A 57,671-nucleotide genomic window follows, 5' to 3' on the forward strand; every position below is an offset into this window, starting at 1 on the left:
TAGATTCAGCGTAAGAAGCACCAACGCTTAATTTTGGAGTTAAATAAAGGTCAGTTTTTAATTCGTAAGCAGTGTCATCACCGTAAACAAGACCAGCTTCGAAGCCTACAGCCATGTTTGTACCGTCAATTTGACCTACGTATTTAGTACGTGCAGTTACTGCATCCTGATCTTCACCGATAGTTTTTGCTTCAACTACAGATTTTGCAATACCGCGTGCAAGAACACTGTTTGCATCTAAAGCAAATTGATCAGCAATGTTAGTATAACCAACAGCAACTAAGAAGTTAGGAGTAAGCATAGTACCGACTTCTAATGCGAAACGGTCACCGTTGTCTTTTTTGCCATCAGTTTTAGTTTGAGAATGGCTATAAGAAGCGCTTGTGTATACTGGTAGGTAAGGTGTTGGAAGGTAAGCTTCACCTTTAGCACCAATAGATTCATTCTTTTTAGTGATGGTTTCGTCACCACTTTCTTTAGCGAAGCTATAAGCAACAGATACATTAGATGCTTGGTTTAAGAATGCAGCTTCAGCTAAAGGACCTTTAGAAGAATCTACATTTTTAAAGTAGTAAGTACCTTGAGCAGCACCAGTAAAATCTTTGTCATTCTGTTTAGTATCTAAAAATTCAGATTGACCTTGAACTTCTACTTGGTATGCGTGAGCACCGGTCATGGCTAAAACTAAAGCAGTGGCTAAACCGAGTTTTTTCATAATGATTTCCAGCTTTAAAACAATAAAGAGTAAAGTTGGAGCCATTGTATTGTAACAAAGTATGAAGTCAATGTAATAAATTTGGGCTTCCGATAAACGAACAAATGCTGAACAGACTGTGTGTGAAAAGTGAGCGATTGGAAAAAATATTGTCAACCTTTTATAAAATATATATCTAACAAATAGATATGTTTATTTTTTAACGAGATAAGGGGGCTTATAGCGATCACATCAATAAATATTTTAATTGGTTTGTTCGATCGTTTTGATCGTTTTTTTCGTTTATTGAGTTCTTATTTCTGTCATAAATCCGCGTTCAAAAGTGTGAGTTAAAATAATATTCCGTAATTTTTCTGCGATAGACTTTGCAAAATTATGATATTCATTCTCAGTTAATATAAACTAAAAATCATGTAAAAATCGCATCTTTAATGAGCAATTAGCAAAATCGATTGTAACGATAAACCCGATCTATTTAATCAACTTTACTTTTTGAGAGCTAATTCACATAATACAAAGCAAGGGATATCTAATTTGCATTTAAATATCTCATAACATTTTCTTTGACGTATTTTGATGTTTTTACATCACTGTTTTACTAGCTCGGCTTTCCCCAAGGTCGAGCTTTTTTTTATCTTTTTTCTCAGTTTTAGATGAAATAACACTACAGAAGACATGTAATAAAAGCCTTATAGTGGCTGTTTATTCTACTTTTCCACCTTTTATGCTCATGTCGAAAAAACTAAAAATGCTCACTTTATCTATTTCAATGATGTTGGGCTTACCCTTGATGGCTTGTCAAAATTTAAGTCAACAAAAGCAGCAAACCATGACACAAAAAAGTGAACAGCAGCAGATTGCGAGCCTATTCCAAAATGCTCAAACCAGTGGTGTTTTGGTGATATATGATGGAAAGAAAATTCAAAAATATGGCAATGATGTACATCGTGCAGATCAGCGTTATATCCCAGCCTCGACCTTTAAAATACTCAATGCATTAATTGGCATACAACATCATAAAACTATGCCAAATGAAGTCTTTAAATGGGATGGACAGAAACGCACATTCAGTAGTTGGGAAAAAGACCTCACATTAGCTGAGGCGATGCAGGCATCGGCTGTACCTGTTTATCAAGAACTGGCACGACGTATTGGTCTCGAGCTGATGACTCGTGAAGTGAAGCGAGTGGGCTATGGTAATAAAAATATAGGAACTCAAGTCGATAACTTCTGGTTAGTAGGTCCACTAAAAATTACTCCTGTAGAAGAAGTACGCTTTGCCTATGCATTGGCAAAGCAAAAGCTACCATTTGATCAGTCAACTCAGCAACAAGTGAAAGACATGTTATTGGTGGATGAAGTTCATGGAACCAAGCTCTATGCTAAAAGTGGTTGGGGAATGGATGTTAGTCCGCAAGTGGGGTGGTGGACAGGTTGGGTTGAACAGCCGAATGGCAAGATCACCGCATTTTCACTGAATATGCAAATGAGCCAACCTCAACATGCCGATGCACGTAAAGCGATTGTGTATCAAGCTTTACAACAATTGGGAATACTAAGTTAATAACTGAGTATAAAAAAGGCCCAGCTTTAGGGAAAGCTGGGCTGAGAAAGGATGTTTAACTTGGGGGAGAAAACATCCTAGAGGGTTACTGGTTTAAATTCTGCAATCTATCTATGCTTCAATTATGTTCTCTGGAGCGTAATTTGTGAAATTGATAATTTTTATTCTTAGGATAGGGTTATTCGATTAATAGCTAGATGGAATATTCAAAAAAAACTTTATCTGAAAAGTAGATGATATTGATTTTAATGGAAAAGGTATGTTTTAACGACTTCCTCATGCTAATTCATATTTTCATATGAATCATTAGCTCGACTTGTATCTATGTCTGAGGAATCAGGATAATGAATGTCTCAGATGAATGTTTCTTAGTTTATTTATCAATGATGAGTCGAGATGATTAAACTAAATGATAAGGTTGAAAAATATAAAGAAAAATAAACTAACGAAGAGTGCTTAGCTTGTTAAAAATTATGAATCAAAATGTAGGGAATGAATCGAATTATATATGGAGGCAACCGATTTGAAAGATATTTGTTATTCATAAATCGTATAAGGATAATATTATTATGAATATTAGTTCTAAGGTGATTGAAACTAAATCTATTCAAAAAATATCTTAATTTCAGTCTTTTATAGGGGTTGTGGTTTTTTGAAAAGCTATATTATTCAATGTATTACCTAGAAATATGAGTGTTTTTAAATAAAAATCATTCTCGATAAATGTATTAAATGATGAATTCTCCGTCCCATAATGACAATAAAGATTAATGTAACCAAAAAACTTAGTTAATGCATGGTCGTGCTATTTGGAATTCGGGTAAAATTAAGTTCTGTTTAAAAATCAATTGAGATCATTTTTGAAAAGTACAAGGTGCCTGAATGGAGCGTGAATTAAAAAGCTCGAAATTACGTTCTGAGCAGATTAGCCGTCGCCTCTTTTTCTGTATGATAGTCATTATCTTTTCGATTTTTTATCTCTCCATCCCTTTAATTATTAATAGTTATCAAGAATATATAAAATCAGAGCAAACACTTACTGAAATTACCTGTCTTCGTACATTAGTCAAAACAGCCAATAAAATCTCCAGAGAACGGGCACCTTCCAATAAAGTAATGTCGAGTCAACCAGATGTGTTATTGGAAAATCAAAAAGAATTATTCGAGTATCGAAAGATTGTTGATGCAGAAATTGATAACACCATTGAAGTTTTAAAACAAAACGGTTTTAGGCTGATTGCTTATGAATTGGAAACAGATTTAAAAGTTAAACTGGCTGCAGCACGGGCCATCGTTGATGCATATGCCAGCACACCACATGCTGAGCGAACGTCGAAGCAATATGATCATGCGATTTTATCAATGTTTAGTGTTTGGGATGAAAGCCGAGAGTTCTTAACTTGGTTATTGGTTCGTTCTAATAGTAAGAACAGCAAGATGTCGAACTACTTTACCTCGATTCTGGTGCTCACAGATATGCGTGATCAGGCGGGTAGAGTCGCATCTAATGTTATGGCACCTGTGACATTTGGTGAAAAAATATCAGATGAAAATCGGGCACGATCATTACAGACACAGCATCAAGCGATCTATCTTTGGGAGTTAATTGATACGATTCAACCTGAACAGTCGAAGACGCTCGAATATGTAGATTTATATCGTCGTGTTAAAACAGAATTTTTAGATAAAGGATTACCTATCATTGCGCGCTTATTAGATGAAAGTAAAAATAATAAAGCGTATTTCCTGTCTGGGACACAATTGACAGAACGAATGGTGGGGAAATTTACTCCAGTAATGGATTTGCAAAACTATATTCTGGATTACAGCATTCGGGTTGCAGTGAATGAAAATAAATTCGCAAAGCGACAGTTTATTTTTACTTTACTTATTTCCAGCCTATCTTTACTGATTGCAATTTTCACCATGATTTATGCCAAGCGTAAGGTGTTCAGTCCCCTGATTCATGCCCGAGATATGATTTTACGTTTATCTGGAACTTCGGATGAATTTCCTTCTGGTAAAAATAATAAAGAAGAGTTTATCTCGCTGTTTGAAGCAATTGATAAATTAAAGGGAATGTTAAAGCAGCGCGACACCATGGAGTTGCAACTCAAGCAGATTGCAAATTCTGATGCGTTAACAGGAGTAGCAAACCGTTTAGCTCTAGATGAATATGTTCAGGTTCTTGAGTCAAAGCCCGAGGGACTGGCTCAGACTTGTGTGATTGCGATTGATATTGATAATTTTAAGTTTGTAAATGATAAGTATGGACATATTGTCGGTGATCAGGTGATTACCATGATTGCTGATCAGCTCAAGAATAATGTTCGTGCATCTGATTTGATTGTGCGTTATGGCGGTGATGAGTTCTTGGTGGTGATTGAGAATATTCAGATGACCGCTGCAAAAGTGGTGGCTGAGAGTATTCGTTCGGCAATTTTAAAAGAAAAAATCGTTATTCCGAATGCCATTGAACCGATTCAGGTTTCAGTCAGCATTGGTGTTGCGATTGGGGCGAATAGCTGGTTAGAGTTGTTAGAAAAAGCGGATCAGTCATTGTTAAAAGCGAAGGTGAAAGGGAAGAATATTGTAGAGACTTAAAGCTTGTGCGGAAGGTGTGATGCTTATTTTTCTTCAGGTATCTTTGATCATTGAATCAAAACAGGATTAAGTTTTTGTACTTAATCCTGCTAGAAAACTTTAATCTTTTATGCGGAGTATCATTTCAACAAAGGTTTTAAGAACTTCGCTGTATGTGAAATTTTAGATTTCACCACTTGCTCAGGTGTTCCTTCGGCAATGATTTGACCACCACCCGAACCACCTTCAGGACCTAGATCAATCACCCAATCGGCAGTCTTGATCACATCCAGATTATGCTCAATCACCACGATGGTATTACCCTTATTGCGTAGTTCGTACAAAATGTCGAGTAACTTGGCAATATCATGGAAATGCAGACCTGTAGTCGGTTCATCCAAGATATATAAGGTTCGACCTGTATCGCGTTTTGCCAACTCACGCGCCAGTTTTACTCGTTGCGCTTCACCACCTGAAAGGGTGGTTGCTGCTTGTCCTAAACGGATATAGCCAAGCCCGACTTGGGTCAAAGTATCTAAACGACGATGAATCACAGGAATAGCACTAAAGAACTCAGCGGCATCTTCAACCGTCATTTCCAATACATCAGAAATGTTTTTGCCTTTATAACCGACTTCTAAGGTTTCGCGGTTATAACGCTTGCCATGACAGGCATCGCATGGCACATACATATCAGGTAGGAAGTGCATCGCGACCTTGATCATGCCATCGCCTTCACAGGCTTCACAACGTCCACCTTTCACGTTAAACGAGAAACGGCCAGCACTATAACCACGCGCTTTGGCTTCAGGTGTTTGCGCAAACAATTCACGAATCGGTGTGAATAAACCTGTATAAGTTGCAGGGTTTGAACGTGGTGTACGGCCAATAGGACTTTGGTCAATATCAACCACTTTATCCAAATGCTGTAAGCCATCGATTGAATCAAACTTTTCCGCAGTCAGCGTGGTTGCACCATTTAGTTGAGTCGCAGCTAAAGGCAATAAGGTACGGTTAATCAGTGTTGATTTACCTGAACCTGAAACCCCTGTCACACAGGTCATAATGCCCAATGGAATAGTCAAATCCACATTCTGTAAGTTATGTCCGCTTGCACCAGACAATTTGATGACTTCATCTGGACGTGGCGATTGAGTACGCTGTTTCGGTACTTCAATCTTCAATTTACCTGACAGATATTGACCTGTGAGTGAGTCAGGATGATTGGCTAACTCATCATAAGTACCTTCAGCAATCACGGCACCGCCATGAATCCCAGCGCCTGGTCCGATATCAATAATATGGTCAGCAGCACGAATTGCATCTTCATCATGCTCAACTACCAGTACAGTATTGCCCAGATCACGTAAACGAATCAGGGTTTGCAATAGGCGATCATTATCACGTTGATGTAGACCGATTGATGGCTCATCCAGTACATACATCACGCCCATCAAGCCTGCACCGATTTGTGACGCCAGACGGATACGTTGTGCTTCACCCCCTGAAAGGGTTTCTGCGGAACGTGCCAAGCTGAGATAGTTCAGGCCAACGCTGACCAAGAAATGTAAACGTTCACGAATCTCTTTAAAGATTTTATCGGCGATTTCACCTTTAGCGCCTTCAAGATTCAGGTCTTGATAATAATTTTCCGCATCACCAATCGACATTTTAGTGATTTGGGCAATGGTCTTGTCTTTAACTCGCACATGACGAGAAATCTCATTCAGACGCGAACCACCACAAGCATCACAAGCTGCGTTAGACAGGTATTGGGCTAAATCATCACGTACATAATTGGATTCAGTCTCGCGGTAGCGACGTTCTAAATGCGGCAAAATCCCTTCAAAAGCTTGCACGCGGCTGTGTTTACGACCACGTTCATCAATATAACTCAGATCGATTTTCTCTTTGCCTGAGCCTTGTAAGAATTTTTTCTGGGTGTCTTTATCCAGTGTGTTCCACGGTTGATCGAGATCAATACTGAAATGATCAGCCACTTTTTGCAGCATGGTGTAGTAATACGGGCGCTGTCTGTCCCAACCACGAATTGCACCTTGGCTGATTGAAACTTCAGGATTTGGAATCAGTTTATCAGCACTGAAATGGCTGCGTGTCCCCAAGCCATCGCAGACAGGGCAGGCACCGAAGGGATTATTGAATGAGAATAGACGTGGTTCAAGTTCAGCTACGGCACGGTCACATTCAGGGCATGAGTGTTTTGCTGAAAAGACACGTTCAGGATGCTCACCGTTCATCCAAGATAATACTGCGATATCACCGCCTAAACGTAATGCGGTCTCAAATGATTCTGCGATACGGTTACCGAGATCGTCACGTACTTTAAAGCGATCGACCACCACTTCAATGGTGTGTTTTTTCTTTTTGTCCAGTTCAGGTGGGGTATCGATATCAATGATTTCACCATCGACACGGGCACGCACAAAACCTTGGCCTTGGAGTTGTTCAAACAACTGGGTGTATTCACCTTTACGCTCACGCACCACAGGTGCAAGCAACATCAGCGCTGTACCTTCTTCAAGCCCTTTTACCGCATCAACCATCTCTGAAATGGTTTGTGCCACCATCGGCAGATCATGTTCAGGGCAGTAAGGTGTACCCACGCGCGCGTAGAGCAAACGCAAATAGTCGTAAATTTCAGTAATGGTACCGACAGTTGAACGTGGGTTATGGCTGGTGGACTTTTGCTCAATTGCAATTGCAGGGGATAGACCTTCAATCGAATCGACTTCTGGTTTTTCCATTTGTGAAAGGAATTGACGTGCATAAGCCGAAAGCGATTCGACATAACGACGTTGACCTTCGGCATACAAGGTATCAAAAGCCAATGATGATTTACCTGAGCCAGAAAGTCCCGTAATCACCACAAACTTGTCACGTGGAATATCGAGTGACACATTTTTTAAATTATGGGTACGTGCGCCTCGAATACGGATATGACTTTGACTCATAAATACATCTCAATAAGCTGAATATGAAAACGTGTATATGATAGCGATTTAAAATCGTTCAAGTGGTATAAAAATAATTAAAACGACAAATTGTGACGGTTAATGAACTGGTTCACATTTATCTCACGCCAAGCGCCTAGTATTTTTAGCATTCAATGCCTCAGATTACCATGTAAAAATTGATCACTTATTAAAATACATAATTAACTAGACGACTGGTCTAATATTGATTTATAGTATGGCTATGAAACGATCAAATAAAAGTGAAGCCACTCGACAACATATTCTTGATACCAGCTTTGAGCTGGTATTGCGTAAAGGTTTTGTCGGTGTTGGCTTACAAGAGATTCTCAAGGCCTGTGATGTCCCGAAAGGGTCGTTCTACCATTATTTTGCTTCTAAAGAGGCATTTGGTTGTGCCTTACTGGAACAGTATATGGCGGATTATAAAATCCGTGTCGAGCAACTCTGGCAGCAGACTGAACAGAATGCTTATGCGCGGTTGATGGCGTTATGGCAGGCGTGGATCGATGATCCTGTTCATGGTAGCTGGGCCGAGAACTGTCTCATTGTGAAATTAGCAGCAGAGGTTTCAGATTTATCGGAAGACATGCGCCAAATTCTCAACCTTGGTGTGCATCGGTTGACACAACGCGTGTCTTTGTTATTGCAAGAAGGGCAACAACAAGGCTCGATTCCTGCCCATCTTGACCCATTAAAAACGGCCCAAGTGATGTATCAACTGTGGCTGGGTGCCGCCTTGATGACCAAACTGGCCCAAGACAAAGCACCGCTACATTTAGCTTTAGAAACCACTCAACAGCTGCTCCAACCGATTAAGGAATAAAACATGCAAAGTATTATCCATCACAGTTTTGGTGAACCCATCGATGTGTTGCAGTTGGGTGAGATGCCGCAGCCTGAGCCGAAAGTAGGTGAAGTTCGTATCAAGATGATTATGTCTCCAATCCATAATCATGATGTTTGGACCGTACGTGGTAGCTATGGTTATAAGCCAAGCTTGCCTGCGATTGGTGGTAGCGAAGCGGTGGGTATTGTCGATGCAGTGGGTGAAGGGGTTGATGCAAGTAAATTAGGGCAGCGCGTTGCGGTCGCCGGGGTACATGGTAGTTGGGCAGAATATTTTATCGCGCCAGCAGCAAGTATCATTCCGTTAAATGATGCGATTGATGATCAGACCGCAGCGCAACTAATCGGGATGCCAATCAGTGCCTTAATGTTACTCGATTTTGTCAATGTACAAGCAGGTCAATGGCTGATTCAAAATACGGCTAATGGCGCGGTAGGGAAAACGGTTGCCATGATTGCCCAAGCGCGCGGACTGCAAGTGATTAATCTGGTGCGCCGTACTGATGCAATTACGGAAATGCAGGCATTGGGGATTCAACATGTGGTTGCGACAGATCAGCCAGACTGGAAACAACAGGTAAAAGCCATACATGCGGATCAGCCACTAATTGCTGGGGTGGATTCAATTGGCGGCAGTGCTAGCGGGGAAATGTTGAATCTACTCAGTGAAAATAGTCTATTGGTTTCGTTTGGTAGTATGACTGGCGAGACTATGCAGATCTCATCGGGTGATCTGATTTTTAAACAAGCCACGGTTAAAGGTTTCTGGGCCAGTGTGGTCAATAAGGAAATGCCAGTAGAGCGTAAAAAGGCTTTGTTTGTGGAGTTACTGACACTTGCGACGCAGAAAAAACTGATTCTACCTGTTGAAGGGGTTTTTAATTTCGATCAGATCGAAGCGGCTGCATTGAAAGCAACTCAAGGTGCACGTCAAGGTAAAGTATTGTTAACACCATCACTGTAAAATACTGGGTCAGTTTTGTGACTGATCCAATCAATTTCAAACACAATAAAAAGGAAAAATCGCATGTTGGGACAAGTACTGATCGGGTTAATTGCAGTATTGCATGTTTATATTTTGGTGCTGGAAATGTTTTTATGGGACAAGCCCTATGGGTTAAAGGCCTTTGGCAATAGTCTGGAAAAAGCACAACTGACCAAAGTGTTGGCACAAAATCAGGGGCTGTATAATGGTTTTCTTGCCGCAGGCCTATTCTGGTCATTACTAGCACCTGCAACATATGCCATTGCGATTGCCAATTTCTTTTTGGGCTGTGTATTGATTGCAGGGATTTACGGTGGACTCACTGCGAGTAAAAAGATTATCTATATTCAGGCTGTACCTGCATTGATTGCTTTGATTGTGGTGAATGTTTTTTAAGCGAGCAATAAAAGTAGGCATTTAATCTGATTTATGCTTTAATGCGCTCAGTTTGAGATGAGCCTCATACAGTATATCGGACGATACGATATACGACTAAGCCCCTATATGGGGCTTTTTTATGTCTCAAGGAAAACCTACTGTGCTGCCTATATCCTGATAAAGAGCAAGACTGGGAATTATGGATAAAGGAGTGCCACAAGTTGCCATTTTTGGTCATCATGTGTGAATAAAATCAAAAAAACATCTTCTGAAATTTAAAATAAATAGATTAAAATTAATAAGATAAAGAAAATGAGCAATAATAATGTTAAGAAAAATCGTGTTATTCGGATGTGGATTGTTTTTTTGTCTTGGGGTGGCAGCACAAGAGACAAAAATTCTTGGATTTGATCAGGTTTTTAATTTAAATCATGATGAGCTTTATGAAGTAGAGCTGCAAAAGCTAAATCCAAGCTCTCAATTGTGGACTGCTTTTTATTTAATTGGTGTTCCAAAATCTGCAGCAATGAATACAAAAGCTGACTTTGTGATCAGTGGTGAGGGAGTCATTAATAAAGATCATCCGGCGAATCCAACAGAAGTTGTCAGTTTAGTCGCCAATAATTTACCAGCACGGCAAAACTATTCTTTTAAAGAGTTTGATGATTTGGTTGAAGAAATCGAAGATCAAACGGGAAAGCAAGTACAAGACCCAGTATTGGGTGACGCGAGTGATGTCCGTGTTTATGGTCAAGTTATTGATTGGATTCCTGAATATAATTTACAAAAGCCCGCTAAAATTAGCTTTGGTATAGCAGACCCCCAAGATTTTGAAATCAAGGCCGCTTATTTGTTGATAGGGGAAGGAGAAAAAACACCACAAATAATAGCACTGAATATTCATCAAAAAATGGATGCTGAACAAGTGCAGAATTCTTTCCAAGATAAAAGTCGTAGTCATGAATTAAGTTTTGCCCGTTTCGAGGCTAAATTTCTTATTTTTTTAGTGATTATCGCGGCAACCATTTTTCTCAATTGGGGTAAATGGCGCAGGAATTAAATATTTCAATCAGTTTTATATGTGATGTAAAAGGAGGGCCTTCCCCTCCTTTTACAAGCGAGTGGATCAGGACTATTTAATCCAAACCTAACCATTGGCGTTGCTGATAAGCACTATCCCAGAATAACCATTCCAGTTTTGCGCCCATGGTATAAGCCGCATGCATTTTGGCTAAAGTATCTTCATCACAACGTGCAGCGACTTTATCTACAGTCGCAATCACGTTACGAACTGCGGTATTGAACTCTTCACCTGCATAGGTATCGATCCATGCTTGGTAAGGATTGTTGGCAACGGACTGACTGACGATATCTTTACCCACTTCGGCATAAATCCAGAAACATGGCAATAATGCTGCCAGAATGACAGGATAGCTTTCAGACCAAGCTGTGGCTGTCAGAAAAGAGGTGTAATGATGACAGGCAAGCGTGAGCGGTGTGCTTTCAAACTCAGTTTTGCTGATCTCAAATTCCTGCATAAAGTCACTGTGTAAACTGCGTTCCACAATAATGGCGATTTTAGCCGCCTCAGAAAATTGAATCACATCATCAGCTTCATAAGCTTTTGCCGCAGCCACAGCAAGGGCGCGACCATAAGCCAATAAGTAATGTGCATCTTGAATCACATAATGACAAAAGGCTTCACGGTCTAATGAACCTGCTGCAAGTTCTTGATTAAACGGGAGTGCTAATATTTTTTGATATAAATCTTGATTACGTTGCCAAACATCTTGAGAAAACGTCATGGATTGAACCTATTAAAGCAAGCCGAAAAGAAATCTGTCAGCACTATAACAGAGTCTTACGGTGATAATTTTTTCTTCAAAATAAGTGCAACAATCTTTTGTCTATTTCAGCTAAAACTCGCCTACAATAGACGCATTTTTATAACCCTACGATTTGAATAAAAGGTTGCTCATGAAGCATTTCCGTTTCTCAATATTTTTTACGGTAGTGTGCTTAGCACTATCTGCCTACTGGGGCTATACGCATGGACCTCAAGCGGGTGTAGCAACCATGCTGAAAGCGTTGACGATTACAGCAATTTTAGCAGTGATGGAAGTCTCTTTATCATTTGATAATGCGGTTGTAAATGCGTCTGTACTGCGTGGTTGGGATCATTTCTGGAAGATGATCTTCTTAACGGTTGGTATCTTGATTGCCGTATTTGGTATGCGTTTAATCTTCCCTGTTGTGATTGTCGCAGTAACTGCTGATATGGGCATGATTGAAGTGGCTAAATTGGCACTGAATGATCCAAAAACCTATTCAGAGCGGTTAATGGCACATCATGCTGAAATTGCAGCATTTGGTGGTACCTTCTTATTATTGGTATTCCTGAACTTCTTCTTTGATGATGGTAAAGAAACCCATTGGTTTAAGTGGTTAGAAGCGAAACTGGCGCACTTGGCTAGCGTGCCTGCAATGTCGGTTTTCCTTGCATTAATTGCGATGATTATCATGGCTGCAAACGTGGAAGAATCGGCACGTTTGGCGGTGACCATGGCGGGTATCTGGGGCATCGTGGTGTATATCGGTGTACAAGTGCTGAGTCATTTATTGGGTGGTGAACCTGAGATTGATGAGAATGGCAATGCAGTGACTCATGACTCGAATGGTGCAGCTACAGGTGTGGTGAAAGCTGGTTTTGGTGGTTTCCTTTATCTTGAAGTGCTTGATGCATCGTTCAGTTTCGACGGTGTGATTGGTGCCTTTGCAATTACCAGTGATGTGGTCATTATCATGTTAGGTCTGGCAATTGGTGCAATCTTCGTTCGTTCGATGACGATTTATTTGGTTGAGAAAGGCACTTTGGATGCCTATATCTTCTTGGAACATGGTGCGCATTATGCGATAGGTGCCTTAGCATTCATCATGATTGCCAGCGGTACTGGTTTACATGTACCTGAAATCGTGACGGGTCTGATCGGTGTGGCCTTTATTGTTTGGGCGGTGATTGCCTCGATCCAATATAGCAAGCGCGAACAGCAAGCCTCTTAAGCTTGTTTTCAGCTTGGTCAGCTATTGTAAATAAAGGAGCGAACATCGCTCCTTTATTTTTTTCTCTGAAGAAAGATTGTGTTTTTCATAATCTACTTACAACCTTTGTAGGCGAATGGCTTATAATTCGCTGAGCCAGTTATAGTGTCTTATCAACAATGAATGCTTTAGAACGCCGTTCAACCTTTGCCTTAAGTAGCATTTTTGCCTTACGCATGTTGGGCTTGTTCATGATTATTCCTGTGTTTTCAGTCGCAGGGCAATCCTATCAATACGCCACGCCAGCCTTAATTGGTCTTGCGGTTGGGGTATATGGCTTAACCCAAGCAATTTTACAGATTCCATTTAGTTTATTGGCCGATCGGTTTAGTCGTAAGCCTTTGGTGGTTTTGGGTTTATTGTTATTTGCAATTGGCGGTGCAATCGCAGGTTTATCCGACACAATTTATGGCGTGATTATTGGTCGTGCGATTGCTGGTGCTGGTGCGGTTTCTGCGGTAGTAATGGCATTGCTGGCAGATGTCACGCGTGAAGAACAACGGACCAAAGCCATGGCCGTAATGGGCATGAGTATTGGCTTATCTTTTGTGGTGGCATTTAGTCTAGGGCCGTGGCTAACCAGTTTAGTCGGCATTTCAGGCTTATTTTTTGTGACAACGATTATGGGCTTGGCTGCGATTGCAATGCTATTGCTTGTACCTAAAGTCACGCGACACCATCGAAATTATAAGCAAGGTTATTTGAATCAGCTCAAGCAAGTTATTCAAATGGGCGAGTTGAATCGTCTGCATGTCTCTGTCTTTGCACTGCATTTATTACTCACTGCGATGTTTATTTATGTGCCTTCACAGCTGATCGAATATGCACAAATTCCTTTAGCAAAACATGGCTTAGTCTATTTGCCTTTGTTAGTGATTAGTCTGTTCTTTGCTTTTCCAAGCATTATCATCGCGGAAAAATATCGTAAAATGCGTGGTATTTTTCTCACTGCAATTGCAGGGATTATCAGTGGTTTATTGATCCTGATTTTTGGCTATGAATCGAAATATGTTTTATTGGCTGGATTAGGCTTGTTCTTTATTGCTTTTAACGTGATGGAAGCATTATTGCCATCTTGGTTATCAAAAGCAGCTCCGATTCAATCGAAAGCCACAGCAATGGGTGTCAATGCAAGTAGCCAGTTTTTGGGTGCGTTCTTTGGCGGAACCTTGGGTGGGCAGCTTTTGATGTTACAGAATACTGCACTCGGGTGGAGTGTGCTGACGGGGATTGCTATAATATGGCTGCTGATTAGTTTTGGTCTGGCCCAGCCGAAATATTTATCTTCGATTGTGTTACCTTTACCTCAGGCGATACAAACAGATGAATGGACTTCAAAATTGTTGGCGATTCGTGGTATTGAAGAAGTCGTGGTGATGCCAGAACAGCAAGTTGCATATATTAAAGTCGATAAACAGAGCATTGATGATGCCGGGCGACAAGATTTAACGCACTTGATTGGCAAAGAGGTAGCCATTTAATCATAACTCTTATAAAGTAAAACGTAGAAATATATAGGATGAAGACAGCTAATGCGTGGTGTGAATAAAGTTATTTTAGTAGGTACTTTAGGTAAAGATCCGGAAACAAAAACTTTTCCAAATGGTGGATCATTGACTCAATTCTCGATTGCGACAAGTGAATCGTGGATGGACAAAAGTACAGGTGAACGTAAAGAGCAAACAGAATGGCACCGTATCGTGTTACATAACCGTTTAGGTGAGATTGCACAGCAATATCTGCGTAAAGGTTCAAAAGTGTATATCGAAGGTTCATTGCGTACCCGTCAATGGACAGACCAAAATGGTCAAGAGCGTTACAGCACGGAAATTCGTGGTGACCAAATGCAAATGCTCGATAGCCGTCAACAAGGCGAGCAGAGCGGTGGTGACTTTAATCAACCTCGTTTTAACAACAATAATAACCAAGGTGGCGGTTACCAAAATACCGGTTATAACAATAACAACAATCAAAGTGGTTATGGTCAAGGCGGTGGTTTTAATGGTGGCAACCAGCAAGGTAATTATGCAGGTAGTCCACAAGCAGGCAACGGTTTTAATACACCAAAAGCAGCGCCGCAACCTGCTGCTGCACCTGCTGACTTAGATGATGATTTACCGTTCTGATTTCTGCAATCAGTATGGAAAAAGGCATAGAACTCAGTTCTATGCCTTTTTTGTTGGTGTTGATTTTATCGCGAAGAGTCCAACGTTTCGTGGTTGGTTACTACTTCTTGAGCTTTGCTATAGCTTTCAATCAATAACTGATAAGCTGGGAAAATCTGGGTGTAGACCTGAGCCCATTCCAATGCATCGTCACGATTCCAAGTGCGCTGGATTTCTGATGCTACTGCTGCAGTATCCATCGGCACCACGCCTGCTTGCACCACACGAGCTAGGGTAATTTCTTCTGCCATTTTGCTATAGGTTCCAGAAGCATCAATCACGGCAAATACCTTATAGCCTTCGGCAACCGCACTGATCGCAGGGAAGGCCATACACACACTGGTAATCGTTCCTGCAATGATTAGGGTATTACGGCCTGTCGCTTTAACGGCATCCACAAAGTCTTGGTTATGCCATGCATTGATTTCACCTTTACGTGCCACATATTGTGCATGAGGGGCATTGGCATGGATTTCAGGAATTAAAGGACCATTTGGACCTTGCGGTACAGAAGCAGTAGTGATCACTGGGATTTTGGCCAAACTAGCAATCTTAGCCAAGGCTGCTGCACGTTGACGTAATTCAGGCATTGGCATATCGCCGACGGTTTGGAATAAACCACTTTGGTGGTCAATCAATAACATCACGGCATCATTGACATCGATAACAGGTGCTTGGCCATTGAAGTTTGCTGGCATTGTCATTGTTGTATCCTCATCTTATCTTGGGGGTATAATTGATGATATAGACAGGACGATTGGTGAAAAATATCTATAATAGGATATATTGTCATATTAAAAGAACAATTGTTGTCATCATTGACGGGTCGAGCAAATAATATGAAAGATTTAAATGACTTATATTTCTTTGTGAAAGTGATCGATTGTGGAGGATTTTCTGCAGCCAGTCAGGAGTTAATGGTCACTAAGTCTTTACTGAGCCGTCGTATTGCCGAATTGGAAAATCGACTCGGGGTGAAACTGATCAATCGAACCACCCGACAGGTGTCGATTACCGAGGTGGGTAAAATTTATTATCAGCATTGCAAGGCCATGTTGATTGAAGCTGAGGCTGCCGAAGAAGCAATTGAATTTTTAACCGCTGAACCACGCGGATTGATCAAACTTTCTTGTCCGACCAATTTATTACATATTAATATTAGTCAAATGTTGAATGAGTTTTTACAGCTGTACCCCAAAATCAGTCTGCATGTCGAAGCCACCAATCGCCGTGTAGATTTAATTAATGAGCGTTTCGATTTAGCGGTGCGAATTCGCCCTTTGCCACTACCAGACAGTGACTTGATCGTACGAGAGTTGGCCTTGGCGCGGCAGTTTATTGTCGCGAGTCCAGATCTATTACATCAATTTTATTCGATTCGTGAGCCGCAACAACTGACCCAATTTCCTGTGCTCATGATGGAGTCCTTTGCCCCTGAATATTATTGGCAATTATTTTCAAAGGATCAGTTTGAACAAAAAGTACAGTGCCATCCACGCCTGACCACCACGGATTTAACCGCGCTCAGAGAAGCAACATTGCAGGGGTTGGGCGTGGCAAAATTACCAGAATTAATGGTGGCGGAAGATATTAAACAAGGGCGTTTGATCCATGTATTGCCTGAATGGCAGCCTAAACCTGAGCTGATTCACTTGGTCTATACTTCTAGACGAGGACTGTTGCCATCGATGAAATTATTGATTGATTTTCTGGTGCAAAAATTTGCTGAGCTAAAACAGCAGAACTCAGTTTTATACTAAAAACTGCACTATAAAGAATAGCCACTGTCAGTTTTTGCCAATTCTCGCAGGCCTTCCATCAGGGTTTCGATCAGCTTTTCCACCACCAAGCGTTGACCTTTACGCGAGGCATAGACCAACTGAACTGTACCCCGATTGGATTTCCATTCCGGCAGTATATGAATCAGTTTGCCTTTCTGAATATCAGCTTGAACGGTCAGATAAGGCAGATCCGCAATGCCCAAACCATCATTGACCGCATAATAGACCCCAGCCAAATCATTACTTTTCACTCGTGGCTGATAAGGCACATCCACGCTTTCATCACTATCAACGTGACATAAGTGCCAGTAGTACTGATGCTTTTGAATGCCCAACGCCACACTCGGATATTGCTGTAAGTCTGAGTAGTGAGTAATGCTTTTACCTTGCAGTAGTTCAGGTGCAGCGACCAGACAATGCTCGGTTCGAATCACATCGCGGACAATTAAACTCGAATCCTGATTGGGTTCAAAACTGGTTCGGATCGCAATATCAATATCATCGTGAAGTACATCGACACGACGGCTGGTCAATTCTAAAGAAATTTCAACTTTGGGATAGGCTTTTAAAAACTGATTCAGTAATTTTCGAATCTGGAAATGCATCATCAAAGGTGGGCAACTGATTTTGACCATACCTTGCGGTTCATTTTTTTGCTTGAGTAAGACATTCTCGGCACACTCAACTTGTGCAATCACTTTGCAGCATTCTTCATAAAATTCTTGGCCTAAATCCGTGACTTTAAAATGGCGGGTAGTACGTTGAATCAGGCTGACATTAAATTTATGCTCAAGTTCAATGATACGACGGCTGAGCTTGGATTTGCTGATGTTCTCAGCTTCGCTGGCTGCGCTAAATCCGCCGTGTTTCACCACCAAATAGAAATAATGGAAGTCATCAAATGAGTTGATCAAGGCAAAGCGAATCCGATAAATACGACAAGATTAGAATAGCATTAACTATCCTAATCTTGATATTACGGTTTATTTTTCTGAGGTATTGGTGAAATAACTGGTCATCAAGTTGCGATAATCAGGAATATGATTCGAGAATAAAGCGCCTAAGCCTTCGATGTCATTGCGCCAATCACGGTGCAGTTCACAGGCCATTCCAAACCATGTCATGAGTTGTGCGCCTGCTTGTGACATACGATCCCATGCTGCATCACGAGTTAAGGCGTTGAATGTTCCTGAAGCATCAGTAATGACGAATACATCAAAGTCTTCTGCCAATGCAGACAGGGCTGGGAATGCGACGCAGACTTCCGTGACCACACCCGCAATAATCAGTTGTTTTTTTCCTGTAGCTTTGACTGCTTTAACAAAGTCTTCATTGTCCCAAGCATTAATTTGACCTGGACGAGCGATATATGGCGCATCAGGGAACAGCGCTTTCAGTTCAGGGACCAGTGGACCATTTGGGCCATTTTCAAAGCTGGTGGTGAGAATTGTCGGTAAGTTGAAGTATTTTGCGGCATCTGCCAATGCCAAGACATTGTTTTTAAATTTATCTGGATCAATATCTCGAACCAATGAAAGTAGGCCAGCTTGGTGGTCGACCAAAAGTACGGCTGCGTTGTCTTTGTCTAGGCGAATATAGTCTTTAGCCATTGTTGTATCCTCATGTTTTTGTAAAAAGAACACGGAAAAGCAAGTGAATTTCCGTACTGCTTGAAATTATGCTAGTTAAATTTTTAAGTCAGATGAAGCGCAAAAAATGAGATAAACAATATCAAAAATGGGATGATTGATAAGGGTTAAGCGCTGATTCACTTTTTAATTTTCAATTGTCCTATATGTAGAATAATGTGTTGCCAATCTGAGGCTATAAGCCCAGCTGCTCGAGGCGTAAAATAGAAACCAAGAACAGAACTTCTACGCTATAGGAGAAACCAAATGAAAAAAATTCTTGGTGTGTATCAAAACAAACACATGCACTGGGTGGGTGATGGTTTCCCAGTCTATAACTTGTTTTCCTACGACCGTTTAGGCCAAAGCCTCAGTCCATTCCTGTTATTGGACTATGCGGCACCGTATCGTTTTGATCCAACCACAGCGCAGCATGGCGTAGGTTCACATCCTCATCGTGGCTTTGAGACGGTCACCATTGCCTATAAAGGTGAAGTGACGCATAAGGACTCAAGTGGTGGTGGTGGAACGATTAAAGCAGGCGATGTGCAATGGATGACTGCAGGTGGTGGTATCTTGCATCAAGAGTTCCATTCTCCTGAATTTGCTCATCAAGGTGGTTTGTTTGAAATGGTGCAGTTGTGGGTCAATTTGCCAGCGCATTCAAAAATGACGCCTGCAAAATACCAAGCTATTGAAGCAGATCAAATTCAGCATATTGCACTGGATGACGCAGGCAGTGAAATGCGTATTATTGCAGGTCAATACCAAGATACTGCTGGTGCTGCGACGACGTTTAGCCCAGTCAATGTTTGGGATGGTACGATTGTACAAGGTCAAGAACATACCTTTTATGCAACAGAAGGTCATACTGCATTATTGGTATTGCTTTCAGGACAGGTGATCTTAAATGAAAGCCAAAGCATAGAGGCACCGAGTTTGGTGGTGCTGAGCCGTGAAGAAATTGACTTTAGTATCAAGGCAGAACAAGACAGTAAATTCTTGATTTTGACTGGTCAGCCACTGAATGAACCGATTGAAGGTTATGGGCCTTTTGTCATGAATAGCAAAGCAGAAATCGTTGAAGCAGTTCGTGATTTCAATAGTGGTAAATTTGGTTCGATGGAAGCTTAGTTACTTAAATAAATCAGTTGTTTATATAAGAAAGCCTATCACTCCGTTAGAGTGATAGGCTTTCGCTGTAAGGGTCCTCTATTGATTTTTTTAATATTATGTCACTTATAATTATTCAGCTTGTTATGTGACTTTGTTCTCGTTGTTGTTTAATAAACATACCACCGATTTTTGAGCTTGCAAAGCGTATAAGCTGCTGAAAATGAAAAAATATAGAATGTTCTGTATGTTTTTGTGTCCTACAATGTAATAAGTTTAATTTTTTCATCATGTTAAGATTAAAATGCAATTTGTGATAAAATGTAACAAGAATCCAACAACGATATTACGACAAAAGTCTGGCAGAAGCCTTCAATCTGGTATTTTTTAATACCGTGTTTCGCTTAACTATCGGTCATAATCAAGAAAAATCATCAACTGATGGGACATAATTTTGGATATTGCAATTATTGGCAGTGGAATGGCAGGACTTGCCTCAGCCAGAATCCTACATGATGCAGGGCATAAGGTCACGATATTCGAAGCACTCGCTGGACGAGGCATGGATAGTCATAGTATTGATTTTGATGGTGGTATTATTGATGCCCCGCTACGGGTAATGAATCCAAAGCTTTGGAAAAATACTCTAAGCTTGGCAAGTTACTTGGGCATAGAAACGTTCCCTGTCCGTACCTTTATGGCTTGCAGTTGGTTGTTCGAAGATAAGACTGATACATGGTTGACGACGTCACGCAGCCGAATCGGCAATTTCCCAATTATTAATAACCGTAAAGGGATTCAGCAATATGGTTGGCGCTTGGTCAAAGGCATGTTGCAGCTGAAAACAGCGGTGCATCAATTTTTTAAATCGGATAATCAAGACATCACACTAGCTGAATTCATGAATCAATATCATATTGAGGAAGTGTTTTGGCATGGCACGGTGATGCCTGTGCTGTATACCATTTGTACTTGTCATCCTAAAACCATTGGGGAATGGCCAGCCAAACCTTTACTGGAATTTATTCGTCAGTTGACGGAAGGTGAAGCCTTATTGCGAATGAAAGGCGGAACACCTGCCTTGGTTAATCGCTTGATTGAAGGCATTGAAATTCATAGTGGTTCGCCTGTTCAAAAAGTTGAAGAGCAGGGCGATAAAGTCTTGGTAGAAAATGCGCAAGGTGAGAGCCAGTTATTTGATCGTGTGGTGATTGCGACACCTACGCCAGTGATTGAAGATTTTCTCAAGCAACCACAATTTGCAGAAGATATTGCCTTACTGAAAAAATTCCGCTTTGAACAAGGCGATTTGGTGATTCATACCGATCCAATCGTGATGCCACAACGCCGTAAAGATTGGGCAGTATTGAGCTATATGATGGATCGTAAATTTACCCGTCAGCAATTTACCGTATGGATCAATGCGATTGAACCAAGCTTGGTCGGTAAAAATGCCGTGTTCCAAACGTGGTGTCCTGTGATTGATATCGATCCAAAGAAAATCATTTCCAAAGTCAAACTCACCCGTGCAGTAGTCGATTCAGAAACTGTTGCCCTGAATAAACAAATTCAGCAACGTCATTTGGACTTAAACCGTAAAGTATTTTATTGCGGTTCATGGTCGTGTGATGGTTTGCCGATCTTAGAATCTGCTGTGACCTCGGCGATGCATATTTCTGAAATCTTAGGTGCAGCCGTTCCATTTGTTGGATTAAAACCAAAAGTCAAAGTTGCGCCTGAACTCGGTTATTAAGCATGGCCACCTTCAAGCAAGCGCTGATCGAAAAAGTCATAGGGCATAAATATGCGATTGATGCCAAACGACTCGGTGATGATGCATGGCTTGCTTGGAGTAATTTAGGTTTTTGGCAAGATCAACATGATCATTATCCACATGCCTGCCAAAGTCTAGCCGATCAAATTGCACAATCCATTCAACTGAAATCCACAGATCGTGTTTTAGATCTAGGCTGTGGACAAGGTGCCAGTCTGTTGCACTGGATCCAGCATTATCACATTCAGCAACTCAGTGCAGTTGAGTTACAGCCTGATTGTGTTAAACGAATTCAAAAACAATTACCGCAGGTTCAAATTCATTGTGGATCTTTTTTGAATTTAAAAGCACTGCAACTTTTGAATTCATTTGATGTGGTGCTGTGTATAGATGCGGCTTATCACAGTGATTTGAATTCATTTCTCAATTCAGCATCTTCAGTTTTGAATTCAAAAGGTCGCATCGCGTTTCACACCCTGATGTGGTCTGAAAATTGGCTACAGTGTTCTGCTCTACAAAAACAAAAGTATCGCTATCTATTAAAAAGTGCCGATGTGAATTGGCAGCATGTGATGGATCAGCAGCAGCTTGCACAGACCTTAGCGCAGCATGGTTTTACTGATATTCAAATTCAGGATTTTTCTGAGCCTGTGTTGAATGGTTTTGCTGAATATATCGAAACACGGGAAATTGAAAAATCAGCATTTGATTTTGCACAACTTAAAATAAACATGACTGCCAAGTTGTGCCGAAAACTCTACCAAGATGGATTAGTACGTTATATTCAAATCAGTGCAGTAAAAAAGTGAGAACAAGATGCCAAATGAATATAAAGGTTCATGCCTGTGTGGGGCAGTGAGCTATCAGGCGGAGGTTGCGCCACGTTATCGTTTTAATTGCCATTGTCGTGATTGTCAAAAAGCCACAGGCAGTGCTTATGCACCGATTGCCTTCTTTCACCAATCTGAACTTAAAATCGAAGGTGAATTAAAATATTTTGAGTCTTTGGGTTTATCAGGCAAGCCGATCCGCCGTGCATTTTGCCCAAACTGTGGTTCGCAAATGTTTGGCCTACCAGAACTCGTACCTGAAATGATTTCAATCCGTGCAGGAACATTGGATGATCCAAATCTGTATCAACCGCAAGCAGAATGTTTTGTGAGTCATGCAAATGAATGGGATTTATTAAATCCGAATATTTCGCATTTTGAGAAAATGATGGGGAAGAAACGAGAGTAAAGCGAGAAATGGTGCCGGCACACGGATTCGAACTGTGGACCTACTGATTACAAGTCAGTTGCTCTACCAACTGAGCTATGCCGGCAACGTGGCGAGAATTCTACAGAATCTAATTAAAAAAACAAGCGAAAAAATGAGCAAACAGATAAATTTAATTCGTTTGTCGAATTTTCGCCAATTTCAGCTTAGCTATTGAGTGCATAGACAAAGGAATCAATCACTTCACCTGTGCTTAAATGCGCTTTAACAGGGACACGTTGATAGCCTGCACCTTCGAATTCATCCAATGCTTGCCAGTGTTGTTCTAGATTGTCTGAAAAAAAGACAAAGCCAGAGACTTTATGTTCGCTTTGGTCGAGCACAATACCCGGAAAGCCAAGTTCTGCTCCCCAACCTTGTTGTTTGAGTGTGCCAAATACATGTGCTTCTGCCCATGTACCACCAATATTTTCCATGATATGAGCATTGGGACGGTTGGGCCCTAGAGTCCCGTAAACAAATAAACTGAGCATAGTGAAAGCGAGGAAAGTAAAAGAAAGAGAGTAGCAAAATAATAGACAAAGAGCATGTGTTTATATATACGTTATCAAAGTTAGAATTAATTTTTCCAAAATTTTGAATATTAAATAAAAGATGATTTTTCTTTTCTGCTATAGATGTCGATAGTCGAATTTATACCAATCTTTATTTGCAATCAGAGACAATGCAGTAGGTTTGAATGTAGTTTTCCCAATCGGACTTTAGAAGATTCTTGAATTAATTCGAATTGATCTTTGGTTTAAATTTTAGAGAATTTTGCTTAAGCTAAATATGATATAAACAAAAAAAGCTTAAATCTTTCGATTTAAGCTTTCTCATTTCAAACAATCACATGAATAAAAAATTCTGGCGGTGAGAGAGGGATTCGAACCCTCGATACGCGCAAACGTATACACACTTTCCAGGCGTGCTCCTTCAGCCACTCGGACACCTCACCAAGGTGTGCGATAGTACCCAAAAAAATGCACGCTGCCAAGTTGTAGTCGAACAGATTTGCAGAAAAACTTTTTGGCTAGTGATAATATTGCGCCATATAACGTTCAATTTTGAAGACAACATCATATGCAAAGTACTGCAAAAAAAGCCGCATTGCCCGCGATGACGCTGGCAGCATTAGGGGTGGTATTTGGAGACATTGGAACCAGTCCACTCTATGCAATACGGCAATGCTTTGTCACAGGACATGTTGATATCAGTGAAGGTTCGATTTTAGGTATTCTTTCGCTGATCTTCTGGTGTATGAACCTAACGATTAGTTTTAAGTACGTCTCAATGATCATGCGTGCGGACAACAATGGCGAAGGCGGGATCATGTCACTACTCGCACTCAATTTACGTTCCTCCGTTTTTAGCAATAAAAATAAAATCTTTCTGATTGCATTGGGCTTTATCGGAGCATCACTGTTCTTTGGTGATGGGATTATTACCCCAGCGATTTCAGTACTGTCTGCGATTGAAGGTTTGAGTCTGGTGACGCCTGCTTTAGATCGTTGGCTGGTTCCGATTGCTTTAGGTATCCTCACTGCGCTGTTTATGGTGCAGCGGCATGGTACTGCCACTATGGGGAAATTCTTTGGCCCGATTACACTGTTATGGTTTGCATCTATTGGTCTGATTGGTCTCTGGAGCATTATCCAGACCCCGTATGTATTGATGATGGTCAATCCGTATTGGGCGTTCCATTTTGTTTTTGATCAACCGACAGTTGCCTTTATCACCATGGGTGCAGTGATTCTGACCATGACCGGTGGTGAGGCGTTGTATGCCGATATGGGGCATTTTGGGCGTGTGCCGATTAAACTGGCGTGGTTCTTGGTGGTACTCCCTTGTTTGCTTTTAAACTATGCAGGTCAAGGTGCATTGCTATTACGCGACGCTAAAGCCATTGAAAACCCGTTCTATTTATTAGTACCAGATTGGGCCTTATTCCCAATGATTGGCTTGGCAACAGCCGCAGCTGTGATTGCCTCTCAAGCAGTAATCACAGGCGTATTTTCGATGGCGAACCAAGCCATTCAATTACGCTACTTACCGCGCTTAACCGTGCACCATACTTCGGATGTAGAACAAGGTCAGATCTATCTGCCTTTCATTAACTGGGTATTGTTTATCTCGGTGGTGATCCTGATTTTACTGTTTGAAAGTAGTGCAGAATTGGCCAGTGCTTATGGTGTAGCGGTGACCATGACCATGCTCTGTGGTACGATTTTAATCTCGACTTTAGCCTATGGGGTGTGGCGTTGGCCGTTATGGAAAGTGGCGTTATTTGCGGTACCATTCCTGATTATTGATTTAATTTTTGTCGGTTCAACCTCATTGAAAATCCTCTCAGGTGGTTGGGTGCCGATCTTGATTGGTGTGGTGGTATATACCATTTTGATGACGTGGAAACGTGGTCGCGAAATTGTCTATAACCGTATGGAAACCAATGCCTTGCCAATTGAATTGTTTATCAAAAGTATTGGTATGAGCAAAGAAACTCATTTTGTACCAGGCGAAGCGATTTTCTTAACAGGTACACCGAATATTGTGCCGCATGCGATGTTACACAACATCAAGCACAATAAAGTGCTGCATGAGCGTAATGTGATGGTCACGGTATATACCCAAGATATTCCGTATGTGGCTGAAGCAGATCGCTTAAAAGTTGAAAAACTGGATGAGCATTTTTATCGAATCTATATGTACTACGGATTTAAAGATCAGCCGAATGTACCGAATGCATTAGAGCAAGCTTATAAGGAGCTTGGTTTTGAATTCGATATGATGCAAATGAGTTTCTTCATTTCACGTGATCGTATCGTGCATACCGTGGGTGATGGCATGTCACCATGGCGTGAAAAGCTATTCATCTCGATGCAGCGTAATACCAGCCCTGTCAGTGACTTCTACCAGATTCCAACCAACCGCGTAGTGGAGTTAGGCAGTCAGATCGAAATTTAAGAAAACTGTATAAAAAAGGCACCTGAGCGTGCCTTTTTTATTGTCTGTAGATCAAGTGTACAGATTTGCGACATAAAGTGTCGCTCTAGGCTGAAACTCAATATACACAGGGCTTTTGAGTTGTTAAGCTGCGCGTTCGTATTGATTTTGATGTAGTTATGGCAAAGAGACCAACTCGAAAGAGTAAAACACCATTTGCTTTTTTGAGCCAAAATATTGGAAAGATGGTGTTGGCTTTGGTCGCGACAGGAAGTTTTGCGATCGCATTTGGTAGTGAAAAAATTTCGAAGTTGATGCCATTTCAATCCAGTAATGCTGCTTGTCTAAAACAATTTTATCGTGATGTCCCACCGTTATTAAGCAAAGACAGTCTGAAAAAAGACAGCTATGCCTTGTGCTTTAATGATTTTAATGTGATGTATTCAGGTATATCTAAGACCCCATTGTGGACGGCAGAACATCTGACACCAGAACGCTTAAGCATCAAAATTAAACGGGAAGATAATTTCCACGAAGAAACACGGGTCAAACTTGCACATCGTGCGTTGTTATCTGACTATCGTGGCTCGGGCTATGACCGTGGGCATATGGCACCCAATGGCGATATGAATAATACTGCGGCACAGTATGACAGCTTTTCTTTAGCCAATATGGTTCCGCAAGCACCTAAAAATAATCAGGAAGTTTGGCGTAAGTTAGAAGAAGCGGTACGTTCAGTCGTGACCAAACAGCATAAAGATGCCTATGTACTGACAGGGCCAGTATTTGAAGGTAAACGCCTGAAAACCATTGGTAAGGGCGTGATTGTCCCAACTGCGGTATATAAGGCGGTGTATTTACCCAAGCAAGGAATTATTGGTGCTTACTATGCACCAAATAATAATTCTCAGCAGGTCAAAGTCGTCAGTGTCTGTTATTTGGAAGAGAAACTTGGCATCAACTTGTTCCCTCAATTGACGGAACAACAGAAGCGTAATGTTTATCAATTGCCACTTTCTGCAGTGCAAGTGAAGCCGAATAAAGACATCAGTTATTCGCATTGGGATGGACAGAGTCAGTGTGCGGAAGAAGCTAAAACAGATGCCATCCAAGTGCAGCAACGTGAATTTACTTCACAGCAAACTGAGGTCGCAGAAAGCAAATTCCCACAAATTGATGAAGAGACCAAACAAGCCTTGATCAATCAACTAGTGAATGCATTACTGCAGTATTTCTTACAAATGTTGAGATAATGTAGAACATCTTGCAAAGTCATTCTGCATGGCTCATGTTGTGGAATAGACAACAACAATGAGAGGGAAACGATGTTTAAACCTTTTGAACAGGGTGATGAATCTTCAGCAATTTATGATCTAACTTTGGAAAATCAGGTCGATTGTGTGAGTTTGTATGGCAATTTACAAATTACCAAAGATCAGGCAGGGCTGAAAACGGCAAAGGCATTGCAAAGCTTTATTAATGATGTGGTTGCCGCTTTGGAGAAAGAACAACTTCCTGAACAGATTGACAGAAAGCCTGAGCAGGACATTGAAAATCCATTCTTATAAATAAAAAAAACAGCCGTTGCAGGCTGTTTTTTTATGGGATGTATGCGGCGCTTAGTCTTTCTCGCTACCCACGAATTTGTAGATCACTGCACCAATGATGGCACCGATGATTGGTGCAACCCAGAATAACCAAAGCTGGCTGATTGCTGCTGTCTCAGCAAATAACGCAACTGCAGTACTACGTGCAGGGTTAACAGATGTGTTGGTGACTGGAATACTGATCAAGTGGATCAATGTTAATGCTAAACCAATTGCAATTGGCGCAAAACCAGCAGGTGCACGACGATCAGTTGCTCCCATAATCACAATTAAGAAGAATGCAGTTAAAACAACCTCAATCAAGAATGCTGACGCAACAGAGAAATGGTTTGGAGAGAGTTCACCATAACCATTGGTTGCGAAACCACCTGTACCAGCAAAACCAGCTTGACCTTGTACGATGATGTACAGTACGAATGCTGCAAGCGCACCACCAATCACTTGAGACACAATATAAGGGACTAAATCTTTAGAATCAAAACGTCCACCGACCCATAAACCAACACTGACAGCTGGGTTAAAGTGACCACCAGAAATATGACCGAAAGCGTAAGCACCTGTTAAAACAGTTAAACCAAATGCTAATGCAACACCTAAGAAACCAATGCCAAGTTCTGGGTATGCAGCTGCAAGAACAGCACTACCACAACCACCAAAAACAAGCCAAAAGGTCCCGAGAAATTCTGCTAAATATTTGTTCATTGTTATCACCACATCAGTTATAAAAAATAAAAAAAGCAAACATCCAAAATTTATTATGGATATGTTTAACCCTCGTGAAAAAATTGTGAACTAATTCACATAGGTATATAGGCTCTTATATAAAACGGGCGAAAAAATCGATCAGTTGCGAAACCGTTAGTTCGTCAGTATTTTTATTACGAATTGTAAGTTGTGTTGTTGTTTCGCCACTGTTGCGGGGTTTGCCCCGTCCAAATCTTAAAAGCTCGCTGAAAAGCACTTTGTTCAGAATAACAGAGCAGTAGCGCAATTTCTTGTAAACTCAGATGAGGATCTTTTAAATATTCGGTCGCCAACATAAAACGAACCTGCTGTACCCGCTCCTGAAAGGTGGTGTCTTGTTGTTGTAAATGGCGCTGTAATTGACGCACGGAAAGGCCAAGTTTTTCGGCGATAAAATCGATTTGATATTGGTTTTTTTGTAGGCCTGTCAAAATGGCATGTTGTAGCCGTTGATCCAGTTGAGTCGAATTAGGCAGTTTATCCAGCAAGGCTTGGGCTTGCTGTAACAACAGTTGTTGTAAGGTGTGATCACCTGTTTTGAGTGGCTTAAAAGCTTCGCTGACAGGCAATAATAATTGGGTTTTGGGTTGTTCAAAACGCACTTTACAATGGAAATATTGCTCATAAATGCTGATGTTTTTTGGTGCAGCATTGACGAAATGTACTTCATGTAGATGGATACTATCACCTGACATAAACAGTTTAAGGAACTGCACCATCAAGGCAATCGCGATTTCATCGGTCAACTGAGTCGGATGTGGTTCAGGCGCTTCCCAACGGATTGAGGCGTAGGGAGGATTAAATTCAACCACCAAAGGACTGCCATCATAAATCAGCCGATGAAAATCATGATAGCGTGCCAAAGCTTCACCTAGGTTTTCACAGGATAAAGCCAAATAGGCAATGATACCTAAGTGTTTGGGTTGTACATAGGCTGCGATTTCTAGACCTAAACCACTTTTAGGATGCAGACGATTCAAATCTTCCAACAGATCACGCCAAATCACATAGTCAAAGCGCTCTAGGTTTTGAACTTGTTGTAATTGCTCAGGAATATGTATGTTCTCTGCTTCACAATAGGCTTTTAATAAATGCCCCAAACCACCAAAAACAGAGCCTGTATAGTTCTTGAGTTGAGACATCCTGTCCACTCCTTATCTTGTCGTGTTTTGTCAATATAAATATATCGTATCGTCAATACTTCGCCTACAAAAATTTATATCTTTAATAAAAATAAGGAAACATTTGGAGAAAACCATGATTAAGGGTTTTATCGCAGGATTGGCTGTTGCAAATGCATTTGAATGGTTTGCACATAAATACATTTTGCATGGGGTACATCGTCCGGGACAGCCACGTTATAGCCCTGTGCCGAAAAGTATGGAATCGCACTGGGCGCATCATCGTGAAGTACGTAAACAGCAGTTTTCTGATGATTGCTATGTTGAAGGGGTGGAGCATTGGCGTACCCGTAACGAAATTATGTCTTTGGCTGTGGTGGCAGGCGTTGCCAGTGTAGCGTTTTATCCAATCTCAAAAGGAATGTCTTTGGCAGCACTGTATAGTGCAGGCAACTATTATTATGTGCATCGTCGGGCACACTTAGAGCCTGACTGGGCAAAACGAACCATTCCTTGGCATTATGATCATCATATGAATTCAAACCAAGATGCCAACTGGTGTGTGACTCGTCCATGGTTTGATTATGTGATGGGTACCCGTGTGGTGTCTTCTGCGGATTTAAAAGAGGCCAATCCATTGGGTCTTCCTTTACCTGCAGCTTTATCTAAAGTTTTGACGCAAGCGATTGAATCCGTTTTTCCTGCAAAATGGGTCGAGCAAAAACCAAAATTGGTAACATCGCCTGCAAAGCAAACTGAGGCAGAACCAAAACAAGAATCAGTGGCTTAAACTGGATTGATCTTGAGGGGATATTTGTTTTATTGACAAATCATGACGATAAAAATAGGGGTATGTCGTGAATTGTCAATAAAATTGGTTTTTAATGTCAATATCTTTACTCATTTTCTCGCTAATTTAGCTCAAGCATTTTAAATGCTCAGAATTTGTTCAAAATGATGATATTGTGTTTACCCTCTAGCGTTGTATAACGCAGTTTCCATACCTTGCTCAGCAAGGTATTTTTTTGTCTGTATGTAGCTTTATTTAAATAAAAAACCTCTCACTTGAGAGGTTTTTTTATGGCTCATCTAATTAAAGACGCATCTCAATGCCTTGTGCGGCAAGATATTGTTTTGCTTCTGGAATGGTGTGTTGACCAAAGTGGAAAATAGAAGCAGCCAGTACTGCATCTGCACCGCCTTTTAAGATGCCATCTGCTAAATGTTGTAAGTTTCCTACACCACCCGAAGCGATGGTTGGAATATTGACGCGATCATTGATTTGACGCATCAAAGCAATGTCATAACCTGCTTTGGTGCCATCGGCATCCATACTGGTAATCAGCAGTTCGCCTGCGCCGAAGTCAGCCATTTTCACCGCCCATTCAATCGCATCGATGCCTGTTGGCTTACGACCGCCGTGGGTAAAAATTTCCCACTTGTTCTCGCCCGTTTTTTTGGCATCAATTGCGACCACGATGCATTGCGCACCAAAGCGTTGCGAGGCTTCTTGGACAAATTCAGGGGTAAATACCGCAGCAGAGTTGATACTGACTTTATCGGCACCTGCATTCAACAATAAACGGATATCTTCAACTTTACGGACACCACCACCCACAGTTAAGGGAACAAAAACGCTTTCGGCCATGCGTTCTACGGTACGGTAAGTGGTGTCGCGTCCATGATGGGTAGCAGTAATATCTAAAAAGGTAATTTCATCGGCACCTTGTTCGTTATAACGACGGGCGACTTCAACAGGGTCACCTGCGTCACGAATATCAAGGAATTGAACGCCTTTGACGACTCGACCATTATCAACATCTAAGCAAGGGATAATACGTTTTGCGAGCATAAAATTTTCCAAAAAATCGCCAATAAAGAAAGGGGTGCTACACCTTCATGGAGGGAACAGGTATTCTATCAAACTTCACAGCTATTTTTTGCAGGTTTTCCATGTCGGTTTATACCCCGTTGAGTTTAGAAGAAGTTCAAGCCTTTGCTGAGCCTTATGGTTTAGCGGTGATTGACCTGATTCCAATCCAAGGCGGTATTCAAAACACCAATTATTTTTTGGTGGATCAATCAAAGAAACAATATGTTTTAACGGTTTTTGAAGAATTAGATGCTGAAGGGGCAGGTGAACTGGTGCCTGTACTGGATTGTTTGGGTGAGGCTGGTGTACCTGTGGCGGTGCCTTTAAAGCATAGTGGGCAGGCGATTCATAGTATTGCAGATAAACCTGCACAAATTGCCCCGCGCTTGATGGGTGAGCATCCTGAAGATGCCAGCATTATCCAAATTCAGGCGATTGCACAAGCACAGGCAAAATTGCATTTGGCCTTACAAAGCTTTCCTTTAGAACGTGATTTTAATCGTAATCATCAATATTGGTCAGATGTTGCTGAGCAACTTAAGCCACAAATGAATGCGCAAGATCAGGTTTTATTGGCAGAAGTGTTCCAACAGTTTGCAGCAATCACCCAGCAGCATCCAGACCGCCCTACTGGCTTTATTCATTCAGATTTATTCAGAGATAACACCTTGTTTGAAGGCGATCAACTACAGGGTATTCTTGATTTTTATGAATTGAATCAAGATGAATGGTTATTTGATATTGCGATTAGTATCAATGACTTCTGTACCGCCTATCCACAAGCGCATTTAGATCAAGCTAAGGCCGATGCTTTTCTTGCAGCTTATCAAAGCATTCGTCAGCTGACCGTTGATGAGTTAGCTTGTTTAAATATCTTCTTGGCGATGGCGGCGTGCCGTTTCTGGAGCATGCGCTTACAAGTGGCGCAGAAAAATGCTGAGCAAGGGCGTACAGGCGATGATATTTTGCAAAAAGATCCGCTGGAAATGCGCATGATGTTACAAGACCGTTTACAACGAATCACAGCTTAGGAAACAGACATGCGAGATCAAGGTCGTTTAGTTGAGTGGTTTGATGATAAAGGCTATGGCTTTATCCAACCCAATGACACAGCAAAAGATCGTGTCTTTATTCATATCAAAGACTTTGCTCGCACAGGGCCGCGACCATTGGTCGGTTGTGCCTTGGAATATGTAGTCATTTTGGATGAGCGCGGTCGTTATCGCGCTCAACAGGCGACGTATTTGAAAGCATCGCAGGTGATTGAACATCGTGCTCGTCCGAGTCAGCCTCAACCGTCGAAACGCTGGTCTGCGATGCAGATTGGCATTGTGATTTATATTGTCTTTATGGTGGTCGCAAGCTTTAGTAAATTGTTACCACCGTATACCTTGTTATTTGTCAGCTTGATGAATGTGTTGAGTTATTGGCTCTATGCACAAGATAAAGAAGCGGCACAATTGGGTAATCGACGCATTCCAGAGCAGACTTTACATATCGTAGATTCTTTGGGTGGATGGTGTGCTGGTTGGCTTGCTCAGCAAAAACTGAGACATAAAACACAAAAACAACCATTTCGTAAGATTTATTTCTGTACCATAGTCTTCCATATACTATTGATATGTTGGCTAATTTCTCCACTCAATGTGTTCTATTGATTGAGGGAGTTTGTTTCTGGAGATAAATAAAAATGAATTATTCCGTTGATCAAGATCCAAACCGTACTTTAACCTTGGTGCTGTATGTACTTTATATTATTGCAATTTTTACTGGTGGTTTGTTGGCAATCATTGCCTTGATCATTAACTATGTAAAACGCAGTGATGTACAAGGCTCAATTTTTGAAAGCCACTTTACTTGGCAAATTCGCACCTTCTGGTGGTATTTGGCTTGGAATATTATTGCCTTTATTCCGTTCTCATTCCTGTTCTTTACCGGTGACAACGGCACAGCATTTGCAGGCGTTGCGATTTCTGCAACCACTTTTGCCTTTGCGGTGATTTTTGGTGCATGGATCTGGATTGTCTATCGTGCCATCCGCGGTCTGATTGCCTTAAATGATAATAAACCGATGTATCAAGACTAAGGTCGTCCAGAACTCGCTGGGTTGTGTATAACCTAAGCGAGTTCTATATTGTTGTTGGTTTTCGCTGTTGCATGATAGCGATAGCTTGCCCCTCGATGCTGTTCTGTCAGCAATGGACCTTGTCCAAACAGTTTCTCACGTAAAGTCCCTTCGGTATATTCGGTTGGATACACCCCACGCTGCTGTAGTTCAGGCACCAGATATTGCACCACGTCTTCAAAGCTTTGATGTGCCAAAATATAAGCCAAGTTAAAACCGTCAATATCTGTTTCTTCGACCCATGTTTGTAACTGATCTGCCACGGTTGTCGCTGATCCGACGAGTACTGGGCCATTGCCACCGATGCTAATAAACTTTGCAATCTCTTCAATGGTCCAGATTCGATTCGGATCGGCTTTTACATAAGAGTCGAGCATGGATTGAATCGCATCAGTATGAATATATTCAACTTTGTCCTCTGCATGGAATTGTGAAAAATCGACACCTGACCAGCCTGATGCCAAGGTTAAGCCGCCATGATAACTGGCGTAGCTTTGATATTCTTTGAATTTTGCTTGGGCTTTTGCATCGGTTTCATCCACCACAATCGACAGCATGGTGTAGATCAAAATCGAATGAGGATCTTTGCCTTGTTCAACTAGGTTGGAACGAATGCCTTGTACCAGTTTTTTCACGGCTGCTTTAGTTGGTGCAGAAATAAACACACATTCAGCATTTTGGCTGGCAAACAGTTGTCCACGACTAGATGCACCTGCTTGATAAAGTACAGGGGTGCGTTGTGGAGATGGTTCGCAAATATGAATGCCGGGAACGCTAAAATATTGACCTTGATGATTGATGGGGTGGACTTTGCGATGGTCGGCAAAGATGCCTTTTTCTTTATCACGCAGCACAGCATCTTGCTCCCAAGAACCTTCCCAAAGTTTATAGAGAACTTCTAAATATTCATCAGCGATGTCATAACGCTGATCATGACTGACTTGCGTTTTAAGACCTAAATTCTTTGAGCCACTTTCCAAGTATGAGGTGACGATGTTCCAGCCGATACGACCTTTGGTCAGATGATCCAAGGTACTCATGCGCCGTGCAAAGGGATAAGGATGTTCAAACGAAATCGAAGTCGTCAGACCGAAGCCTAAGTGTTTGGTGACTGCTGCCATAGCAGGTACGATTTGCAAGGGATCATTCACGGGAACTTGTACTGCACCTGTGAGCGCATGTTCTGCTGATTGATGATAAACATCATAAATGCCTAACACATCGGCAATAAAAACCCCATCAAACTTACCACGCTCTAAAATCTTGGCCAAATCGGTCCAATATTCGAGTTCTTTATATTCAGTTGAGCGATCTAATGGATGACGCCACAATCCAGGCGATTGATGCGCAATACAGTTCATTTCAAAGGCATTAAATCTAATTTGCTTGCTCATTGGTCGTTACTAAATTAAAGATTTTTATTGATCTTAATTAAAAACGATTGAATTGATTAATCATAAAAAAATAAATGTTTATCATGAATCTATTTAACGTGATTTTGGGTTTTAGTTTTAATGGCTCTTTTTTATTAAATTCAAAATGTTATTTTGTTTTTACTTGAGCAAATGGTGTTGACGCGCTAGTTCGCCTTTTTGAGTTATTTGTTGTTGATTTTAATTTGTTTTTTAAATCAATCAGTGGTGGTTTGAGTTTATTTTAAATAAAAAGATTAGGTTCTAAGTTTAACTTATAAATATGCAATAAAAATAGTGCTAGTTTATTTTTATAACTGCAAAATGAGTATTTATAATGACCTCAAAAATAGAAATAAAACTGGAAGATGCACAGAGTATTCCTCAAGATTTTTACTTGAATAATGCGCCAGCACATGTGATTGCTTCCGATCAAGAAGCCATTGCTGTGGCGCATCGCGTAGCGGCTGCTTTTGCCAAAGATGCGGCAAAGCGTGACCATGAACGCAAGTTGCCACTGCAGGAAATCCAGCAATATTCCGCCTCTGGTCTGTGGGGGATTAATATTCCGAAACAGTTCGGTGGTGCTGGGGTGAGCTATAAAACTCTTGCTGAGGTGGTGACCATTATTTCCAGTGCAGATTCATCTTTAGGGCAGATTGCACAAAATCATTGGGCCTTTTTAGAACATATCCGTTTGGATGCGTCATTGGAACAGCAGCAGTTCTTCTTCGAGCAAGTGCTGCAAGGCAAGCGTTTAGGCAATGCATTCTCTGAAAAAAACTCGAAAACCGTCGCGGATTTGACCACCAAAATTGAATTTAAAGAGGATTATGCGCTGATTAGTGGTCAGAAATTCTTTGCCACAGGTGCTTTATTGGCACATTGGATTCCGGTGGTTGCGGTCAGTGACGATGGCAAAGTATTTGCAGCACTGGTACCACAACATACGCCTGGTTTGACCATTGTGAATGACTGGAGCAGTTTTGGTCAGCGCACTACGGCTAGTGGTAGCGTGCAGCTGGATCATGTTCGAGTCGATTTAAAATATGTGGTGCCGATTCATCAGGCTTTTGAACGTCCAACAGCTGCAGGTGCAATTTCGCAAATTATTCAGTCCGCTGTCGATGCGGGGATTGCGCGTGGGGCCATTGAGGAAACCATTCGCTATGTGCGTGATTATGCTCGACCTTGGATTGATTCAGGTGTGGAACATGCCAGTGAAGATCCCTATACCATTAGTAATATTGGTGAGCTAAAAATTAAACTGCGTGCCGCAGAGGCAGTTTTAGCTTTGGCAGGCGAGGCGATTGATCGTGCTTTGGCCAATCCAACCGAAGACACCGTAACAGAAGCAACTTTACTCACGGCTGAATCGAAAGTGCTGACTACTGAAATCGCACTCTTGGCAGCCAATAAATTATTTGAGTTGTCTGGTACTCGTTCCACCTTATCCGAGTTGAATCTGGATCGGCACTGGCGCAATGCACGTACGCATACCCTGCATGATCCCGTACGTTGGAAATACAATCTGGTGGGTAATTATTATTTAAATGGTGTGGCACTGCCACGTCATGCGTGGAGCTAAGAGGGTAGTATTATGACCAGTCAAACGAATCAAAATCTCTCCTTGGGTGCACATTATGAGCAGGTGGCGGGCAAGTTCCGTCCGATCTTCAAACGAATTGCGGAAGGCGCTTTAGCACGGGAAAAAAACCGAACATTACCCTATGAACCGATTCAATGGCTAAAACAGGCTGGCTTTGGTGCGGTACGTGTGCCTGTGGCTTTTGGTGGTGAGGGGGTTTCGCAAAAGCAGCTATTTCAGCTATTAATTGAACTTGCTCAGGCAGATTCGAATGTGGTTCAGGCCTTACGCGGGCATTTTGCCTTTGTCGAAGACCGTTTAAATGCACAAAAAACGGAAGCGCAGACACGCTGGTTCGAACGCTTTGTCCGTGGTGAGATTGTGGGGAATGCATGGACAGAAATTGGTAAAGTTGAAATTGGAGATGTAGCGACTCGTGTCACAGCAGCGCAGGATGGAAAACTCCGTATTAATGGTCAGAAGTATTATTCCACAGGCACGATTTTCGCAGACTGGATTGATCTGTTCGCTTTGGATGAGACCACCAATCAGCATGTAATTGCTGCAGTATCCACGCAAGTTGAAGGGATTGATATTGTGGATGATTGGGATGGCTTTGGGCAAACAACCACAGGTAGCGGGACCTTGACCTTAAATGATGTAGAGATTAGTCGAGATCATATTCTGGTGTTTGAAAACCGTTTTAAATATCAAACTGCATTTTATCAGGTGGTTCATCTCGCAACTTTGGCGGGTATTGCACACAGTGCGGTGGAGACCTTTAAGCAGGAAGTGCGTCAACGAACCCGGATTTATAGTCATGGCAATGCCAGTCTGGTGCGTGAAGATGCACAAATCCTGCAAGTCATTGGCAAAGCCTCTGCACAGGCCTATGCGGCTCAAAGTATTGCACTGAGTACTGCGGAAGCTTTAGATGCTGCTTATTTGCAACATTTTCAAAATGATGAACAAGCTGAGTTGGAGGCTAATGAGCGTGCTGAATTAGTATCGGCGCAGGGGCAAGTGGTGATTGCGGAGTTGGTATTGAATTTGAGTACCGAGCTGTTTAATGCTTTGGGTGCATCGGCCAGTAGCACCGACAAGCAGTTGGACCGTTTTTGGCGCAATGCACGTGTGGTCGCCTCACACAACCCATTGGTCTATAAACAGAAAGTGATTGGCGATTGGGAAGTCAATCAAGCGCCTTTGCCGTACGTGTGGCAAATTGGCAATAGTCCTGTTGTTGCGAATCAAAAAGAAATTCCCGCTTAGTCTTTTAAAAGTGCACAATAGATTTTATTGAACTAAAACTGTTGTGCACTTTTATCTATTAATTTTCTGGTCGTCTTTTCTTCGCAAAGAACTTAAATTTTAATTCGCTGACCAAGACTCCAAGTACCACCAATACTCCTCCAAACAAGGCCAGTAATGGTAAACGTTCTCCGGCAATACGACCGATCACACCCGCCCAAACCGGTTCACCTGCATAAATAATCGCAGCACGTGTTGGGTCAACCATGCGTTGTGCCCAGTTCATCACAAATTGAATCAACGCACTGGCTAAGCCGAGCGCTACTGCAATAATCAGCAATCCCCATGAGAAGCTTGGGATGCTGTGTTCACCCACCAAAGGCATACTGGCAAACGATAAGCATGAAGCGACGGCCAGTTGAATCACCGTAACCCGTCTTAGATTCACTTTCCCCGCAAAATAACCAATCAGGATAATTTCGAGCGCAATCACAAAGGCACAAATCAGGGTGAGTACTTGTCCATAACTAAAGTTAATGCTGGAAAAGCCGTTGCCTGTTAACAAGATTAAACCAGTAAAAGCCAGTGCGGTACCGACCCAAGTCATCACTGAGGGCATCTTTTGGAAGATCACCCACATTAAAATGGGCACTAAGGGCACATACAGTGCGGTAAGAAAGGCGGATTCGCTACTCAGAATGCTTTGTAGACCAATGGTTTGAGTGCCATAGCCAATTGCAATCACGATCCCGATGGCTGTACCTGCCAAGCCCTCTTTTAGGGTTAGGCCACGCATGGATTTGATTGAGATTAAGAAGATCACCAAAGCCGCAACTGCAAAACGACAGCCGACAAAAAACATCGGACTACTAAAATTCAGGGCATATTGCACCGCTAGAAAGGTGCCACCCCAAATCATGGTAATAAAAATAAGCGCGAATTGTGCGGCTTTAGGAGATTGAGACAAAGCGGTCAACGCAGCCATCCTCATGAGTAAAGTGCAATATACTGCACATATTGCATTGCCTATTGGCTTTGTGCAATATATTGCGCAGCTTTTTTATTTTCATTGTAGGAATGCATGAGTCATTCAGAGACGGTATTGCAATATGTGGGACAGAATATCCGTCTGTTTCGTACCGAACGTCAGCTCAGCCAGCAAGATTTGGCAGATCGAGCAGGCGTCAGTCGTCGTACCATTGCTGCTTTGGAAACAGGACAGGTCAATATTAGTCTGGCCAAGCTTGATGCGATTGCCACTGCATTGGCTGTTGATTTTAAAAAACTGGTTAGCCCATCTGAGCTGAGTGAGTCGGCTATCGTCAATACCTTGGCGTGGCAGGGTCAACAGGCTGAAAGTCATGCCACGCTGTTGGCTGCAGTGCCAACCCAGACACAAGTCGAATTATGGACATGGTCTTTGGCTGTGGGTGAGGTCTATCAAGCAGAGCCAGATCAAAAAGGCTGGCAAGAGTTGATTTATGTGCTGGAGGGGGTATTGACGATTTCGTTTGAACAGGAAAATCGAGTGATTCAGGCAGGCGAGTCGATGTTATTTGAGAGTTCTGTCAATTATCGCTATCTCAATCAGGGTAATCGTAGCGTTCGTTTTGTCCGAAACGTAATTTATTAATTTTAAAAAGGTGCTTAAGTTTGATTGCTTAAGCACTTTTAGAGTTTGTGGCTATTTATGCAAACTTAGCTTGAGCTTTGATGCGTACCATATTTATCAATCATGATCGAGCTGGCTTCATTCAAACCTCGCACAATAATGTGTACACCTTTGCGCTGGAATTTTTGCACCACACTGTCGATCATGGCCACTGAAGTGACATCCCAAATATGTGAATGGGTCAAATCAATAATGACTTCTTTTACATCCTCGTTGAAATCAAAACCTTGCATAAATTTTTCTGAAGAACTAAAGAAAATTTGACCTTTCAGATCATAAACACGCGCCTGATTTTCAAAATATCGCTCAACTCGAATATCTTGCTCTAATTTATTGGCAAGGAATAAAGCAGACAGTAACACGCCTGTAAGCACGCCCAAGGCTAAATTATGGGTTGCAACCACCACAGCCACTGTTGCAAGCATCACGATATTGCTGCTGATTGGATTTTTGCTAAAACTACTGATGGATTTCCATTCAAAGGTGCTGATCGAGACCATGATCATCACGGCAACTAGGGCAGCCATCGGAATCACCTTTAACCAATCGCTGATAAATACCACTAAGATTAAGAGAAAGATTCCTGCCGAGAAGGTCGATAATCGAGTCAAACCACCTGATTTTACATTAATCATCGATTGCCCAATCATGGCACAGCCTGCCATGCCGCCCATAAAACCAGAAGCAATATTGGCGATACCTTGACCTTTACATTCTTGAAATTTATCGCTTGGGGTATCGGTCATTTCATCAATAATCGTCGCCGTCATCATCGACTCAAGTAAACCGACTGCTGCTAAAGCAACAGCATAGGGAAAGATGATTTTTAAGGTTTCAAAGTTAAGGGGAATATCTGGTATCAAGAACACAGGAAGGGTATCGGGTAATGAACCCATATCTCCCACTGTACGAATATCAATGCCGAAGTAGATTGCTAACAGCGTGATTGTGATAATACAAACCAAAGGAGAGGGCAATAATTTTCCAATCTTTGGAATCAGTGGAAATAGGTAGATAATGATCAGGCCCAGTAAAACCAGTGCATAGACCTGCCATGTAACATTGACCAGTTCAGGCAGCTGCGCCATAAAGATCAAAATCGCCAGTGCATTGACGAATCCAATCACCACAGATTTGGACACAAAACGCATGAGTTTCGCCAGTTTTAGGTAGCCCGCGATAATTTGCAATACCCCTGTGAGCAAGGTGGCAGCCAGCAGATATTGTAAGCCATGCTCTTTGACCAAACTGGCCATGACCAAGGCCATTGCACCTGTTGCGGCTGAAATCATGGCAGGACGACCACCGACAAAAGCAATCACCACGGCAATACAGAACGAAGCGTATAAACCGACTTTGGGGTCCACCCCTGCAATAATAGAGAAGGCGATGGCTTCTGGGATCAGAGCTAAACCGACAACCAGTCCAGCCAAAATATCCGCACGGATATTGGAGAACCATTGCGCTCGAATATTGGAAAACATAGAAATAGCCTATTTTTTAGGAATTTTTAAAGGCTAGTGATGTGATATACAGACACACAACTACACCACATCACTAGACAGTGATGAGTTAATACATAGGAAATGTAAAACTTAAGGTGGCGTAAGCATCATGTGAGTGGAGAAGGTCTTTATTTGAACTGGTACAAGCATAGCATCCAAGGGGATAAAGCTCTAGCTATTCTTGCAATAACTAGAGCCTGAAACGATTAGAGTGATTGTTGGTCTAACAATAACTGCGCTTCACGAAGACTTAACGTCCCTTCATAGATTGCCCGGCCTGTAATCGCACCTAAAATCCCTTTTTTGTCTTTTAGATTGCGTACATCATCTAGATTGGTCACACCACCAGAAGCAATCACAGGCAGACCTGAATAGTTAGCCAAGTTCACAGTTTGTTCAACGTTCACACCTTGCATCATGCCATCACGTGCAATATCGGTATATACGATGCTAGATACACCTGCATCGGCAAAACGTTTAGCAAGGTCCGTCGCTTTTACATCAGTCACATTGGCCCAACCATCGGTTGCCACCATGCCATTGATGGCATCAATACCGACAATAATATGACCCGCGAAGCGTTTACATGCTTCTTCAACAAACTCAGGCTCTTTCACGGCTTTGGTGCCAATAATCACGAAAGAAACGCCAGCTTCCAAATAATGTTCGATGGTTTCAAGTGAACGGATACCACCACCAATCTGAATTGGAAGTTCAGGTTGTGCACGCGCAATCGCTTCAACCACTGGTTTATGAATTGGCGTACCTGCGAAAGCACCATTTAAATCGACTAAATGTAAACGACGTGCGCCTTCATCCACCCAATGTTGTGCAGTTGCCACAGGGTCTTCAGAGAAAACGGTATCGTCTTCCATACGTCCTTGTTTTAAACGGACACATTTACCATCTTTCAGGTCAATTGCTGGGATGATTAGCATGCTTTCGCTCCTTGCGTCATCATAGGGTTTAAATTGGCTACATATTAGCAAAATATTGATCAATCGCTAAGCCTTGACTGCTAAACCTGCCAGTATTCTTCTGATTTGTTGCAATAATTGTGTTGTGAGTAATTGTTGCTGATACAGTTGCTCAAAGCAGAGCAGTGCTGCATAGGCATCTGCCGCGGCATAATTGATTTGTTGCGGACTGAGATTTTTAACGGACCAGTTTGAGGTGCTGACTTTTTTACTTTTGGCAAAATAACGTTGGAATAGGAGAGCGATTGCCATTTGAGTACCAACTTGGCTGCGATAACCAAAACTTGCAAAGCTCTTGGATAGGTCAATCATTGATGCAGGATGGATCTGTTTGCAACGGAAGATATGCGCATCATTCTTTAGTCCAAAACCGACTTTGAGTTGCTGTTCATTTTCAAGGATGGGACGAAGAAAATCCAAAATTTCAGGGCTGACTTGAAATAAATATGCCTTGTTTGGCGTTGCGAGCTGGATCAGGTGAGGCCCTGTCGATTTTTCTCCAACTTTGAAAGTTGGTTTGGATTCAGTATCAAAACCAAAGACTTGAATAGATGCGAGTTCAGCTTGAATTGTCTTACATTGATCAAGCGTTTGGATCACCAAGATTCGATCTGTGCTTAGATTCTGAAATGCAGGCAATGTGCGGATTTGTTCTTTGCTTAAAAGGGGAGTGTGTTGAGGCGTATCCATCTGCATTAAAGGCTCAAAGCGTTTGATTGAGCTTAAAGGGTTTTATTGAAATAAAAAAGCCAAGTCGGAACTTGGCTTAGTAAACATGACGTATTTACTCAGCGTAGGGATGCTGTTGCATTTGAATCTGCTGGCTTTTCTGGATGTAGTTTTGATAAGCAGGAATCGCTGTTGCAGCTATAAATAAAATACTAATTGGGACGAGGATAATATAGATCCATCCTAAAACTTTTTCCCAGCCTTTTGTTATGCGAGGTGAGCCATAATTATTTGAGCTTTCATCCCCTTTTGCACAGCTTAAATAAATAAAAAACAAGAAATTAACCAGTGGTATAAGCATTAATAGTGATAGCCATCCAGTCTGATTTCGATCATGTAGACGGCGGATAGAAAAAATAAAACTGTAATAGAGGACAGCGACATAAATAATGATAAAAAGGCCGCCTAAGAGATATACCAGAATATTTGTAGAGGAATTAGTGAAAGCTGGTATAAAGATCGCAGCAATAATACCGAGGATGAACATAGAAAGCCCGAGCAGCATATTCCATCCTAAATAAGAGAGTCTCCCAAAACGCCCATTTGCACTTAAACCTGAATCATTTGCTTGAAAATCAGATGTCATTTTATCTTCCTATATTGATTGAATTTTTTAAGGATAAATTGTTCGGTTTTTATTCAAAGTGTTTGCATAATAAGCAAAATAGTATTGAAAATAAATAGAAAAGAAAAATTAAAAAATGGGAGCACTTTCTCTCAGGCTTATTTCTGTGGAGACATTGAGGGAAATAATGGATATAGGTTAAGGGAAAACTGTAAGGCTTTTCGTAATAACGATAAATATTAAGACAGCGGTAATGAATATTAAGCCTAACCCGATGTAAGCCATTATTCTTTCCCAAGTTGCGGTAGGTTGCACAGGAGCATAGCGATTGGAGTCATGCTCACCTCTAGCAATCAGCAAATACACCAGTATCAAAATATTCAGATAAGGCATGCCCAACAGCAATACGAACCAACCTGAACGATTACAGTCGTGTAGTCGTCGAATAGAAAAAACAATGCTGCTATAGACCACAAAAAGTGCAAGGGTCACGAATAAAAATAATGCGAAAAGGTCTGGTTGTTTATAAGGCTCAGCTAGTCCAATTCCAAACATTTCATAACTTATATAAATGTTAAGTGGAATAGCAATCAGGAAAATGACGGTTTGCCAAGCCAGATAAGATAATCGGCCAAAACGCCCATACGGATTAAATGGATTTAATTTATCTTTAGAAATTGGCGGTAACATCATTATTCTTCGTTTGAATTATTTTCTTATTTGCAATAAAAATCGCCAAGTTACATGGCGATTTTTAAGGTCAGATTAGTTAAATTTTCCATTCCACAAAGTTCTTTAACAGCTGTAAACCAGCGGTATGACTTTTTTCAGGATGGAATTGCGTTGCAAACAAATTGTCTTTATGAATCGCCGTACAGAAATTCACGCCATAATCACAAGTAGCTGCAGTGACTGCTGAATCTTTTGGCTCGACATAATAGCTGTGCACAAAGTAGAAGCGCGCATCTTGCTCAATGTTGTTCCACATCGGATGACTTGGATCAAGTTGATGTACTTGGTTCCAGCCCATATGCGGGACTTTTAAATTTGGGATTTCAGGAAAGTGTTTCACAACACCATCGAAAATACCCAATGCAGCTACACCACCATTTTCTTCCGAACTTTGCAGTAGGGCTTGCATTCCGACACAAATCGCCAGCACAGGTTTGTTGAATGCAGCTTGACGCACCACTTCATCAATTCCAGCTTCATGCATGCCTTGCATACAGTCACGCATAGCACCGACACCAGGGAAGACGATTTTATCCGCTTTGGCAATCAGTTTTGGATCGTTGGTGACATCAACTGTTGCACCGACATGCTCTAAGGCTTTTGCCGCAGAGTGTAGATTGCCCATGCCATAATCAAGTAAAGCAATACGGGTCATTACAAACTACCTTTAGTCGAAGCGATGGTGTTTTCTGCGCGTGGATCAATTTCACATGCCATACGCAATGCACGTGCTAAAGCTTTAAACACACTTTCGATTTGATGGTGGCTATTTTTGCCTTTCAGGTTATCAATATGCAATGTCATCAGTGCATGATTGACAAAACCTTGGAAAAATTCTGAAAATAAATCGACATCAAAGCTTCCAACTCGGGCACGTGTATATGGGATATCCATAAACAAGCCTGGACGACCAGATAGATCAACCACAACACGAGACAGTGCTTCATCTAATGGCGCATAAAAATGCCCATAACGACGTAAGCCCTTTTTATCGCCTAAAGCTTGCGCAAAGGCTTGCCCCAAGGTGATTCCACAGTCTTCGACGGTGTGATGGTCATCAATTTCTAGGTCGCCATCGCAATGAATGTCGATATCAAATAGACCATGACGCTTGATTTGATCAATCATATGGTCTAAAAATGGAACTCCAGTGTTGAGTGTGCCTTGACCAGTACCATCGAGATTGAGACGAACTCGAATTTTTGTTTCGTTGGTATTTCTTACCACTTCACTGATACGTTGCGTCATGGACACGTTCCTCAAAAAACGTCAAAAATGATTGAATTAAAAACCAATAGTTTCGCTGTGACGAAAAAGTGACAGCATCATAGTTTGCTCAGGAGGGTTAATCAATGCCTATTACCGTACATGCTTACAGTTCTCTGGATAATCTAGGAATTCGTACTCAGCTAGAGCGACTTTACGATACCAGCCCAGAGTTTGGCGATGGGCAAGATGCAATGGAACAACTTGAACAAAATCTCCAGCAATATACCACAGTTTACACTGCTGAATTTAACACCAAAATTATAGGTGCAATATGGGCAACAGGACAAGGTGAAAGCCGTGTTTTGGAATATATTGTGGTACATCCAGCCAATCGTGGGCGTGGGGTTGCAGAACGCTTGGTTGAAGAGGTGTGCCGTATGGAGGAAGAGCAAGGAGTTAAACAGTTTGAACCGGGTTGTGGGGCAATCCATCGCTGTTTATCACATATTGGCAAAATCTAAGCCTTAGTTTGCTACTTTGGAGCAAAATTAAGCGTTTAGGATAAAAATCCACAAATTTGCTTGACGGGCTTAGGCAAACATTGTTTAATACGCCCACTTTGGCGTGATAGCTCAGTAGGTAGAGCAACGGATTGAAAATCCGTGTGTCCCCAGTTCGATCCTGGGTCTCGCCACCATAAATTTGTATTTTCAATCCCTGATCCCATCAGGGATTTTTTTTGCCTCAAAAATGATTGCGTGAAAAATGTGCATTCAAATCAAAAGCTCATGATAATTATTGACTATTGGTCTGAGATACGGCTTAATACACCCCATTGGCGTGATAGCTCAGTAGGTAGAGCAACGGATTGAAAATCCGTGTGTCCCCAGTTCGATCCTGGGTCTCGCCACCATATTCAAAAAGCCTCAAACGAAAGTTTGGGGCTTTTTTTATTGTTTGTTCAAATAATTTGATTCACCTCCGCACTTTAAGCTAAGATTTGTGCGTTTGCACTTAGATGTAAATCATTAAATATAAAGTCAAAAAATAAGACTTTTAAATATATTAAATTATTAATAGAACGATAAGGTTTTTACGATGTTAAATAACATAAAATTAGGTTTTGCCTCATTATTTTGTATTTTACTTAGTGCTTGCGGAGGTGGAGGAGATGGGAATATCCGTACGGATTCCTCTTATTCTAAAACGATTATTAAAAATGGTGTGACCTATACCTGTAAATCAGAGTCAGCTGCAAATGCATGCGAAAATAATAATAACTGCTCTGCGTGTGAATCATCGAATACCCCAACAACTGTAATTACGGCTCAGTGTGCACTCGGTAGCAATAATGTTGTAAAAGTAACGGCAGATGGCTGTATTGCGAAGGTCGGTGTCAATATTTTTACCAATGTGTGTCAAGGAACAACAACACTGAGAATGCTAACAGGAACTGGTTTTACTCAACAAAAAGTGTTGAGTGAAGGTGGGGCATTTACAACCAAGAATGGTAGTTTAGAGATTAATGGGACTTTGCTCAGCTGTAATTAAATCCTTAAGCCTATGGGCTAGATAAGATTAAAGGTGGCTTTGTCACCTTTATTTTTTGGAAGAAGATATTGTGGAAAAGTGGCTTTATTTACTTTTTTTAATGCTTGGGTTTGGATTAGGGTATTTGACTGCTGATTATAAGCAGGCGGTGTTACCCTCTATTGCACCAGAAATAACAAAAACAGCAAAACCTGATGCAACCACAATAAATCATCCACAAGATGTGGCGATTTTGACGTCGCAAGGACTTGCTGCAAGAAATGAGCATTTAAATACTCTCTCTGAGCAGCAACATCAGCAGATTGCTAAAATCATTGAAATGGCATCCGAGCAACAGGTGGGTGATTATTTGAAAAAGGCTTTTCCTAGACAAGATTTTTCAATGATTCAGAATAAGAAAGTATTTGCTCAACGTGCTTTAGAGGAGTTGAGCTCAAAAAATGATGAGCAAGCATTATCTGGCAGACTAGTACTCGCCTTAACACCAGTAATGCCACAGCTTTCAGAAGATCTTCGTCAAGTACATCAGTTTCAAGAGGTCTTTGCTCATTTTGATACGATGGGACAATCGCCTGCAGATGAGCAAATCTTTATTCGTTGGCTAAATCGAGATACAGGGGAAGTGTTGTTGTTTACACCGCGTCGAGTCACTCAAAATGTTACTCGAAACTGGGTCAGTATGACACCACCGAATGGATGGCAAGTGGGAACATATGATGTCAAAGTCTATCAGATGAGTGATCAGCTTACACCGATTGCACAAGCCAGCTATCGCATCGTACAAGTTCTATAAGATCGAACTTTTACTGAACAATTTCCAGTTGGAAATTTTGTTATGTTGAAGAGAGATCAAGATTTTAAGAATAGACGACTATGAAAGACTTATTTTCTGAGCAAAGTGAACTTTATCAACAGGCACGGCCAACTTATCCACAAACGTTAGTAAATTGCTTAATGAAGCAGCTCAATGGCTTTGAGCGTGCATGGGATTGTGGAGCAGGTTCAGGGCAGTTGACCCAGCTAATAGCTCCTTATTTTCGAACTGTAATTGCCACCGACCTCAGTCAAAATCAACTAGATCAGGCCTCAGCACTCCCTAATGTGCAGTATTTACAACAAGCCGCAGAGCAGACTTCATTTGCCGATCGGTCTTTTGATTTAATTACCGTTGCACAAGCGATCCACTGGTTTGATTTTGAAAAATTCTATGCAGAAGTTAAGCGAACTCTGAAAGCAGACGGTCTTTTTGCAGTGATTGGTTATGGTTTAATTCGGTTAGATGATATAGATTTAAATCAGCGAATCGATCAGCTCTATCATCATACTTTAAAGGGCTTTTGGGATGTAGAGCGACGTTATATTGATGAGCACTATCAAACGATCCCATTTCCTTTTGAGGAAATTGCCATGCCGCAGTTGCAGATCGTGTTACGCTGGACAGGGGCACAATTGTGGGATTATTTAAACACTTGGTCAGCAGTAAAGCATTATCAAGATCAGTTGCATGTCAGCCCTTTGGAGAGCTTACAAGACATTTTACAGATACAGCAGCCGATTGGGATTAGCTTTCCAATTTTGCTGAGAGTTGGGCACTTAGCTGCATCAAAGTAGGAAAATAAAAAAAGCATGTCGGAACATGCTTTTTTTATTGAGATGAGAGCTGAGCGTTAAGCAGACTTCGCCACAGCTACAGGCGCTAACATATGACCTGTTTCTTCAAAATTGGCATGCCAAGACAAGGCTTCACGAAGAATATGCGGGGTATGGCCGCCACGTTCGCAAGCGCGATCAAAGTAATCATTGAGTGCGCCTTGATAAAGTGGATGCACGCAGTTGTCGATAATCACGCGTGCACGCTCACGTGGTGCTAAGCCACGAAGATCAGCTAAACCAACTTCTGTTACCAAGATATCAACGTCATGTTCATTGTGATCGACATGGCTGACCATTGGTACGATTGATGAGATATCACCACCTTTGGCAATCGATTTGGTCACGAAAATCGCAAGGTGTGCGTTACGGGCAAAGTCACCTGAACCACCGATACCATTCATCATTTTGGTGCCGCAAACGTGAGTTGAGTTCACGTTACCGTAAATATCAAACTCAAGTGCTGTATTAATACCGATAATCCCTAAACGACGTACGAGTTCAGGATGGTTTGAAATTTCTTGAGGGCGAAGTACTAATTTGTCTTTGTAGTGTTCAAGATTACCGAAAACGCGCTCGCCACATTGTGCTGATAGGGTGATTGAGCTACCAGAAGCAAACTTCATTTTGCCTGCATCAATCAGTTCAAACGTACAGTCTTGAAGAACTTCTGAATACATGACCAAGTCTTCAAAATTCGAATCTTTAAGTCCTGTTAAAACAGCATTGGCAATTGAACCAATACCTGCCTGTAATGGGCCTAAGTTTTTCGCTAAACGACCTTCTGCGACTTCGTTTTCAAAGAATCTAATCAGGTGGTTTGCGATACCTTGAGTTTCAGCATCAGGTGGAGTCACAGTTGATGGTGAATCTGCTGTGTCATTGAATACGATACCCACGATTTTCGCTGGATCGATTGGAATCGCTGTTGAACCAATACGGTCATCCACTTGTGTTAAAGGCAATGGCGTACGGGTAGGGCGATAGGTCGGGATATAAATATCGTGTAGGCCTTCGAAATTTTCGCTGAGCGAAGTATTGATTTCAACAATTACTTTTTCTGCAAAAATAGCAAAGCTGGCTGAATTCCCGACAGAGGTAGTTGGAACGATATGACCATCTTCGGTAATGGCAACTGCTTCGATCACCGCAACATCAGGGCGTTTCAGTTGCTGGTTACGCATCTGTTCAACGGTTTCAGACAAATGTTGATCGATGAACATCACTTCGCCGTTATTAATAGCACGACGTAAGGTGTTGTCGACTTGGAATGGCATGCGACGTGCAAGAACTCCTGCTTCCGTCAATTGTTTGTCTAAGTCATTGCCGAGACTCGCGCCTGTAATTAATGTGATTTTTAACGGATTTTTTTTGGCTTGTTCAACCAATGCTTGTGGTACTGCTTTCGCTTCACCAGCACGGGTAAAACCGCTCATACCAACCGTCATATCATTTTTAATAAACTGAGCTGCCTGCTCTGCACTCATCACTTTGTCATGCAGTGCTGCAAGACGAATACGACTTAAAGACATCATCCATTCTCAATATTGCTTTTCATTGGATAAGGATTCTATCGCTAAAACATGAAAAGTGGATTGAAATAAGGCTAAGGTCTAATACAGGTGAGTATGCTTTATTCACTTGCCATGCAATAGGCTATTTTCTGTGTGATATTTGCTTGAATTCGTGCAGAAAAAACAATTGAGTCTTGGATTGTTGTTCATGCTTTGAGGCTATTCAACCAAGAAAAGTCTTCAATCTAGTGGTATTTTGATTGAAGACTTTAGTCGAAGAAATAGGGAGCATTGGTCGCTTAAGTACGGTTTTTAAAAATGCCCCGTCAAAGTTTGTTTAATTTTATCGATGGTATTATTTTGCGGTTCTTCGTCTGGTACTGAGTTAATCGGAAGAGAAATCACTACTTCCAGACCGCCTTGTTCACGATTACGAATGTTGATCTGTCCTTGATGAATATCGACAATACGTTTCACGATCGCTAAGCCCAAACCACTACCTTGAATTGTTCGTGCGGAATTACCGCGAACAAAAGGCTGCATTAATTCTTCCACTTGATCTGGTGGAATACCTTCACCATGATCGGCAACTGTAATTAAAATGTGATCATCAACATGGCTGGCAGAGAGTTCAATCGGCTCTGCACCATAACGTTTAGCATTATTCACCAAATTGGCAATCAGTCGCTTTAATGACAGGCTACGGGCAGGAATAATTGGTAGTTCCTGTGCCTGAAAACGAATATCCAGTGGTTTGAATTGCACCACCACTTCTTGCAATAAAGTATTGAGGTTGGTGTTTGTTAACTCTTCATCCGAGCCATCACGCATATAGGAAATGAATTGATTTAGAATCGCATCCATATCATCTACATCATAAATCAAGCCTTCACGGAAAAACTCATCAGGCAGCATTTCTGCGGTGAGGCGAATACGTGTCAGTGGTGTACGTAAATCATGGGAAATACCCGCCAGCATAATTTGGCGATCACGTTCCGTCTGCTCAAGTGTGTATACCATATGGTTAAAGGCTTGGTTCACCTGACGGATTTCGAGTGGACCATGATTGGTATCGAGATAGGGTGCTTTACCTGTCTTACTATAATTATTGGCAGCATTCTGTAATCGACGTAGCGGTCGATTCATTTGTCGTACCAAAATCAAAATAATAATCGATGACAGGATTGGAACCCCAAACAACCAAGTAGCAATCAACTCGACACTGTAGTTGGTATAGGTTTTGAGTGGCTCTCTAACCCAGTTCCCGTTCATTTCTGGGGTTTGGATCCAGATGCGGGGGATCGGTTTAAATTTAAAATAAACTGTAACGTTTTCTACACCGAGCTCTTTCGCTAGTTTAGATTCGATTTGATTGGTAAACAGTTCCGCCAAGAATTTGTCTTCGACTTTGGGAAACTCTCTCGGATCAGTCACATACTCAATGCCAATACGGTTTTTTAGCCATGTATCGACATCTACTTCGCTATCGCGATGTAGAATTCGAATATCTGGATTATTGACGAGCTCCAATTCAATCGCGAGATAACGGGCATGTTGTTGTAGTTCGGGAAGATAGAGTGTTCGCCAAAAGAACCACAAGGACATAAACAGGCTGAAAAAGACCATGAACAAAACCAAGATGGTGGTGCGCATGGCCGCGGAACGGGGTTTAATTTTATCTAAAAACCGTTCCCATTGGGTGCGTGGCCTTTCGGAATAAGCTGCGAAGTCAGTAAATTCTTGTGGATCAATTGGTTCAAGTTTCAACGTTTTATTTCCTAAGCTTATTCAGCACCATCTGGAACAAAAACGTAGCCTACACCCCATACGGTTTGGATATAACGTGCACGAGCAGGGTTATCTTCAATTAAACGACGTAGACGAGAGACTTGGACATCAATCGAACGCTCCATTGCACCCCATTCACGACCACGTGCCAAATTCATCAGCTTGTCACGAGTAAGTGGTTCACGTGGATGTTGAACCAATGCTTTTAGAACTGCAAACTCGCCCGTTGTGAGCGTTACGACTTGACCTTCACGAGTTAAGGTACGAGTCGATAGATCCAAAGACCATGGGCCAAAGCTGACCACTTCAACTTGTTGACTTGGTGCACCAGGAACTTCACGTACTTGACGACGTAATACTGCGCGGATACGTGCCAGTAATTCATTCGGGTTAAATGGTTTTGGTAAATAATCATCTGCGCCTGCCTCAAGACCCGCAATACGGTCAGAGTCACTACCACGTGCAGTCAGCATAATAATAGGAGTATCAATATTTGACTGGCGTAAGCGACGGCAAATACTCAAGCCATCTTCCACGGGAAGCATAAAATCAAGCACGATAAGAGAGAATAGTTCACGTTGTAGTAAACGATCCATTTGTGTTGCGTCATGAGCCGTTTTTACCACAAAACCTTTGTCTTCGAGGAAGCGTTGTAAAAGCGTACGCAAGCGCACATCGTCATCGACCACTAAAATGCGTTCGACCCGATCTGTCTCATGGTGTACAGTTTCCGTCGATTCAGCAGGTACAACTAAACTCATGATGTGCTCCTTTATCGTTTATTGTCATCGTCTTTATACAATGCAAAGAAGTATACGATTCATTGCACAGTTTTGGCTATGTTATAAAGCAACAAATATTGCCAATAAAATCAAGAGATAGATACCAAATATATACAGGCAAAATTATGACAATCAATCTATTTTTCAATATTTAGGCGAAAAAATCTTGGTATTTTATAAACATTCTATGATTTGCATAATCTACTGGCACAATATTCAAAAAAACAATGGTGGATTTTATAGCCATGGACTTTATAATCAGTGCTTTTAGACTTAACCCTTGTGGAATCAATCACGATGACTGACTTAGTTCAGCAGTTGGCAAATGAACTTGCCGTACGTCCAAACCAAGTAGAAGCTGCTATTCGTTTAATTGATGAAGGTGCTAGCGTTCCTTTTATTGCACGTTACCGTAAAGAAGTCACGCAAGGCTTAGACGATACGCAATTACGTCAACTCGATACACGTTTAACTTACTTACGTGATTTATTTGAGCGTCGTGAGAAGGTGATCCAATCTTTACAAGAACAAGATAAATTAAGCGATGATTTATTAGCGCGCGTCAATGCAGCAGAAACTAAGAATGCATTAGAAGAAATTTACGCACCGTATCGTCCAAAACGGACCAGTAAATCATTTAAAGCAAAAGAAGTAGGCCTTGGCGCTATTGCTGAAAAAATTATTGCAGAACAGGTTGATCCAACTGAAGCATTGGCTGGTTTTAGTCATGAAGACTACCCAGATGTAGAAAGCCAGCTTGATGCTATTCAGCACATCTTGATTGATGACTGGGCACAAAATATTGCATTAACCACTGAATTAAAACAAACTTTTGCTAAAACTGCAGTGTTAAAAAGTGCGGTTGCTTCTGAAGAGAAGAAAGAAGTTGGTAAAAAATTCCGTGATTATTTCGAATTTTCTGAAAACTTTAATAAAGTTCCTTCACATCGTTTATTGGCGATGCTACGTGGTCGTCAAGAAAATGTATTGGGTTTGAAAGTTGATGGTGAAGATGATGCGCCATTGGCTCGTATTGAGACTGAATACAATCTTGAACAAGTTCAGCCGCAAACGCGTCAAGATTATTTAAAGCAAACGGCTAAACTGTTTTGGTTAGGCAAGATTCGTCCACAAATCGAACATTCATTATTAACCGATAAACGTTTGGCTGCTGAAGCTGAAGCAATGGATGTATTTGCTGAAAACCTACGTCATTTATTACTTTCTGCACCTGCTGGTGGTCGTACGACTTTGGGTGTTGACCCTGGTATCCGTACCGGTGTGAAGCTTGCAGTGGTGAGTAATGCAGGTGATGTACTTGCGCATAGCACCATTTATCCATTTGCACCGAAAGAAGATAAAGAGGGTTCTATTACGGAACTTGCTCGTTTATGTCGAGAGTTCCACGTGGAACTTATTGCGATTGGTAATGGTACTGCAAGCCGTGAAACGGAAGCAGTTGTTGCGGAAATGATGGCTGCCAATACTGATCTGCAACTGACACGTATCACTGTAAGTGAAGCGGGCGCTTCTGTTTACTCTGCAAGTGAATTGGCTTCACAAGAGTTACCTGAACTAGATGTTTCAATTCGTGGTGCGGTTTCAATTGCACGCCGTTTACAAGATCCGTTGGCTGAGTTGGTAAAAATTGACCCTAAATCGATTGGTGTAGGTCAATATCAACATGATGTGAATCAAACTGGTTTGGCAAAAACATTAGATGCCGTGGTTGAAGACTGTGTGAATGCTGTGGGTGTGGATGTGAATACCGCTTCTCCAGCGATTCTGGCTTATATTGCTGGTCTAAATAAAGCAATTGCACAACAAATCGTTGAATACCGTAAAGAAAATGGTCGTTTTGATAACCGTCAAGCTTTGAAAAAAGTGCCACGTTTGGGCGAACGTACCTTTGAACAATCTGCTGGTTTCTTACGTGTTCAAGATGGTTCTGAACCATTAGATGCGTCTGCAGTTCACCCTGAAAGTTATGGGTTGGTGGAAAGAATTGTTGCTGCAAAAGCAACAACGGTAAAAGACATTATCGGCAACACTGAAATCATTCGCCAAGTCAAAGCGGATGAATTTGTAGATGACAAATTTGGTTTACCGACTATTCAGGACGTTTTAGCTGAATTGGAAAAACCAGGTCGTGATCCACGTCCTGAGTTCCGTACTGCGAAATTCCGTGAAGATATTACTGAAGTTGCGCAATTGACTGAAGGTATGCAACTTGAAGGTGTGGTCACCAATGTGACTAACTTCGGTGCCTTCGTGGATGTGGGTGTACACCAAGATGGTTTAGTGCATATTTCTGAACTTGCCAATGAATTTGTTTCTGATCCACATAAAGTGGTGAAACCAGGTCAAATTGTGCAAGTGCGTGTGATGCAAGTGGACGTGGAACGTAATCGCGTGAACTTGAGTATGCGTGCTGAAGGTTCTGCACCAGCGAAAGCACCACGCCAGCAACGTCCACAGCAAGATCGTACTGAACGTTCAGAACGTAAACCACAAGGCCAACGTCCGCCGCGTAAAGAGGGCGACTTTAAGCGTCCGCAAAATAACAAGCCAAAAACTGAAAAACCACAAGAGCAAAAAATTGGTGGTTTAGGTGCTTTGTTATTACAAGCAGGGATTAAAGGCTCTAAGTAATTGATCCAATAAATAAAAGCTTCTTCGGAGGCTTTTATTTTGAGCGTATTATTTTGTTATATAAAAACGATCCTTTTTGATAGTTTTTTATTTATTCTCTATTTCGTATTTTATGGACTGAAGTTGTCGTTCTCGTAATTCAAGTTGAATAACACGCTTTTCACTAGATGCTGTTTTTAATGTTTGAATATCGAGAAGAATTTCATCAAGTAGCTGTTGATAATGTTTCTGATCAAGTATTTGAGAAGCGAATAGAATCCCTTCGGTTTTGATTTGATAGTTTAGACTAATTTTTCTTAATAGATTTACCGCAAAAGGAGGGCATAACAGCACATCTAATAAAAGCTGGATCGTTTTGAGCCAAGACAACTGTAAGATTTTTCTTTTTATCATTACAAAAAAAATTGAAAATAGATTTAAGCCATAGATCATCATAAGCGTAATCGAAATTGCTAAATAACCTGCTTTATATATCAGTAAAAGTGGCAGAATTCCGAGAGTAAGTAAGAAAATTAGAAGATTAATAATTTGTAGCGGTTTCAAGGTTAAACTAATTTTTCTGATATGTTCAATCTCATTTTGATCAATTGCTGAATGAATATTTTTGAACCTCCATGCACATTTATAGAGAAGTTGGTGTGACAAAAGCAAGTTCGGAATAACTAAATATTGACGAGAGAAATTGAATTTTCGTGAAATTAATTGAGATTTAAAAGAAGCTTTTAAACCTTTTTGAATGTTGAACTCATTATAAAAATAGAGATGAGTCGAGTCATAAATATAGAACCCGACTATTCCTATTACGATCAGTATTTCTAAAGGCAAATGCATTTATGATTTGTTTTTATTAAATAGAGAGCGTAACCATCCAGCTACTGCAATTGCACCCACTGCAATAAATTTCCATGCAGCTGCAAAGAAGGCCACAATAGCAGCCCAAAAGCCTTTTTTTGTTGCTACAACTGCAGCACCACCTGCAATCAATGCGGCTAGACCATATTCAGCGACTTTATCACCTTCACGATATTCTGCGTATTTTTCGCCAAAGTTGTAGTCAAAGCCCTTTAAACTAGTTTTAAAGGCATTAATGTTCTGAGTTAAATTTTCTTCATCAGAAACCAAGGTTGCACTTGTCACACCCGTGCGACCTAGGATACGAATGGTGTAATTAATCGCTTCGTTATTATCTTGATCACGAATTTTGAGTGCCCATTCCAAACGTTTAGTCTGATTATCATAATGCGGTGGTACTGCCCAGCCGATCGTATAAATTTTTGGATAACCTAAGCGACTACGTTCTTCATTTGATGGCTCATCAGAATCCTTGATTTGTTTTAATAAGGCATCGGCATCGATTTTCTCATCATCCTTAACATAACCTGATGGATCAAAATCAAATGTGGCCCACCATGAATCATCAGGTGCAACTAAAATGTTTGTACTACCAGTGGTTAAATTACCCGTTAACTCAAGAAATTGATCTGCATTCTTTGGATCTAGAAAACCTTCATCTTTGAGTGTATTTAAAGTTGCAACATTGGCAACGTTTTCTTTTTTCGGTCCTAAGTGCCAATCTAATTTGGCCATTGGATTTTCTGCAGTATTTTGAGTTGTGGCGTTATTTACTGCAGTTTCTTCTGTAGATGCCGATGCGTGTACATAACTTGGAATTGTTGTTGTCCCTAATACTGAAAGACTCAAGGCGATGGCATAACTTAAAGGGATTAGTTTTTTAGGGTGTAGGGGATTTAACATATGCTTCTCTCAATTTTTTAGCTTTTGGTTTTATTACAATTTATTGCATAAATTATGTGCGGATTTTAAGATATTTTAAGTAAGAATTAAATCTATTTAATAGATTCTCTTTTTTAAGTTTTATTGAATTTGAATTATATAAAATAGATTTCTTTTTTAATTCATCGTATTGAATTAGAAAATAGAGATTTATCAATCAGTTTTGTTTCTCTACTTAGATCTATCTTTATTTTGAACAAACAGCAATTTTGTTCTATAAATCTATCTAAATCGCGTTAACCTGACACAATGCAAACAATTCAAAGGAGGTCTTGATGTCGCGAAGACCTCGTGAACAAGTCGATTACTTACATCTAGAAGAACTAGGTGGTCTGGAAATGCTGAAAGCAAGTTACTATCAGCAGGAATTCTCACGGCATGTTCATGAAGGATTTTGTATTGGTGTAATTGAGGAAGGAGCACAGCGGTTCTATCGTACAGGTGGTAATCATGTTGCGCCACAGGGCGATATTATTCTGGTCAATGCCGATGAAGTGCACACTGGTTCTTCGGCAGTAGAGACAGGATGGCGTTATCGAGCCATCTATCCAACGCCTGAAGTGTTTTATGAACTGACACGAGACCTCACAACCATACATGGCACAGCACCGTGGTTTAGAGAAGCGGTACTGCATGATGAAGGTCTAGCCCAACAATTTCGTCTCTTATTCGATTTATTAGAGCAGCCCAATAATACTTTACTGAAACAAACTCTATTTTTATCAACAATTGCTTGGCTCGTGTCCAAATACAGTCAAGTCAGGCCACAGGCAACGGATTTAAGCAGTGCCAAACAGCGAATCCTCAATATCAAAGATTTTATGGCAAGTATGCCCGAGCAAGAGTTTTCCTTAGCAGAACTTGCTGACATGGCCAATCTCAGCCAATGGCATTTCTTACGTCAATTTAAAAAGCATGTCGGTTTGTCACCACATGCATGGTTGGTACAGGCTCGGTTGCAAAAATCACAAAAATTGTTAAGGCAAGGGCTAAATTTATCTGA

At 41.3% G+C, this 57,671-nt stretch carries 54 protein-coding genes and 4 tRNA genes (2 of these 58 only partly in view); 32 read left to right on the forward strand and 26 right to left on the reverse strand.

The genetic code is table 11. From position 1 onward, the window contains the following. A protein-coding gene (gene omp33-36 / locus F3J02_RS08185; protein ID WP_266096167.1) for a porin Omp33-36 crosses the window boundary here: on the reverse strand, nucleotides 1-760 show its 5' portion. It extends 155 nt beyond the left edge of the window; the window shows 760 of its 915 coding nt (coding positions 1-760); it begins with the start codon at nucleotides 758-760; its stop codon lies off the left edge, out of view. Between the two features lie 685 nt (nucleotides 761-1,445). Between omp33-36 and blaOXA the strand changes: the two genes are divergently transcribed. Continuing rightward, entirely contained in the window at nucleotides 1,446-2,279 is an 834-nt protein-coding gene (gene blaOXA, locus F3J02_RS08190) for an OXA-286 family carbapenem-hydrolyzing class D beta-lactamase (protein ID WP_266096168.1), read from the forward strand. Between the two features lie 882 nt (nucleotides 2,280-3,161). Continuing rightward, a complete protein-coding gene (locus F3J02_RS08195) occupies nucleotides 3,162-4,883 on the forward strand; it encodes a GGDEF domain-containing protein (protein WP_167248536.1) in 1,722 nt (573 codons plus the stop codon). A gap of 119 nt (nucleotides 4,884-5,002) precedes the next feature. On the opposite strand, the gene uvrA is transcribed toward F3J02_RS08195, so the two are convergent. Further along, a complete protein-coding gene (uvrA, locus tag F3J02_RS08200) occupies nucleotides 5,003-7,834 on the reverse strand; it encodes an excinuclease ABC subunit UvrA (protein WP_167248537.1) in 2,832 nt (943 codons plus the stop codon). 244 nt (nucleotides 7,835-8,078) lie between these two features. On the opposite strand from uvrA, the gene F3J02_RS08205 reads away from it, so the two are divergent. The 4 genes from F3J02_RS08205 to F3J02_RS08220 all read left to right on the forward strand — a co-directional run bounded on the left by F3J02_RS08205 (nucleotide 8,079) and on the right by F3J02_RS08220 (nucleotide 11,127). Continuing rightward, on the forward strand, nucleotides 8,079-8,681 hold the full coding sequence (locus F3J02_RS08205; protein ID WP_167248802.1) for a TetR/AcrR family transcriptional regulator: 603 nt from the start codon (nucleotides 8,079-8,081) through the stop codon (nucleotides 8,679-8,681). A gap of 3 nt (nucleotides 8,682-8,684) precedes the next feature. After that, nucleotides 8,685-9,668 carry a zinc-binding dehydrogenase gene (locus F3J02_RS08210; protein ID WP_167248538.1) on the forward strand — a complete coding sequence of 328 codons (984 nt, stop codon included), beginning with the start codon at nucleotides 8,685-8,687 and terminating at the stop codon, nucleotides 9,666-9,668. Nucleotides 9,669-9,731: 63 nt separating this feature from the next. Then, a complete protein-coding gene (locus F3J02_RS08215) occupies nucleotides 9,732-10,085 on the forward strand; it encodes a DUF1304 domain-containing protein (RefSeq protein WP_004803688.1) in 354 nt (117 codons plus the stop codon). Between the two features lie 307 nt (nucleotides 10,086-10,392). Next, on the forward strand, nucleotides 10,393-11,127 hold the full coding sequence (locus F3J02_RS08220; protein ID WP_167248539.1) for a hypothetical protein: 735 nt from the start codon (nucleotides 10,393-10,395) through the stop codon (nucleotides 11,125-11,127). Nucleotides 11,128-11,203: 76 nt separating this feature from the next. On the opposite strand, the gene tenA is transcribed toward F3J02_RS08220, so the two are convergent. Beyond that, nucleotides 11,204-11,872, reverse strand: a complete 669-nt coding sequence (gene tenA / locus F3J02_RS08225; RefSeq protein WP_167248540.1) for a thiaminase II — start codon at nucleotides 11,870-11,872, stop codon at nucleotides 11,204-11,206. Between the two features lie 172 nt (nucleotides 11,873-12,044). On the opposite strand from tenA, the gene F3J02_RS08230 reads away from it, so the two are divergent. From F3J02_RS08230 to ssb, 3 genes are all read left to right on the forward strand, one after another. Continuing rightward, a complete protein-coding gene (locus F3J02_RS08230) occupies nucleotides 12,045-13,127 on the forward strand; it encodes a DUF475 domain-containing protein (RefSeq protein ID WP_167248541.1) in 1,083 nt (360 codons plus the stop codon). A 158-nt stretch (nucleotides 13,128-13,285) separates the two neighbouring features. Next, nucleotides 13,286-14,647 (forward strand): MFS transporter, encoded by a 1,362-nt coding sequence (locus F3J02_RS08235; protein WP_167248542.1) that lies wholly within the window; start codon nucleotides 13,286-13,288, stop codon nucleotides 14,645-14,647. Between the two features lie 51 nt (nucleotides 14,648-14,698). Next, nucleotides 14,699-15,292, forward strand: a complete 594-nt coding sequence (gene ssb, locus F3J02_RS08240; protein ID WP_167248543.1) for a single-stranded DNA-binding protein — start codon at nucleotides 14,699-14,701, stop codon at nucleotides 15,290-15,292. 65 nt (nucleotides 15,293-15,357) lie between these two features. Here ssb and F3J02_RS08245 read toward each other — a convergent pair whose 3' ends face one another. Then, nucleotides 15,358-16,035, reverse strand: coding sequence for a hydrolase (locus F3J02_RS08245; RefSeq protein ID WP_167248544.1), 678 nt, complete (start codon nucleotides 16,033-16,035; stop codon nucleotides 15,358-15,360). A gap of 135 nt (nucleotides 16,036-16,170) precedes the next feature. Between F3J02_RS08245 and F3J02_RS08250 the strand changes: the two genes are divergently transcribed. Next, nucleotides 16,171-17,091 (forward strand): LysR substrate-binding domain-containing protein, encoded by a 921-nt coding sequence (locus F3J02_RS08250; RefSeq protein ID WP_167248545.1) that lies wholly within the window; start codon nucleotides 16,171-16,173, stop codon nucleotides 17,089-17,091. Between the two features lie 8 nt (nucleotides 17,092-17,099). Here F3J02_RS08250 and F3J02_RS08255 read toward each other — a convergent pair whose 3' ends face one another. Together F3J02_RS08255 and ycaC are read right to left on the reverse strand one after the other, a co-directional pair. Further along, on the reverse strand, nucleotides 17,100-18,026 hold the full coding sequence (locus F3J02_RS08255; protein ID WP_167248546.1) for a LysR substrate-binding domain-containing protein: 927 nt from the start codon (nucleotides 18,024-18,026) through the stop codon (nucleotides 17,100-17,102). Nucleotides 18,027-18,095: 69 nt separating this feature from the next. Continuing rightward, a complete protein-coding gene (ycaC, locus tag F3J02_RS08260) occupies nucleotides 18,096-18,722 on the reverse strand; it encodes an isochorismate family cysteine hydrolase YcaC (protein ID WP_167248547.1) in 627 nt (208 codons plus the stop codon). A gap of 285 nt (nucleotides 18,723-19,007) precedes the next feature. On the opposite strand from ycaC, the gene F3J02_RS08265 reads away from it, so the two are divergent. The 4 genes from F3J02_RS08265 (at nucleotide 19,008) to F3J02_RS08280 (ending at nucleotide 22,866) form a co-directional block, all read left to right on the forward strand. After that, the gene (locus F3J02_RS08265) at nucleotides 19,008-19,874 is read left to right on the forward strand and encodes a pirin family protein (protein WP_167248548.1); all 867 of its coding nucleotides are present in this window, start codon (nucleotides 19,008-19,010) and stop codon (nucleotides 19,872-19,874) included. A gap of 433 nt (nucleotides 19,875-20,307) precedes the next feature. After that, a complete protein-coding gene (locus F3J02_RS08270; RefSeq protein ID WP_167248549.1) occupies nucleotides 20,308-21,606 on the forward strand; it encodes an FAD-dependent oxidoreductase in 1,299 nt (432 codons plus the stop codon). A 2-nt stretch (nucleotides 21,607-21,608) separates the two neighbouring features. Next, nucleotides 21,609-22,436: an SAM-dependent methyltransferase gene (locus F3J02_RS08275; RefSeq protein ID WP_167248550.1), complete on the forward strand. Its 828-nt coding sequence runs from the start codon at nucleotides 21,609-21,611 to the stop codon at nucleotides 22,434-22,436. Between the two features lie 7 nt (nucleotides 22,437-22,443). Next, nucleotides 22,444-22,866 (forward strand): GFA family protein, encoded by a 423-nt coding sequence (locus F3J02_RS08280; RefSeq protein ID WP_004803720.1) that lies wholly within the window; start codon nucleotides 22,444-22,446, stop codon nucleotides 22,864-22,866. A 9-nt stretch (nucleotides 22,867-22,875) separates the two neighbouring features. Here the strand turns inward: F3J02_RS08280 and F3J02_RS08285 are convergent. The 3 genes from F3J02_RS08285 to F3J02_RS08295 all read right to left on the reverse strand — a co-directional run bounded on the left by F3J02_RS08285 (nucleotide 22,876) and on the right by F3J02_RS08295 (nucleotide 23,842). Next, nucleotides 22,876-22,951, reverse strand: a tRNA-Thr gene (locus tag F3J02_RS08285). Nucleotides 22,952-23,051: 100 nt separating this feature from the next. Next, on the reverse strand, nucleotides 23,052-23,378 hold the full coding sequence (locus tag F3J02_RS08290) for a gamma-glutamylcyclotransferase family protein (protein ID WP_167248551.1): 327 nt from the start codon (nucleotides 23,376-23,378) through the stop codon (nucleotides 23,052-23,054). A 374-nt stretch (nucleotides 23,379-23,752) separates the two neighbouring features. Beyond that, nucleotides 23,753-23,842 (reverse strand) — tRNA-Ser (locus tag F3J02_RS08295). Between the two features lie 125 nt (nucleotides 23,843-23,967). On the opposite strand from F3J02_RS08295, the gene F3J02_RS08300 reads away from it, so the two are divergent. The 3 genes from F3J02_RS08300 to F3J02_RS08310 all read left to right on the forward strand — a co-directional run bounded on the left by F3J02_RS08300 (nucleotide 23,968) and on the right by F3J02_RS08310 (nucleotide 27,395). Then, on the forward strand, nucleotides 23,968-25,848 hold the full coding sequence (locus F3J02_RS08300) for a potassium transporter Kup (protein WP_004657295.1): 1,881 nt from the start codon (nucleotides 23,968-23,970) through the stop codon (nucleotides 25,846-25,848). Between the two features lie 158 nt (nucleotides 25,849-26,006). Then, the gene (locus F3J02_RS08305) at nucleotides 26,007-27,080 is read left to right on the forward strand and encodes a DNA/RNA non-specific endonuclease (protein ID WP_167248552.1); all 1,074 of its coding nucleotides are present in this window, start codon (nucleotides 26,007-26,009) and stop codon (nucleotides 27,078-27,080) included. Between the two features lie 72 nt (nucleotides 27,081-27,152). Next, a complete protein-coding gene (locus F3J02_RS08310) occupies nucleotides 27,153-27,395 on the forward strand; it encodes a hypothetical protein (RefSeq protein WP_005185690.1) in 243 nt (80 codons plus the stop codon). Nucleotides 27,396-27,446: 51 nt separating this feature from the next. On the opposite strand, the gene aqpZ is transcribed toward F3J02_RS08310, so the two are convergent. Beyond that, complete coding sequence (aqpZ, locus tag F3J02_RS08315; RefSeq protein ID WP_016162355.1) at nucleotides 27,447-28,136, reverse strand: aquaporin Z; 690 nt, start codon at nucleotides 28,134-28,136, stop codon at nucleotides 27,447-27,449. Nucleotides 28,137-28,312: 176 nt separating this feature from the next. Beyond that, the gene (locus F3J02_RS08320; RefSeq protein ID WP_167248553.1) at nucleotides 28,313-29,320 is read right to left on the reverse strand and encodes an AraC family transcriptional regulator; all 1,008 of its coding nucleotides are present in this window, start codon (nucleotides 29,318-29,320) and stop codon (nucleotides 28,313-28,315) included. Between the two features lie 115 nt (nucleotides 29,321-29,435). Here F3J02_RS08320 and F3J02_RS08325 point away from each other — a divergent pair, with 115 nt between their 5' ends. After that, nucleotides 29,436-30,089: a sterol desaturase family protein gene (locus F3J02_RS08325; protein WP_167248554.1), complete on the forward strand. Its 654-nt coding sequence runs from the start codon at nucleotides 29,436-29,438 to the stop codon at nucleotides 30,087-30,089. Between the two features lie 303 nt (nucleotides 30,090-30,392). Here the strand turns inward: F3J02_RS08325 and hisF are convergent, their stop codons facing one another. Next, a complete protein-coding gene (hisF, locus tag F3J02_RS08330; protein ID WP_004657307.1) occupies nucleotides 30,393-31,151 on the reverse strand; it encodes an imidazole glycerol phosphate synthase subunit HisF in 759 nt (252 codons plus the stop codon). A gap of 101 nt (nucleotides 31,152-31,252) precedes the next feature. Here hisF and F3J02_RS08335 point away from each other — a divergent pair, with 101 nt between their 5' ends. From F3J02_RS08335 to F3J02_RS08345, 3 genes are read left to right on the forward strand one after another with little or no spacing between them, the layout of a single operon-like run. Beyond that, nucleotides 31,253-32,203 (forward strand): homoserine kinase, encoded by a 951-nt coding sequence (locus F3J02_RS08335; RefSeq protein ID WP_167248555.1) that lies wholly within the window; start codon nucleotides 31,253-31,255, stop codon nucleotides 32,201-32,203. Between the two features lie 9 nt (nucleotides 32,204-32,212). After that, nucleotides 32,213-32,830: a DUF1294 domain-containing protein gene (locus F3J02_RS08340; RefSeq protein WP_167248556.1), complete on the forward strand. Its 618-nt coding sequence runs from the start codon at nucleotides 32,213-32,215 to the stop codon at nucleotides 32,828-32,830. Between the two features lie 32 nt (nucleotides 32,831-32,862). Continuing rightward, nucleotides 32,863-33,258, forward strand: coding sequence for a DUF4870 family protein (locus F3J02_RS08345; protein ID WP_167248557.1), 396 nt, complete (start codon nucleotides 32,863-32,865; stop codon nucleotides 33,256-33,258). A 32-nt stretch (nucleotides 33,259-33,290) separates the two neighbouring features. Here the strand turns inward: F3J02_RS08345 and F3J02_RS08350 are convergent, their stop codons facing one another. Next, nucleotides 33,291-34,691 carry an LLM class flavin-dependent oxidoreductase gene (locus F3J02_RS08350; RefSeq protein WP_167248558.1) on the reverse strand — a complete coding sequence of 467 codons (1,401 nt, stop codon included), beginning with the start codon at nucleotides 34,689-34,691 and terminating at the stop codon, nucleotides 33,291-33,293. 355 nt (nucleotides 34,692-35,046) lie between these two features. Here F3J02_RS08350 and F3J02_RS08355 point away from each other — a divergent pair, with 355 nt between their 5' ends. Further along, a complete protein-coding gene (locus F3J02_RS08355) occupies nucleotides 35,047-36,297 on the forward strand; it encodes an SfnB family sulfur acquisition oxidoreductase (RefSeq protein ID WP_167248559.1) in 1,251 nt (416 codons plus the stop codon). 12 nt (nucleotides 36,298-36,309) lie between these two features. After that, nucleotides 36,310-37,569 (forward strand): acyl-CoA dehydrogenase family protein, encoded by a 1,260-nt coding sequence (locus F3J02_RS08360; RefSeq protein WP_167248560.1) that lies wholly within the window; start codon nucleotides 36,310-36,312, stop codon nucleotides 37,567-37,569. A 58-nt stretch (nucleotides 37,570-37,627) separates the two neighbouring features. Here F3J02_RS08360 and F3J02_RS08365 read toward each other — a convergent pair whose 3' ends face one another. Then, nucleotides 37,628-38,533, reverse strand: coding sequence for a DMT family transporter (locus tag F3J02_RS08365; protein WP_416224642.1), 906 nt, complete (start codon nucleotides 38,531-38,533; stop codon nucleotides 37,628-37,630). 96 nt (nucleotides 38,534-38,629) lie between these two features. On the opposite strand from F3J02_RS08365, the gene F3J02_RS08370 reads away from it, so the two are divergent. Further along, on the forward strand, nucleotides 38,630-39,181 hold the full coding sequence (locus F3J02_RS08370; protein ID WP_167248562.1) for a helix-turn-helix domain-containing protein: 552 nt from the start codon (nucleotides 38,630-38,632) through the stop codon (nucleotides 39,179-39,181). Nucleotides 39,182-39,246: 65 nt separating this feature from the next. Here the strand turns inward: F3J02_RS08370 and F3J02_RS08375 are convergent, their stop codons facing one another. From F3J02_RS08375 to hisB, 7 genes are all read right to left on the reverse strand, one after another. After that, nucleotides 39,247-40,704, reverse strand: coding sequence for a SulP family inorganic anion transporter (locus F3J02_RS08375; protein WP_167248563.1), 1,458 nt, complete (start codon nucleotides 40,702-40,704; stop codon nucleotides 39,247-39,249). 227 nt (nucleotides 40,705-40,931) lie between these two features. After that, complete coding sequence (gene hisA, locus F3J02_RS08380) at nucleotides 40,932-41,663, reverse strand: 1-(5-phosphoribosyl)-5-[(5-phosphoribosylamino)methylideneamino]imidazole-4-carboxamide isomerase (protein ID WP_004803807.1); 732 nt, start codon at nucleotides 41,661-41,663, stop codon at nucleotides 40,932-40,934. 66 nt (nucleotides 41,664-41,729) lie between these two features. Next, on the reverse strand, nucleotides 41,730-42,398 hold the full coding sequence (locus F3J02_RS08385) for a 3'-5' exonuclease (RefSeq protein WP_167248564.1): 669 nt from the start codon (nucleotides 42,396-42,398) through the stop codon (nucleotides 41,730-41,732). 88 nt (nucleotides 42,399-42,486) lie between these two features. Continuing rightward, complete coding sequence (locus F3J02_RS08390; RefSeq protein ID WP_167248565.1) at nucleotides 42,487-43,017, reverse strand: DUF805 domain-containing protein; 531 nt, start codon at nucleotides 43,015-43,017, stop codon at nucleotides 42,487-42,489. A gap of 177 nt (nucleotides 43,018-43,194) precedes the next feature. After that, nucleotides 43,195-43,689: a DUF805 domain-containing protein gene (locus F3J02_RS08395; RefSeq protein ID WP_167248566.1), complete on the reverse strand. Its 495-nt coding sequence runs from the start codon at nucleotides 43,687-43,689 to the stop codon at nucleotides 43,195-43,197. A gap of 76 nt (nucleotides 43,690-43,765) precedes the next feature. Continuing rightward, nucleotides 43,766-44,383: an imidazole glycerol phosphate synthase subunit HisH gene (gene hisH, locus F3J02_RS08400; RefSeq protein WP_167248567.1), complete on the reverse strand. Its 618-nt coding sequence runs from the start codon at nucleotides 44,381-44,383 to the stop codon at nucleotides 43,766-43,768. Further along, the gene (gene hisB, locus F3J02_RS08405) at nucleotides 44,383-44,976 is read right to left on the reverse strand and encodes an imidazoleglycerol-phosphate dehydratase HisB (protein ID WP_167248568.1); all 594 of its coding nucleotides are present in this window, start codon (nucleotides 44,974-44,976) and stop codon (nucleotides 44,383-44,385) included. The genes hisH and hisB overlap by 1 nt, the downstream gene beginning before the upstream one ends. Nucleotides 44,977-45,080: 104 nt before the next feature. Between hisB and F3J02_RS08410 the strand changes: the two genes are divergently transcribed. The 6 genes from F3J02_RS08410 to F3J02_RS08435 all read left to right on the forward strand — a co-directional run bounded on the left by F3J02_RS08410 (nucleotide 45,081) and on the right by F3J02_RS08435 (nucleotide 48,099). Further along, complete coding sequence (locus F3J02_RS08410) at nucleotides 45,081-45,458, forward strand: GNAT family N-acetyltransferase (protein ID WP_005147436.1); 378 nt, start codon at nucleotides 45,081-45,083, stop codon at nucleotides 45,456-45,458. A gap of 100 nt (nucleotides 45,459-45,558) precedes the next feature. Then, nucleotides 45,559-45,634: transfer RNA gene (locus F3J02_RS08415), tRNA-Phe, on the forward strand. A gap of 140 nt (nucleotides 45,635-45,774) precedes the next feature. Continuing rightward, a tRNA-Phe gene (locus tag F3J02_RS08420) sits at nucleotides 45,775-45,850 on the forward strand. A gap of 185 nt (nucleotides 45,851-46,035) precedes the next feature. Further along, nucleotides 46,036-46,488 (forward strand): hypothetical protein, encoded by a 453-nt coding sequence (locus tag F3J02_RS08425; protein WP_167248569.1) that lies wholly within the window; start codon nucleotides 46,036-46,038, stop codon nucleotides 46,486-46,488. Nucleotides 46,489-46,612: 124 nt separating this feature from the next. Beyond that, on the forward strand, nucleotides 46,613-47,281 hold the full coding sequence (locus tag F3J02_RS08430; protein ID WP_228284343.1) for a hypothetical protein: 669 nt from the start codon (nucleotides 46,613-46,615) through the stop codon (nucleotides 47,279-47,281). Nucleotides 47,282-47,361: 80 nt separating this feature from the next. After that, complete coding sequence (locus tag F3J02_RS08435) at nucleotides 47,362-48,099, forward strand: class I SAM-dependent methyltransferase (protein WP_167248571.1); 738 nt, start codon at nucleotides 47,362-47,364, stop codon at nucleotides 48,097-48,099. A 56-nt stretch (nucleotides 48,100-48,155) separates the two neighbouring features. On the opposite strand, the gene F3J02_RS08440 is transcribed toward F3J02_RS08435, so the two are convergent. The 3 genes from F3J02_RS08440 to ompR form a co-directional block, all read right to left on the reverse strand. Then, nucleotides 48,156-49,670, reverse strand: coding sequence for an acetyl-CoA hydrolase/transferase family protein (locus tag F3J02_RS08440; protein WP_167248572.1), 1,515 nt, complete (start codon nucleotides 49,668-49,670; stop codon nucleotides 48,156-48,158). Between the two features lie 294 nt (nucleotides 49,671-49,964). Next, nucleotides 49,965-51,419 (reverse strand): ATP-binding protein, encoded by a 1,455-nt coding sequence (locus F3J02_RS08445; protein WP_167248573.1) that lies wholly within the window; start codon nucleotides 51,417-51,419, stop codon nucleotides 49,965-49,967. A gap of 17 nt (nucleotides 51,420-51,436) precedes the next feature. Continuing rightward, a complete protein-coding gene (ompR, locus tag F3J02_RS08450) occupies nucleotides 51,437-52,201 on the reverse strand; it encodes a two-component system response regulator OmpR (protein ID WP_004657337.1) in 765 nt (254 codons plus the stop codon). A gap of 318 nt (nucleotides 52,202-52,519) precedes the next feature. Here ompR and F3J02_RS08455 point away from each other — a divergent pair, with 318 nt between their 5' ends. Beyond that, the gene (locus F3J02_RS08455) at nucleotides 52,520-54,874 is read left to right on the forward strand and encodes a Tex family protein (protein WP_167248574.1); all 2,355 of its coding nucleotides are present in this window, start codon (nucleotides 52,520-52,522) and stop codon (nucleotides 54,872-54,874) included. Nucleotides 54,875-54,961: 87 nt separating this feature from the next. Here F3J02_RS08455 and F3J02_RS08460 read toward each other — a convergent pair whose 3' ends face one another. Continuing rightward, nucleotides 54,962-55,705: a hypothetical protein gene (locus F3J02_RS08460; RefSeq protein WP_167248575.1), complete on the reverse strand. Its 744-nt coding sequence runs from the start codon at nucleotides 55,703-55,705 to the stop codon at nucleotides 54,962-54,964. Further along, the gene (locus F3J02_RS08465; RefSeq protein WP_167248576.1) at nucleotides 55,706-56,629 is read right to left on the reverse strand and encodes a DUF2167 domain-containing protein; all 924 of its coding nucleotides are present in this window, start codon (nucleotides 56,627-56,629) and stop codon (nucleotides 55,706-55,708) included. Between the two features lie 314 nt (nucleotides 56,630-56,943). On the opposite strand from F3J02_RS08465, the gene F3J02_RS08470 reads away from it, so the two are divergent. Further along, nucleotides 56,944-57,671, forward strand: partial view of an AraC family transcriptional regulator gene (locus tag F3J02_RS08470; protein WP_167248577.1) — the 5' portion only. The gene runs 103 nt beyond the window's last position; 728 of the gene's 831 nt are visible here — the first part of the coding sequence; it begins with the start codon at nucleotides 56,944-56,946; its stop codon lies beyond the right edge, outside the window.

The organism is Acinetobacter sp. Tr-809 (genome assembly GCF_011753255.1).
In the GTDB taxonomy this organism is placed as follows: domain Bacteria; phylum Pseudomonadota; class Gammaproteobacteria; order Pseudomonadales; family Moraxellaceae; genus Acinetobacter.

What these genes read in the sequence shown, in the direction of transcription:
- hisB (WP_167248568.1), bottom strand. Translation starts at nt 44,976, where the DNA reads ATGACGCAACGTATCAGTGAAGTGGTAAGAAATACCAACGAAACAAAA.
- F3J02_RS08335 (WP_167248555.1), top strand. Translation starts at nt 31,253, where the DNA reads ATGTCGGTTTATACCCCGTTGAGTTTAGAAGAAGTTCAAGCCTTTGCT.
- ssb (WP_167248543.1), top strand. Translation starts at nt 14,699, where the DNA reads ATGCGTGGTGTGAATAAAGTTATTTTAGTAGGTACTTTAGGTAAAGAT.
- ompR (WP_004657337.1), bottom strand. Translation starts at nt 52,201, where the DNA reads ATGAGTTTAGTTGTACCTGCTGAATCGACGGAAACTGTACACCATGAG.
- F3J02_RS08385 (WP_167248564.1), bottom strand. Translation starts at nt 42,398, where the DNA reads ATGCAGATGGATACGCCTCAACACACTCCCCTTTTAAGCAAAGAACAA.
- F3J02_RS08220 (WP_167248539.1), top strand. Translation starts at nt 10,393, where the DNA reads ATGTTAAGAAAAATCGTGTTATTCGGATGTGGATTGTTTTTTTGTCTT.
- ycaC (WP_167248547.1), bottom strand. Translation starts at nt 18,722, where the DNA reads ATGGCTAAAGACTATATTCGCCTAGACAAAGACAACGCAGCCGTACTT.
- F3J02_RS08370 (WP_167248562.1), top strand. Translation starts at nt 38,630, where the DNA reads ATGAGTCATTCAGAGACGGTATTGCAATATGTGGGACAGAATATCCGT.
- F3J02_RS08345 (WP_167248557.1), top strand. Translation starts at nt 32,863, where the DNA reads ATGAATTATTCCGTTGATCAAGATCCAAACCGTACTTTAACCTTGGTG.
- blaOXA (WP_266096168.1), top strand. Translation starts at nt 1,446, where the DNA reads ATGTCGAAAAAACTAAAAATGCTCACTTTATCTATTTCAATGATGTTG.
- F3J02_RS08300 (WP_004657295.1), top strand. Translation starts at nt 23,968, where the DNA reads ATGCAAAGTACTGCAAAAAAAGCCGCATTGCCCGCGATGACGCTGGCA.
- aqpZ (WP_016162355.1), bottom strand. Translation starts at nt 28,136, where the DNA reads ATGAACAAATATTTAGCAGAATTTCTCGGGACCTTTTGGCTTGTTTTT.
- F3J02_RS08275 (WP_167248550.1), top strand. Translation starts at nt 21,609, where the DNA reads ATGGCCACCTTCAAGCAAGCGCTGATCGAAAAAGTCATAGGGCATAAA.
- F3J02_RS08245 (WP_167248544.1), bottom strand. Translation starts at nt 16,035, where the DNA reads ATGACAATGCCAGCAAACTTCAATGGCCAAGCACCTGTTATCGATGTC.
- F3J02_RS08395 (WP_167248566.1), bottom strand. Translation starts at nt 43,689, where the DNA reads ATGATGTTACCGCCAATTTCTAAAGATAAATTAAATCCATTTAATCCG.
- tenA (WP_167248540.1), bottom strand. Translation starts at nt 11,872, where the DNA reads ATGACGTTTTCTCAAGATGTTTGGCAACGTAATCAAGATTTATATCAA.
- F3J02_RS08460 (WP_167248575.1), bottom strand. Translation starts at nt 55,705, where the DNA reads ATGCATTTGCCTTTAGAAATACTGATCGTAATAGGAATAGTCGGGTTC.
- F3J02_RS08390 (WP_167248565.1), bottom strand. Translation starts at nt 43,017, where the DNA reads ATGACATCTGATTTTCAAGCAAATGATTCAGGTTTAAGTGCAAATGGG.
- F3J02_RS08195 (WP_167248536.1), top strand. Translation starts at nt 3,162, where the DNA reads ATGGAGCGTGAATTAAAAAGCTCGAAATTACGTTCTGAGCAGATTAGC.
- F3J02_RS08350 (WP_167248558.1), bottom strand. Translation starts at nt 34,691, where the DNA reads ATGAGCAAGCAAATTAGATTTAATGCCTTTGAAATGAACTGTATTGCG.
- F3J02_RS08265 (WP_167248548.1), top strand. Translation starts at nt 19,008, where the DNA reads ATGAAAAAAATTCTTGGTGTGTATCAAAACAAACACATGCACTGGGTG.
- F3J02_RS08360 (WP_167248560.1), top strand. Translation starts at nt 36,310, where the DNA reads ATGACCAGTCAAACGAATCAAAATCTCTCCTTGGGTGCACATTATGAG.
- F3J02_RS08310 (WP_005185690.1), top strand. Translation starts at nt 27,153, where the DNA reads ATGTTTAAACCTTTTGAACAGGGTGATGAATCTTCAGCAATTTATGAT.
- F3J02_RS08250 (WP_167248545.1), top strand. Translation starts at nt 16,171, where the DNA reads ATGAAAGATTTAAATGACTTATATTTCTTTGTGAAAGTGATCGATTGT.
- F3J02_RS08375 (WP_167248563.1), bottom strand. Translation starts at nt 40,704, where the DNA reads ATGTTTTCCAATATTCGAGCGCAATGGTTCTCCAATATCCGTGCGGAT.
- hisH (WP_167248567.1), bottom strand. Translation starts at nt 44,383, where the DNA reads ATGACCCGTATTGCTTTACTTGATTATGGCATGGGCAATCTACACTCT.
- F3J02_RS08230 (WP_167248541.1), top strand. Translation starts at nt 12,045, where the DNA reads ATGAAGCATTTCCGTTTCTCAATATTTTTTACGGTAGTGTGCTTAGCA.
- hisF (WP_004657307.1), bottom strand. Translation starts at nt 31,151, where the DNA reads ATGCTCGCAAAACGTATTATCCCTTGCTTAGATGTTGATAATGGTCGA.
- F3J02_RS08425 (WP_167248569.1), top strand. Translation starts at nt 46,036, where the DNA reads ATGTTAAATAACATAAAATTAGGTTTTGCCTCATTATTTTGTATTTTA.
- F3J02_RS08455 (WP_167248574.1), top strand. Translation starts at nt 52,520, where the DNA reads ATGACTGACTTAGTTCAGCAGTTGGCAAATGAACTTGCCGTACGTCCA.
- F3J02_RS08465 (WP_167248576.1), bottom strand. Translation starts at nt 56,629, where the DNA reads ATGTTAAATCCCCTACACCCTAAAAAACTAATCCCTTTAAGTTATGCC.
- F3J02_RS08365 (WP_416224642.1), bottom strand. Translation starts at nt 38,533, where the DNA reads ATGGCTGCGTTGACCGCTTTGTCTCAATCTCCTAAAGCCGCACAATTC.
- F3J02_RS08235 (WP_167248542.1), top strand. Translation starts at nt 13,286, where the DNA reads ATGAATGCTTTAGAACGCCGTTCAACCTTTGCCTTAAGTAGCATTTTT.
- F3J02_RS08205 (WP_167248802.1), top strand. Translation starts at nt 8,079, where the DNA reads ATGAAACGATCAAATAAAAGTGAAGCCACTCGACAACATATTCTTGAT.
- F3J02_RS08305 (WP_167248552.1), top strand. Translation starts at nt 26,007, where the DNA reads ATGGCAAAGAGACCAACTCGAAAGAGTAAAACACCATTTGCTTTTTTG.
- F3J02_RS08435 (WP_167248571.1), top strand. Translation starts at nt 47,362, where the DNA reads ATGAAAGACTTATTTTCTGAGCAAAGTGAACTTTATCAACAGGCACGG.
- F3J02_RS08440 (WP_167248572.1), bottom strand. Translation starts at nt 49,670, where the DNA reads ATGTCTTTAAGTCGTATTCGTCTTGCAGCACTGCATGACAAAGTGATG.
- F3J02_RS08325 (WP_167248554.1), top strand. Translation starts at nt 29,436, where the DNA reads ATGATTAAGGGTTTTATCGCAGGATTGGCTGTTGCAAATGCATTTGAA.
- F3J02_RS08280 (WP_004803720.1), top strand. Translation starts at nt 22,444, where the DNA reads ATGCCAAATGAATATAAAGGTTCATGCCTGTGTGGGGCAGTGAGCTAT.
- hisA (WP_004803807.1), bottom strand. Translation starts at nt 41,663, where the DNA reads ATGCTAATCATCCCAGCAATTGACCTGAAAGATGGTAAATGTGTCCGT.
- uvrA (WP_167248537.1), bottom strand. Translation starts at nt 7,834, where the DNA reads ATGAGTCAAAGTCATATCCGTATTCGAGGCGCACGTACCCATAATTTA.
- F3J02_RS08210 (WP_167248538.1), top strand. Translation starts at nt 8,685, where the DNA reads ATGCAAAGTATTATCCATCACAGTTTTGGTGAACCCATCGATGTGTTG.
- F3J02_RS08215 (WP_004803688.1), top strand. Translation starts at nt 9,732, where the DNA reads ATGTTGGGACAAGTACTGATCGGGTTAATTGCAGTATTGCATGTTTAT.
- F3J02_RS08355 (WP_167248559.1), top strand. Translation starts at nt 35,047, where the DNA reads ATGACCTCAAAAATAGAAATAAAACTGGAAGATGCACAGAGTATTCCT.
- F3J02_RS08290 (WP_167248551.1), bottom strand. Translation starts at nt 23,378, where the DNA reads ATGCTCAGTTTATTTGTTTACGGGACTCTAGGGCCCAACCGTCCCAAT.
- F3J02_RS08340 (WP_167248556.1), top strand. Translation starts at nt 32,213, where the DNA reads ATGCGAGATCAAGGTCGTTTAGTTGAGTGGTTTGATGATAAAGGCTAT.
- F3J02_RS08410 (WP_005147436.1), top strand. Translation starts at nt 45,081, where the DNA reads ATGCCTATTACCGTACATGCTTACAGTTCTCTGGATAATCTAGGAATT.
- F3J02_RS08320 (WP_167248553.1), bottom strand. Translation starts at nt 29,320, where the DNA reads ATGTCTCAACTCAAGAACTATACAGGCTCTGTTTTTGGTGGTTTGGGG.